This is a genomic window from Leucobacter sp. Ag1 (assembly GCF_000980875.1).
In the GTDB taxonomy this organism is placed as follows: Bacteria; Actinomycetota; Actinomycetes; order Actinomycetales; family Microbacteriaceae; genus Leucobacter; species Leucobacter iarius.
Genome location: NZ_LAYO01000103.1, coordinates 1 through 57,551 on the forward strand (window position 1 = coordinate 1; position 57,551 = coordinate 57,551).

At 70.3% G+C, this 57,551-nt stretch carries 50 protein-coding genes and 1 pseudogene (1 of these 51 running past the window's edge); 12 read left to right on the top strand and 39 right to left on the bottom strand.

Going from position 1 to position 57,551, the window contains the following annotated elements; all coding sequences use genetic code 11:
- Positions 1–91: 91 nt before the first annotated feature.
- From aroC to XM48_RS11355, 9 genes are all read right to left on the bottom strand, one after another.
- Complete coding sequence (aroC, locus tag XM48_RS11315; RefSeq protein WP_046455936.1) at positions 92–1,288, bottom strand: chorismate synthase; 1,197 nt, start codon at positions 1,286–1,288, stop codon at positions 92–94.
- A gap of 4 nt (positions 1,289–1,292) precedes the next feature.
- Entirely contained in the window at positions 1,293–2,234 is a 942-nt protein-coding gene (locus XM48_RS11320; RefSeq protein ID WP_231580873.1) for a shikimate dehydrogenase, read from the bottom strand.
- Positions 2,227–3,351, bottom strand: a complete 1,125-nt coding sequence (gene mltG / locus XM48_RS11325) for an endolytic transglycosylase MltG (RefSeq protein ID WP_046455937.1) — start codon at positions 3,349–3,351, stop codon at positions 2,227–2,229. The genes XM48_RS11320 and mltG overlap by 8 nt, the downstream gene beginning before the upstream one ends.
- On the bottom strand, positions 3,348–3,845 hold the full coding sequence (gene ruvX, locus XM48_RS11330) for a Holliday junction resolvase RuvX (protein WP_046455938.1): 498 nt from the start codon (positions 3,843–3,845) through the stop codon (positions 3,348–3,350). The genes mltG and ruvX overlap by 4 nt, the downstream gene beginning before the upstream one ends.
- A gap of 1 nt (position 3,846) precedes the next feature.
- Positions 3,847–6,501 (bottom strand): alanine--tRNA ligase, encoded by a 2,655-nt coding sequence (gene alaS / locus XM48_RS11335; protein ID WP_046455939.1) that lies wholly within the window; start codon positions 6,499–6,501, stop codon positions 3,847–3,849.
- Between the two features lie 52 nt (positions 6,502–6,553).
- Positions 6,554–6,790, bottom strand: coding sequence for a YtxH domain-containing protein (locus XM48_RS11340; protein WP_046455940.1), 237 nt, complete (start codon positions 6,788–6,790; stop codon positions 6,554–6,556).
- 162 nt (positions 6,791–6,952) lie between these two features.
- The gene (gene rpsD, locus XM48_RS11345) at positions 6,953–7,582 is read right to left on the bottom strand and encodes a 30S ribosomal protein S4 (RefSeq protein ID WP_046455941.1); all 630 of its coding nucleotides are present in this window, start codon (positions 7,580–7,582) and stop codon (positions 6,953–6,955) included.
- Between the two features lie 216 nt (positions 7,583–7,798).
- A complete protein-coding gene (locus tag XM48_RS11350; RefSeq protein ID WP_052961469.1) occupies positions 7,799–8,962 on the bottom strand; it encodes an acyltransferase in 1,164 nt (387 codons plus the stop codon).
- Between the two features lie 64 nt (positions 8,963–9,026).
- Entirely contained in the window at positions 9,027–10,436 is a 1,410-nt protein-coding gene (locus XM48_RS11355; RefSeq protein WP_046456010.1) for a replication-associated recombination protein A, read from the bottom strand.
- 169 nt (positions 10,437–10,605) lie between these two features.
- Here XM48_RS11355 and XM48_RS11360 point away from each other — a divergent pair, with 169 nt between their 5' ends.
- Positions 10,606–11,853: a DUF349 domain-containing protein gene (locus XM48_RS11360; RefSeq protein ID WP_369699856.1), complete on the top strand. Its 1,248-nt coding sequence runs from the start codon at positions 10,606–10,608 to the stop codon at positions 11,851–11,853.
- An 82-nt stretch (positions 11,854–11,935) separates the two neighbouring features.
- The gene (locus tag XM48_RS11365) at positions 11,936–12,499 is read left to right on the top strand and encodes a hypothetical protein (RefSeq protein WP_046455942.1); all 564 of its coding nucleotides are present in this window, start codon (positions 11,936–11,938) and stop codon (positions 12,497–12,499) included.
- Here XM48_RS11365 and XM48_RS11370 read toward each other — a convergent pair.
- The 7 genes from XM48_RS11370 to leuA all read right to left on the bottom strand — a co-directional run bounded on the left by XM48_RS11370 (position 12,478) and on the right by leuA (position 21,592).
- A complete protein-coding gene (locus XM48_RS11370; RefSeq protein WP_046455943.1) occupies positions 12,478–14,730 on the bottom strand; it encodes a bifunctional (p)ppGpp synthetase/guanosine-3',5'-bis(diphosphate) 3'-pyrophosphohydrolase in 2,253 nt (750 codons plus the stop codon). The genes XM48_RS11365 and XM48_RS11370 overlap by 22 nt on opposite strands.
- Before the next feature lie 32 nt (positions 14,731–14,762).
- Complete coding sequence (secF, locus tag XM48_RS11375; protein ID WP_046455944.1) at positions 14,763–15,773, bottom strand: protein translocase subunit SecF; 1,011 nt, start codon at positions 15,771–15,773, stop codon at positions 14,763–14,765.
- Between the two features lie 2 nt (positions 15,774–15,775).
- Complete coding sequence (gene secD / locus XM48_RS11380; RefSeq protein WP_046455945.1) at positions 15,776–17,548, bottom strand: protein translocase subunit SecD; 1,773 nt, start codon at positions 17,546–17,548, stop codon at positions 15,776–15,778.
- A gap of 75 nt (positions 17,549–17,623) precedes the next feature.
- On the bottom strand, positions 17,624–18,055 hold the full coding sequence (gene yajC, locus XM48_RS11385; RefSeq protein WP_084821146.1) for a preprotein translocase subunit YajC: 432 nt from the start codon (positions 18,053–18,055) through the stop codon (positions 17,624–17,626).
- A 78-nt stretch (positions 18,056–18,133) separates the two neighbouring features.
- Positions 18,134–19,132 carry a Holliday junction branch migration DNA helicase RuvB gene (gene ruvB, locus XM48_RS11390; protein ID WP_046455947.1) on the bottom strand — a complete coding sequence of 333 codons (999 nt, stop codon included), beginning with the start codon at positions 19,130–19,132 and terminating at the stop codon, positions 18,134–18,136.
- Positions 19,129–19,758: a Holliday junction branch migration protein RuvA gene (gene ruvA, locus XM48_RS11395; RefSeq protein WP_046455948.1), complete on the bottom strand. Its 630-nt coding sequence runs from the start codon at positions 19,756–19,758 to the stop codon at positions 19,129–19,131. Before ruvA ends, ruvB begins: the two co-directional genes overlap by 4 nt.
- A 70-nt stretch (positions 19,759–19,828) precedes the next feature.
- Complete coding sequence (gene leuA / locus XM48_RS11400; RefSeq protein ID WP_046455949.1) at positions 19,829–21,592, bottom strand: 2-isopropylmalate synthase; 1,764 nt, start codon at positions 21,590–21,592, stop codon at positions 19,829–19,831.
- A gap of 172 nt (positions 21,593–21,764) precedes the next feature.
- Between leuA and XM48_RS11405 the strand changes: the two genes are divergently transcribed.
- Positions 21,765–23,588: a DUF2207 domain-containing protein gene (locus tag XM48_RS11405; protein WP_046455950.1), complete on the top strand. Its 1,824-nt coding sequence runs from the start codon at positions 21,765–21,767 to the stop codon at positions 23,586–23,588.
- A 71-nt stretch (positions 23,589–23,659) separates the two neighbouring features.
- Here XM48_RS11405 and XM48_RS11410 read toward each other — a convergent pair whose 3' ends face one another.
- The 3 genes from XM48_RS11410 to XM48_RS11420 are packed head-to-tail and all read right to left on the bottom strand — an operon-like array spanning position 23,660 to position 26,549.
- Positions 23,660–24,787: a class II histone deacetylase gene (locus XM48_RS11410; protein WP_046455951.1), complete on the bottom strand. Its 1,128-nt coding sequence runs from the start codon at positions 24,785–24,787 to the stop codon at positions 23,660–23,662.
- On the bottom strand, positions 24,784–26,298 hold the full coding sequence (locus XM48_RS11415) for a sodium:solute symporter (RefSeq protein WP_052961470.1): 1,515 nt from the start codon (positions 26,296–26,298) through the stop codon (positions 24,784–24,786). Before XM48_RS11415 ends, XM48_RS11410 begins: the two co-directional genes overlap by 4 nt.
- Complete coding sequence (locus XM48_RS11420) at positions 26,295–26,549, bottom strand: hypothetical protein (RefSeq protein ID WP_046455952.1); 255 nt, start codon at positions 26,547–26,549, stop codon at positions 26,295–26,297. Before XM48_RS11420 ends, XM48_RS11415 begins: the two co-directional genes overlap by 4 nt.
- Before the next feature lie 152 nt (positions 26,550–26,701).
- Between XM48_RS11420 and XM48_RS11425 the strand changes: the two genes are divergently transcribed.
- Positions 26,702–27,688, top strand: a complete 987-nt coding sequence (locus XM48_RS11425) for a LacI family DNA-binding transcriptional regulator (protein WP_046456013.1) — start codon at positions 26,702–26,704, stop codon at positions 27,686–27,688.
- A gap of 45 nt (positions 27,689–27,733) precedes the next feature.
- On the opposite strand, the gene XM48_RS11430 is transcribed toward XM48_RS11425, so the two are convergent.
- The 12 genes from XM48_RS11430 to lepA form a co-directional block, all read right to left on the bottom strand.
- A complete protein-coding gene (locus XM48_RS11430; RefSeq protein ID WP_046455953.1) occupies positions 27,734–28,108 on the bottom strand; it encodes a DUF5684 domain-containing protein in 375 nt (124 codons plus the stop codon).
- Positions 28,109–28,189: 81 nt separating this feature from the next.
- Positions 28,190–29,116, bottom strand: a complete 927-nt coding sequence (gene era / locus XM48_RS11435; protein WP_046455954.1) for a GTPase Era — start codon at positions 29,114–29,116, stop codon at positions 28,190–28,192.
- A complete protein-coding gene (locus XM48_RS11440) occupies positions 29,113–30,423 on the bottom strand; it encodes a hemolysin family protein (RefSeq protein WP_046455955.1) in 1,311 nt (436 codons plus the stop codon). Before XM48_RS11440 ends, era begins: the two co-directional genes overlap by 4 nt.
- A complete protein-coding gene (gene ybeY, locus XM48_RS11445) occupies positions 30,420–30,881 on the bottom strand; it encodes an rRNA maturation RNase YbeY (protein ID WP_046455956.1) in 462 nt (153 codons plus the stop codon). Before ybeY ends, XM48_RS11440 begins: the two co-directional genes overlap by 4 nt.
- Positions 30,878–31,900, bottom strand: a complete 1,023-nt coding sequence (locus XM48_RS11450) for a PhoH family protein (RefSeq protein ID WP_052961472.1) — start codon at positions 31,898–31,900, stop codon at positions 30,878–30,880. Before XM48_RS11450 ends, ybeY begins: the two co-directional genes overlap by 4 nt.
- A complete protein-coding gene (locus tag XM48_RS11455) occupies positions 31,890–32,240 on the bottom strand; it encodes a histidine triad nucleotide-binding protein (RefSeq protein ID WP_046455957.1) in 351 nt (116 codons plus the stop codon). The genes XM48_RS11450 and XM48_RS11455 overlap by 11 nt, the downstream gene beginning before the upstream one ends.
- Before the next feature lie 22 nt (positions 32,241–32,262).
- Positions 32,263–33,066: a 16S rRNA (uracil(1498)-N(3))-methyltransferase gene (locus XM48_RS11460; protein WP_046455958.1), complete on the bottom strand. Its 804-nt coding sequence runs from the start codon at positions 33,064–33,066 to the stop codon at positions 32,263–32,265.
- A gap of 18 nt (positions 33,067–33,084) precedes the next feature.
- Positions 33,085–34,191 (bottom strand): molecular chaperone DnaJ, encoded by a 1,107-nt coding sequence (gene dnaJ / locus XM48_RS11465; protein WP_046455959.1) that lies wholly within the window; start codon positions 34,189–34,191, stop codon positions 33,085–33,087.
- An 84-nt stretch (positions 34,192–34,275) separates the two neighbouring features.
- Positions 34,276–35,310 (bottom strand): heat-inducible transcriptional repressor HrcA, encoded by a 1,035-nt coding sequence (hrcA, locus tag XM48_RS11470; RefSeq protein WP_046455960.1) that lies wholly within the window; start codon positions 35,308–35,310, stop codon positions 34,276–34,278.
- 133 nt (positions 35,311–35,443) lie between these two features.
- Entirely contained in the window at positions 35,444–36,682 is a 1,239-nt protein-coding gene (hemW, locus tag XM48_RS11475) for a radical SAM family heme chaperone HemW (protein ID WP_046455961.1), read from the bottom strand.
- Between the two features lie 2 nt (positions 36,683–36,684).
- Positions 36,685–37,842: a DUF1990 family protein gene (locus tag XM48_RS17050; protein WP_156175046.1), complete on the bottom strand. Its 1,158-nt coding sequence runs from the start codon at positions 37,840–37,842 to the stop codon at positions 36,685–36,687.
- Entirely contained in the window at positions 37,839–39,689 is a 1,851-nt protein-coding gene (gene lepA / locus XM48_RS11485) for a translation elongation factor 4 (RefSeq protein ID WP_046455962.1), read from the bottom strand. The genes XM48_RS17050 and lepA overlap by 4 nt, the downstream gene beginning before the upstream one ends.
- 91 nt (positions 39,690–39,780) lie before the next feature.
- Here lepA and XM48_RS11490 point away from each other — a divergent pair, with 91 nt between their 5' ends.
- A complete protein-coding gene (locus XM48_RS11490; RefSeq protein WP_046455963.1) occupies positions 39,781–40,578 on the top strand; it encodes an MOSC domain-containing protein in 798 nt (265 codons plus the stop codon).
- A 133-nt stretch (positions 40,579–40,711) separates the two neighbouring features.
- Entirely contained in the window at positions 40,712–40,972 is a 261-nt protein-coding gene (gene rpsT, locus XM48_RS11495; RefSeq protein WP_046455964.1) for a 30S ribosomal protein S20, read from the top strand.
- A 1,093-nt stretch (positions 40,973–42,065) separates the two neighbouring features.
- Here rpsT and holA read toward each other — a convergent pair.
- The 3 genes and pseudogenes from holA to XM48_RS17575 form a co-directional block, all read right to left on the bottom strand.
- Positions 42,066–43,088, bottom strand: a complete 1,023-nt coding sequence (holA, locus tag XM48_RS11500) for a DNA polymerase III subunit delta (RefSeq protein WP_046455965.1) — start codon at positions 43,086–43,088, stop codon at positions 42,066–42,068.
- Positions 43,089–43,774: 686 nt separating this feature from the next.
- Positions 43,775–45,325 (bottom strand): annotated as a pseudogene (locus XM48_RS18540) (ComEC/Rec2 family competence protein); the annotation flags it as partial.
- A gap of 344 nt (positions 45,326–45,669) precedes the next feature.
- Positions 45,670–46,446 carry a ComEA family DNA-binding protein gene (locus XM48_RS17575; protein ID WP_231580874.1) on the bottom strand — a complete coding sequence of 259 codons (777 nt, stop codon included), beginning with the start codon at positions 46,444–46,446 and terminating at the stop codon, positions 45,670–45,672.
- Positions 46,447–46,624: 178 nt separating this feature from the next.
- Here XM48_RS17575 and XM48_RS11515 point away from each other — a divergent pair, with 178 nt between their 5' ends.
- The 3 genes from XM48_RS11515 to XM48_RS11525 are packed head-to-tail and all read left to right on the top strand — an operon-like array spanning position 46,625 to position 48,563.
- Entirely contained in the window at positions 46,625–47,008 is a 384-nt protein-coding gene (locus XM48_RS11515; RefSeq protein ID WP_046455966.1) for a GntR family transcriptional regulator, read from the top strand.
- Positions 47,005–47,727, top strand: a complete 723-nt coding sequence (locus XM48_RS11520) for an ABC transporter ATP-binding protein (RefSeq protein ID WP_046455967.1) — start codon at positions 47,005–47,007, stop codon at positions 47,725–47,727. Before XM48_RS11515 ends, XM48_RS11520 begins: the two co-directional genes overlap by 4 nt.
- On the top strand, positions 47,724–48,563 hold the full coding sequence (locus XM48_RS11525; protein ID WP_156175049.1) for a hypothetical protein: 840 nt from the start codon (positions 47,724–47,726) through the stop codon (positions 48,561–48,563). Before XM48_RS11520 ends, XM48_RS11525 begins: the two co-directional genes overlap by 4 nt.
- Positions 48,564–48,648: 85 nt before the next feature.
- Here XM48_RS11525 and leuS read toward each other — a convergent pair whose 3' ends face one another.
- Positions 48,649–51,165 carry a leucine--tRNA ligase gene (leuS, locus tag XM48_RS11530; protein ID WP_052961475.1) on the bottom strand — a complete coding sequence of 839 codons (2,517 nt, stop codon included), beginning with the start codon at positions 51,163–51,165 and terminating at the stop codon, positions 48,649–48,651.
- Between the two features lie 52 nt (positions 51,166–51,217).
- A complete protein-coding gene (locus tag XM48_RS11535) occupies positions 51,218–52,594 on the bottom strand; it encodes an anthranilate synthase component I family protein (RefSeq protein WP_046455969.1) in 1,377 nt (458 codons plus the stop codon).
- Between the two features lie 54 nt (positions 52,595–52,648).
- On the opposite strand from XM48_RS11535, the gene XM48_RS11540 reads away from it, so the two are divergent.
- The 3 genes from XM48_RS11540 to XM48_RS11550 are packed head-to-tail and all read left to right on the top strand — an operon-like array spanning position 52,649 to position 54,663.
- Positions 52,649–53,413: an aminotransferase class IV gene (locus tag XM48_RS11540; RefSeq protein WP_052961476.1), complete on the top strand. Its 765-nt coding sequence runs from the start codon at positions 52,649–52,651 to the stop codon at positions 53,411–53,413.
- Positions 53,414–53,455: 42 nt separating this feature from the next.
- Complete coding sequence (locus tag XM48_RS11545) at positions 53,456–54,397, top strand: SPFH domain-containing protein (protein ID WP_046455970.1); 942 nt, start codon at positions 53,456–53,458, stop codon at positions 54,395–54,397.
- A 2-nt stretch (positions 54,398–54,399) separates the two neighbouring features.
- Positions 54,400–54,663, top strand: coding sequence for a hypothetical protein (locus tag XM48_RS11550; RefSeq protein ID WP_197074197.1), 264 nt, complete (start codon positions 54,400–54,402; stop codon positions 54,661–54,663).
- Here XM48_RS11550 and XM48_RS11555 read toward each other — a convergent pair.
- The 3 genes in view from XM48_RS11555 to XM48_RS11565 are tightly spaced (at most 57 nt apart) and all read right to left on the bottom strand, a layout consistent with a single transcriptional unit that may run on beyond the window.
- Positions 54,651–56,036, bottom strand: a complete 1,386-nt coding sequence (locus XM48_RS11555; RefSeq protein WP_046455971.1) for an amino acid permease — start codon at positions 56,034–56,036, stop codon at positions 54,651–54,653. The two genes, XM48_RS11550 and XM48_RS11555, sit on opposite strands and share 13 nt — an antisense overlap.
- A 57-nt stretch (positions 56,037–56,093) precedes the next feature.
- Positions 56,094–57,365, bottom strand: a complete 1,272-nt coding sequence (gene kynU, locus XM48_RS11560) for a kynureninase (RefSeq protein ID WP_046455972.1) — start codon at positions 57,363–57,365, stop codon at positions 56,094–56,096.
- Positions 57,366–57,405: 40 nt separating this feature from the next.
- On the bottom strand, positions 57,406–57,551 hold the final stretch of the coding sequence (locus tag XM48_RS11565; protein WP_046455973.1) for a cyclase family protein. 508 nt of this gene lie beyond the right edge of the window; only the last 146 of its 654 coding nucleotides appear in the window; its start codon lies off the right edge, out of view — the gene reads right to left on this strand; the stop codon is at positions 57,406–57,408.

Here is a 57,551-nt window from a genome sequence, read left to right on the forward strand (position 1 = left end):
GACTGCACCGGCACGGGGGCCGTGCGCGGCGGAGCCGGAACCGGACGCGCGGCGGGCGGGCCCGCGTCGCGCCCGGCGCGGCGGGACGCGGTCACGATTCGAGCGCGGTCGCGAGGTTCTCGGGGATCGCAGCGAGGTAGGCGTCGAGGTTCCGCTTCGTCTCGGCGACGCTGTCGCCGCCGAACTTCTCGGTGACGGCATCGGCCAGCACGAGCGCGACCATCGCCTCGGCGACCACGCCGGCTGCCGGAACGGCCGAGACGTCGGAGCGCTGGTGGTGCGCCTTCGATTCCTCGCCCGTGGAGACGTCGATGGTGGGCAGCGCGTGCGGGACCGTCGCGATGGGCTTCATGCCCGCGCGGACGCGGAGCAGCTGACCGGTGGTCATGCCGCCCTCGATACCGCCGGCCCGGCCCGTGTCGCGCACGATCCGGCCGTCGCGCAGGTGCAGCTCGTCGTGCGCCTCGGAACCGCGGCGCCGGGTCGTCTCGAAGCCGTCGCCGACCTCGACCGCCTTGATCGCCTGGATGCCCATGAGCGCGCCGGCGAGACGCGAATCGAGCCGTCGATCCCAGTGCACGTAGGAGCCGAGCCCCGGGGGCAGGCCGTAGGCGAGCACCTCGACGATACCGCCGATGGTGTCGCCCGACTTCTTGGTGTCGTCGACCTCCGCGACCATGCGCTCGCTGGTCGCCGCGTCGAAGCAGCGCAGCGGATCGGCATCGAGCGCGGCGACGTCCTCGGGACGGGGCAGCGGAGTGCCTGCGGGGGTTTCGACCGCACCGATCGAGACCGTGTGGCTGACGAGCCGGATCCCGAGCTCGGCCAGGAACGCACGTGCCACGGCGCCGAGGGCGACGCGGGCGGCGGTCTCCCGGGCGCTCGCGCGCTCGAGCACCGGCCGGGCCTCGTCGAAGCCGTACTTCTGCATACCGGTCAGGTCGGCGTGGCCGGGGCGGGGACGCGTCAGCGGGGCGCCTCTGCCGCGGGACTTCTCGGAGAGCTCGATCGGCTCGGGGCTCATCACCTCGGTCCACTTGGGCCACTCGGTGTTGCCCACGCGGATCGCGACCGGGCCGCCGATGGAACGGCCGTGCACGACACCGCCCGAGAGGTGGAGCTCGTCCTGCTCGAACTTCATGCGCGAGCCGCGGCCGTAGCCGAGCTTGCGCCGTTCGAGGTCGGCGCGGATCCCGTCGATCGAAACGGGCACACCGGCGGGCAGCCCCTCGAGCACGGCAATGAGTTCTGGGCCGTGGGATTCCCCGGCCGTGAGCCAACGCAGCATGGATCTATCTTTCCATACGCGGCAGGCCTGCGGCGCCGCGCATGACGTCGAGCAACGCGGCCTCGTCGGGCAGCGGGAACGACGGCTCCCCCGCGACGAAGATCCGGGCCTGCACCAGCGCCTGCTCCACGAGCATGTCGAGGCCCGGGTGAGCGGTGCCGCCCGCGACCCGCCAGCGCTCCGCGAGCGGGGACGGCCAGGGATCGTAGGCGACGTCGAAGAGCGGAGCCCGCTCCAACCCGGCGGGCAGCTCGATCCCGTGTCCGGCGGGCCCCGGCAGCGCCGAGATGACGAGCGTGGCGTCGGCCGCCTCGACTGTCACAGTCCCGTCTTCGGTGCCGAGCACCGCTCCGGAGACGCGCACCGCTGCGCCCGAGCCCTCGCTCGTCCCGTCGAATCGCGCCGCGAGATCGGCGACCGCAGCGGAGTTGCGCGCGAGGATCGTGATGCGCTCGGCGCCGAGGCTGCGGGCTGCGAGCAGAGCGGAGACCGCGGTGGCCCCCGATCCGAGCACGACCGTGCGCTGCGCCTCGAGGCCGGCACCGCGGATCGCCGCCGCGAGGCCCGGCACGTCGGTGTTGTACCCGGCCCAGCGCGGGGCCGCGTCGCCGGGTGCGACGATCCGGAACAGGGTGTTCACGACGCCGCTCTCGGTCGCGACGGGGTCGAGCACCGTCGCGATCCGATGCGCTTCCTCCTTCAGCGGCATGGTCACCGAGAAGCCGCGCCACTCGGGGCCCCGGCCCCGCAGGAACGCTTCGAGACCGTCCGCGCCGCAGCGCACGCGGGTGTAGCTCCAGTCCAGGCCGAGCGCGTCGTACGCGGCGCGGTGGATCCGCGGAGAACGGGAGTGCTCGATCGGGCGGCCGAGGACGGCCAGGCGCTGCGCAGTCGCCCGGAGCTCCGGCTCGTCGGCCGGGGCGCCGAGCGTCGTCGGATCAGTCACAGCGCTTGCCACCCGCGGCCCTGTGCGCCTCGCACCACTGCCCGAGCTTGGCCACCGCGGCCTCATGCTCCTCGTTGGTCTCCGAGAACACGGTCTCGCCGGTCTCGAGGTTGATCGGCACGAAGTAGAGCCACTTGCCCGGGGCCGGCTTCATCGCGGCCGCGATGGCGACGTCACCGGGGAGACCGATGGGCCCGATCGGCAGGCCGGGATTCGCGTAGGTGTTGTACTTGTTCGACGCATCGGCCCGCTCGGCCTCGGTGGTCCACACCGTGTGGGTGTTGCCGGTGCCGTACGCGACCGTCGCATCGGACTGCAGCTTCATGCCCTGATCGAGGCGGTTCTGGAACACGCGGGCGATCTTCGGGAAGTCCGCCTGGTTGGATCCCGCCTCGCGCTGCACGATGGAGGCGAGGGTGAGCACGCGCAGCTCATCGGCCTCGGGCACGCCGTGCTCGCGCAGCGCCTGCCCCATGCGCTCGACCATCTTCTTGATGATGGTCTCGGCGGTGTCGCCCGGCTCGAACGTGTAGGTGGCCGGGAACAGGAAGCCCTCGATCGAAGGAGCGGCCTTCGGGATCCCGTACTTGCTCGGGTCCTTGACCGCCGCGTCGAAATCGGCCTGCGGAATGCCGGTGACCTTCGAGATCCGAGCGAGCGCGTCCCTCGCGGCCATGCCCTCGGGGATCGTCACCGTCAGCTTGATCTGGTTCTTGGGGTCCTGCAGCGCGGCGAGAGCCGCCTTCGCGCTCATCTGCTTCTTCAGCTGGTAGGAACCGACCTGGAACTCGACGGCCGGATCCTGCTTGAGCAGCAGATCGTAGAACGCCTCCGACGTCTTCACGACGCCCTGCTTCGCCAGGGAGGCGGCGATGTCGCTGCCGATCTCGCCCTCGCGGATCGTGACCACCGCCGATCCGGTGCCGGAACCCTCGTAGTCGTTCTTCTCCCAGCCCATGGCCTTCGAGACCTGAGCACCGAAGCTCGACCAGAGCACCGCGACCCCTGCGCCGAGACCGCCGAGCAGGAGCACCGCGACGAGCAGGACGATGAGCACCCGCTTACCCGTGCTGCTCTCCTGCTTGGCGCGGCGTCCGCGCTTCTGGCGTGCGTTCATCGTTCGTCTCCTCGGTCTTCGGCGATCGGGTCGGCGTCCTGCGGGTCGAGCGCTTCGCCGGGGGGCGCGCTCTGCGCGCGCTCGGTGTCGAGCGCGTGCTGCAGGATGACGACGGCCGCGGCCTGGTCGATCACCCCGCGACTGTTCTTGGTGTTGCGTCCGGCCTGGTGCAGCTGGCTCTGGGCCGAGACGGTCGACAGGCGTTCGTCGACGAGGCGCACGGGCAGGCCGCGCTCGGCGAGCCGTCGGGCGAAGGCCTCGGCGTCGTCGGTCGACGGGGTGCGGTCGCCGCTCAGGCTCAGCGGCAGGCCGACCACGGCCTCGAACGCGCCGTGCTCGGCGAAGAGCACCGCGATCCGCTCCACGTCGTGCCCGCCCGAGGCGACACGCCGGACCGTCTCGACCGGCGTGGCGAGCATGCCGTGAGCATCGGAGCGGGCCACGCCGATCCTGGCGCGGCCCACGTCGATGCCGAGTCGTACGCCCGTGCGCACCCTACGCTCCGATGCTGCGCCGGATCTCGGCGAGCGCGTCGTCGATCTTGGAGACATCGGCGCCGCCGCCCTGCGCGAGGTCGGGCTTGCCGCCGCCCCCGCCGCCGAGCACCTGCGCACCGAGCTTCGCGAGGTCGCCCGCACGAACGCCCGCATCACGAGCCCCCGCGGTCGTCGCCGCGATCACGACGGGCTTGCCGCCGGCATCGCCCGCGAGCACGACCACACCGGCCTCGTCGGCCAGACGGTCGCGCAGCTGCAGCACCAGGCCCCGCACGTCGTCGGCGGAGCCGACCGTGCCGAGCGAGCCGAGCACGGCCCGGACCGAGCCGAGCGTCTCGGCGCCGGCGAGCAGCTCGGGGACGCGCTCCGCGAGCTTTGCAGCCTCCAGCTGGGCGATCTTCTTCTCGGCGGCCTTCAGCTGCGCGCCGAGATCCTGCACGCGCTGCACCAGCTCGCCGCGCGGCGTGCGCAGGCCCGCGGACAGCTCGTGCACGATCGCGCGCTCCGCGGCGAAGCTGCGGAAGGCTTCGAGGCCGACGAGCGACTCGATGCGGCGGTTCGTGGAACCGACCGAGCTCTCGGAGACGAGGTTGATCATGCCGACCTCGGCGGAGCTCGTCACGTGCGTGCCGGCGCAGAGCTCGCGCGACCAGGGACCGCCGATGTCGACGACGCGCACGCGGTCGCCGTACTTCTCGCCGAAGAGCGCCATGGCGCCCAGCGCCTTGGCCTCGTCGATCGGCATCTCGCGCGTGACCACCTCGTAGTCCGAGCGGATCGCCAGATTCGAGATCTCCTCGATCTCGCTCTTGGTCTCGGTGCTCAGCGCTTCGCCGTGGGTGAAGTCGAGGCGCAGGTAGCCGGCCTTGTTGTAGGAGCCTGCCTGATGCGCGTTCGAGCCCAGCACCTGGCGCAGGGCCGCGTGCACGATGTGCGTGCCCGAGTGCGCCTGCGTCGCGCCGCGCCGGTAGTCGGCGTCGACGCGGGTCTCGGCCCGCGCGTCGACGGCGATGGTGCCGACCTCGACGCGGACGGTGTGCACGATCAGGCCGGGAACCGGCTTCTGCACGTCGAGCACCTCGGCCTCGAAGCCGTCTCCGACGATGAGGCCCTGATCCGCGTCCTGCCCGCCGGACTCGGCCCACAGGCTGGTCTCGGCGAGCACGACCTCGGCGACCTGGCCCTCGCTCGCGGCGGGAACCGGCTTGCCGTCGACCACGATGCCCAGCACGCGGCTCTCGTGCGTCAGCTCGTCGTATCCGGTGAAGAGGGTCTCGCCCTGCCCGCGGAGCTCCTTGTAGATCGAGAGGTCGGCGCGCTGGCCCTTCTTGGCCTTCGCATCGGCCTTCGCGCGCTCGCGCTGCTCCTGCATGAGCGTCTTGAACACGCCCTCGTCGACGGTGACCCCGGCCTCCTCCGCGATCTCGAGCGTCAGCTCGATCGGGAAGCCCTTGGTGTCGTGCAGCAGGAACGCAGTGTCGCCGGTCACGGCCCGGGTGCCGCTCTTGGCGGCGTCGATCGCGCCGTCGAGGATCTCGATGCCCGAGGCGAGGGTGCGGAGGAAGGTCTTCTCCTCGGTGTAGGCGGCGCGCGAGATGAAGTCGAAATCGCGCTCGACCGCCGGGTAGGAGCCCTTCATCGCGTCGCGGGACACCGGGAACAGCGCCTCGAACGTCGGACCGTCGACGCCCAGCAGGCGCATCGACAGGATCACGCGGCGGAGCAGGCGTCGCAGGATGTAGCCGCGGCCCTCGTTCGACGGCGTCACGCCGTCGGCGATGAGCATGAGGCCCGAGCGGACATGATCGGCGATGACGCGCAGACGCACGTCGTCGGTGTGGTCGGCGCCGTAGGTCTTGCCGGCGAGCTCGGCCGCGCGATCGAGCACCGGCCGCACCTCGTCGATCTCGTACATGTTGTCGACGCCCTGCTTGAGGAACGCGACGCGCTCGAGACCGAGGCCGGTGTCGATGTTCTTCTTCGGCAGCTCGCCCAGGATCGTGAAATCGGTCTTCGACTTCACGTCGGCGACCTGGTACTGCATGAACACCAGGTTCCAGATCTCGACGTAGCGGTCGTCGTCGGTGGCGGGGCCGCCGTCGATGCCGTACTCGGGGCCGCGGTCGAAGAAGATCTCGGAACAGGGGCCGGCCGGCCCGGGCTGCCCCGTCGACCAGTAGTTGGTGTCCTTGCCGAGGCGCTGGATCCGCTCCTCGGGAAGGGTGGAGTGCTGCTTCCAGAGCGCGATCGCCTCGTCGTCGTCCTCGTAGACGGTCACCCAGAGATCGGCGGCATCGAAGCCGAGGCCGCCATCGGCCTCGCTCGTGGTGAGGAGCTCCCAGGCGAACTGGATCGCGCCCTCCTTGAAGTAGTCGCCGAACGAGAAGTTGCCGCACATCTGGAAGAAGGTGCCGTGGCGGGGCGTCTTGCCGACCTCTTCGATGTCGTTGGTGCGGATGCACTTCTGCACGCTGGTGGCGCGCGGGTACGGCGCGGGGACGAGGCCCGAGAGGTAGGGGACGAAGGGGACCATGCCGGCCACCGTGAACATGAGGCTCGGGTCGTCGCTCACGAGCGACGCCGAGGGCACCACCGTGTGGCCCTTCCGTTCGAAGAAGTCGAGCCAGCGGCGACGGATCTCAGCGGTCTGCATGGGGTTCTGGTTCCTTTTGGGGAGGTGCGTACGAGTGGGAGTCGGGGTGCGCTCAGTCGGCGGCGTGCTGCTTGGCCTCGAGGCGGCTCAGACGACGCTCGACCTCGTCGAGCGTCTCATCGAGCTCGGCCTCGCCCTCGCGGTACCCGTTCGCGAGCGCATCGCTGAACTCGCGCGCGCCGCGGTTCACCCGCTCGAAGAAGCGGCGCCCCTCGGGCGTCTGGTTGACGAAGTGGGCGGCAACGAAACCGGCGGCGACTCCGACGATCAGCCAGGACAGTCTGCGCATGGGGATCCTCCAGATCTCTCGACCGTGCAAGTCTAGCGGGGGCGCCTTTGCGTGCCCTTCATATCCCGCGTCACGGCGCGTACGCGGTGCGACGGGCTCCGGAAACGCCGAACGGCCGCCGGATTGCTCCGACGGCCGTTCGTATCGCTGTGCGCGAAGCGCTTAGCGGGCTGCGTAGTACTCGACGACGAGCTGCACTTCACAGGTCACGGGGACCTCGGCGCGCTTCGGACGACGGACCAGGCGAGCCTGGAGCTTGTCGAGCTCGACCTCGAGGTAGCCCGGGACCGGGGGCAGGACCTCGGCGTGACCGCCGGCCGCTGCGACTTGGAAGGGCTCCATCCCCTCGGAGCGCTCCTTGACGTGGATGAGCTGACCCGGCTTCACGCGGAAGGAGGGACGGTCGACGATCTTGCCGTCGACGAGGATGTGGCGGTGCACGACCATCTGGCGAGCCTGCGAGGTGGTGCGGGCGAAGCCGGCGCGGAGCACGAGGGCGTCGAGACGCATCTCGAGGAGCTCGACCAGGTTCTCACCGGTCAGGCCGTCCTGGCGACGGGCTTCCTTGAAGGCGATGACGAGCTGCTTCTCGCGGATGCCGTACTGGGCCCGGAGACGCTGCTTCTCGCGCAGGCGGACGGCGAAGTCGCTGTCGCTCTTACGCTTGGTGCGACCGTGCTGGCCGGGGCCGTAGGGGCGCTTCTCGAGGTAGCGCGCAGCCTTCGGGGTCAGGGCGATCCCGAGCGAGCGGGACAGGCGGGTCTTGGAACGGGTACGCGACGTAGTCGACACGTGGATCCTTTCGAGTTTCTGCTGAGCCGTGCGCGGATGCGCGCGGCCGTGTTCTCTCGGCCATGCTGCGCCCGCATCAACTGAGTGATGCACGCGACGCAACGAACCGTTGTCGGTGAGGGAACGACCAGTGCAGAAACCCGGCTACAGGGCGCCTGCCACCAGGCTCTCGCACGCAGCCAGCTGCGAGAGCGGTGTTGGCCAGCGTTCAGCTTATCAGATCGAGGCGCCGCGCCGCCCCGGAGCCGGCTCCGGCGATTCCTCCCGGTGGTCCCGATGCCGGTCGAGCGCCTCGAAGGAGCGATCCAGTCCGCGGCGGAGGATCGGCCGCAGCGGCCGTTCGACCCAGCGTTCGATCGCCGCCGCGAGCAGCAGGCAGGCGAGCACCGTCAGGCCGAGCAGCGCGATCGGCGGGATCTCGGCGTGCAGCGTCTCGATGATCCAGCGCCCCCACTGCTCGTGGATGAGGTAGAGCGGGTAGGTGAGCGCGCCGGCGTAGGTCATCCAGCGCCAGCCGCGATGCGCCAGCGGTGTCAGGGTGATGAGCGCGACGAGGGCGAAGATCCCGATGACGATGATCGCGGCCGTCAGCTCGTCGCCGGTGAACCCGGAGTACTTGGGCATGCGCTCGTAGATCTCCTGCGCGATGGTCTGCCGGACCGCGATCGCGATGTTGAAGCCCAGCAGCATCCATCGGAGCAGGCTGTGCCCGCGCGAGTGGATCAGGTAGAGCACCATGCCGCCGGCGAACAGCGGCGCGTAGCTCGGCGAGAGCAGCGTCGCGAGGAAGGCGTTCCCGCTCTCCTGCGCCACGAGTGCCAGGAACGGCCAGAGGAACGCCAACCCGATCATGCGCCGCTCCGTCAGGCCGAACGCGAGGACGATGCCGATCAGCACGTAGAACCGCAGTTCGACCCAGAGGGTCCAGTAGACCCCGTCGACGTGCGGCTCCCCCATCGTCTCCTGCAGCATCGTGAGGTTCGCGAAGAACTGGGGCAGGGAGACCGCGTCGTCGCCCCGCGGAGCGATCCACAGCAGCAGGATCGTGGTGAGGAGCACCGCAGCCCAGTACGCCGGCAGCAGACGGGCGGCTCGCGCTGAGACGAACTGCCCGATGGTGCGCCCCTCGGCCGAGAGCAGGATCACGAAGCCGCTGATCACGAAGAAGAGCTGCACCCCGAGCGCTCCGTACGCGCTGATCGGTGCGAGGTGCGGGAACTGCTCGGCGACCGGCACGCCCCACACCTCGGTCTTGCGGGAGGTGAAGTGGTAGACGAGCACCGCCATCGCCGCGCCGAACCGGGTGAGGTCGAGCAGCAGGAATCTCGGCCGCGAGGTCGCGAGCGAGCTGAACTGAGGGGCCGAAGCGGGACTGAACATGACCCGGACGAACGTACGGCGTCGGCCTCCGCGGAGCCTGGTTGCGGGGCGCGGGCGACTCCGGCTAGCCTCCGCGCGTGATGCGTCGGATCTTCTCGAGCCGCTCCGCGATCTCGCGCTCGCGCCCGTGCTGGGTCGGCTGGTAGTAGGTCGTTCCCTCGAGCTCGTCGGGCAGGTACTGCTGGCGGACGACACCGCGCGGATCGCTGTGGGGGTAGAGATAGCCCTTGCCGTGGCCGAGCCGCTTGGCACCGGGGTAGTGCGCATCGCGCAGCGGTTTGGGCACGAGCCCGAATCGACCGGCCTTGACGTCGGCGATGGCGGAATCGATCGCGCTGATGACCGCATTGGACTTGGGGGCCGTAGCGATGTAGATGGTCGCTTCGGCGAGCGGGATCCGTGCTTCGGGAAGTCCGATCAGCTGCGTCGCCTCAGCCGCAGCCACGGCGATCGGCAGCGCCTGGGGGTCCGCCATGCCGACGTCCTCGGCGGCGTGGACCATGAGCCGCCGCGCGATGAACCGCGGGTCCTCGCCGGCCTCGATCATGCGGGCCAGGTAGTGGATCGCGGCGTCGGGATCCGAACCGCGCAGCGACTTGATGAAGGCGCTGATCACATCGTAGTGCTGGTCGCCGTTGCGGTCGTAGCGGAGCAGCGCCCGGTCGACGGAGACCGCCACGATCTCGCCCGTGATCAGCGCGGGCCCGGGCGGCTCTTCGGCGGCGCGCCGTTCGGGCGCCTCGCCCGACCCGCCGGCTTCGGCGTCCTCTTCTTCGTCTTCGTCCTCGTCGATCGCGTCGAACTCGAACTCGCCGTCGACGTCGTCCCCCACTGCGCCGCCCGCCGAGGTGGAGAGCGCCGAACCGGCGGCCGCCTCGAGCGCCGTGAGCGCGCGTCGGGCGTCGCCCGAGGAGAGTTGTACGAGCGCCTCGAGTGCTTCGTCCGTCAGTTCGACCGCGCCGTTCAGGCCGCGCGGATCCGCGACCGCGCGCTGGATGAGCACCGTGAGGTCCTGATCGGTGAGCGGTTCGAGGGTGAGCAGGAGCGAGCGCGACAGCAGGGGGCTGATGACCGAGAACGACGGATTCTCGGTGGTGGCGGCGACGAGGGTGACCCACCCGTTCTCGACGCCCGGCAGCAGCGCGTCCTGCTGGGCCTTGGTGAAGCGGTGGATCTCGTCGAGGAAGAGCACGGTCGCGACGTCGTAGAGATCGCGGTCGTTGAGCGCGCGCTCCATCACCGTGCGCACGTCCTTGATGCCGGCGGTGACCGCGGAGAGCTCGACGAAGCGCCGTCCGCTGGACTGGGCGATGGCCTGCGCGAGCGTGGTCTTGCCCGTGCCGGGAGGACCCCAGAGGATCACCGACACCGGGCCGGCGGCCCCGCCGCCCGCAGAGGCGAGCACGCGCAGCGGGGATCCCGGACGCAGCAGGTGCGCCTGGCCCACGACCTCGTCGAGGGACTGCGGGCGCATGCGCACGGCGAGCGGCGCGGTGGCGGCGGGAAGCGTAGGAACGGTCACGCGGCAATGGTATCCGTGACCACCGACAACGAATCGGGAACTCGGGTCCTCCCCCGCCAGAGCGCTATGGCATAGTGGGAGAGGTCATGGCCGCGACCTTCGCGGACCCCCGAAACGACAGGTGAGCAGCACGGTGAGCGATTCGACGAACGAGACGACCTGGGGACGAGTCGACGAGACCCTCACGGTGTACGTACGCGAGGCAGACGGCGAGCGTGCCGTCGGACAGTACCCCGACGGCACCGCCGAAGAGGCGCTCGCCTACTTCGAGCGCAAGTACGCCGATCTGGCCGGCCAGATCTCGCTGCTCGAGCAGCGCATCGCGCGCGGCACGGCCGCGGCCGATGTGGCCGACACCGTCGCCCGCCTGCGCGAGCAGCTCGTCGAGCCCGCCGCGGTCGGCGATCTCGCCGCGCTGCGCGAGCGCATCGCCAAGCTCGACGGCAAGGCCCACGAGCTGACCGAGAAGCAGCAGGCCGAGCGCGAGGCCGCCAAGCAGGAGGCCGTCGCGAAGCGCGAGGCGATCGTGGTCGAGGCCGAGCGCCTCGCCGCGCAGCCCGAGTCTTCGGTGCGCTGGAAGGAGACCGGACAGGCCTTCGAGCAGCTCTTCACCGACTGGCAGTCGGCTCAGCGCGGCGGCCCGCAGGTGCCCAAGTCGCAGGCCGATGCGCTGTGGAAGCGCTTCCGCGCGGCACGGCAGCAGTTCGACACGGCCCGCCGTGCGCACTTCGCCCAGCTCGACGCGACCAACAAGGACGTCAAGCAGCGCAAGGAGCGCATCATCGCGGCCGCCGAGGCGCTCGCCCCCAAGGGCATCGACGGCATCTCCGCCTACCGGTCGCTCCTCGACGAGTGGAAGGCCGCCGGTCGCGCGAGCCGCAAGCTCGACGATCAGCTCTGGGCCCGTTTCAAGGCCGCCGGCGACGTGCTGTACGCGGCGAAGGCCGCCGAGGTCGCCCAGACCAACGAGGAGTACTCGGCGAACCTCGTCGCGAAGGAGGAGCTGCTCGGCGAGGCCGAGGCGCTGCTCCAGGTGACCGACCGCGTCGCCGCCCGCAAGCGTCTCACCGAGTTCCAGATCCGCTGGGACGAGATCGGCCGGGTCCCCCGCGAATCCGTCCGCGCCGTCGAGAGCCGCCTCCGTGCCATCGAGGATCACGTGAAGCAGCTCGAGGACGAGCACTGGCGCAAGAGCAACCCCGAGACCAAGGCCCGCAGCGAGGGCCTGCGCGGCCAGCTCGAGGCGTCGATCTCCGAGCTCGAGGCCGAGATCGCCGCCGCGGAGTCCGCGGGCGACGCCAAGGCGAAGACCGCCGCAGAGGAGAAGCTGTCGACCCAGCGCTCCTGGCTCGCCGCGCTCGGCGACTGAGTCCCGGCCGGGTGACCGGCAGTTCTCCACAGCACCGATCCCGGGGGTTCCGCACCCCCGGGATCGCTTGCATCATGGGGGCATGTCCGCCTCCCCGCCCCGCATCGACCGCTGGCCCGTCGCCGTCCGTTCCGCCGCCCGACTCCGCGGGGTGCTGACCGGCTGCGGGCCGGGCCTGCGCGGGATCGGCTGGCCGGAGTCCCCCGCCGTGCGCCTGGTCGCGCTGGCGGCATGGATCGGCCCAGAGCTCGCGGCCTGCGGCACCACCGCCGCCTGGGTGTGGGGTGCACGGCGCGATCCGGGTCACCCGCTGCACGCGGCGGTGCTGGGCGGGCGACGCGCGCGCAGCACCGAGCCGAGCGCGCTCCGCGTGCACGAGTACCGCCTGGCTCCCACCGACCTCGTCGAGTTCGACGGCCTCAGGGTCACGTCCCGCGTCCGCACCGCCGAGGAGCTCCTCTTCCACGAACGGGAGTTCGGGCCCGCGGAGCGCGCGAGCTGCCGATTGCTCGTGCTCGGCACCGCGGGCGGAGCCGACGCGCTGCGCGCACGCGTCGAGGGATCCCGGCGCCCGCATCGGGCCCGCGCCCGCACCCGCCTGCGCGAGTGCGGGCTCTCGGAAGATCAGCCGCCGCTCACCCGATAGGCGTCGTAGACGCCCTCGATCCGACGCACGGCATTGAGCACGTGCTCCAGGTGGGTCGTATTCGCCATCTCGAAGACGAAGCGGCTCAGCGCCAACCGCGAGCTCGAGGTCTGCACCGAGGCCGACAGGATGTTGACGTGGTGCTCGGAGAGCGCACGGGTCACGTCCGAGAGCAGGCCGGAACGGTCGAGCGCTTCCACCTGGATCTGCACCAGGAACACGCTCTTCGCGGTCGGCGCCCACTCGACGTCGACGAGGCGCTCCTCCTGGTGGGCGAGCGCGAGGAAGTTGCGGCAGTCGGTGCGGTGCACCGAGATGCCCTGACCCTTGGTGATGAACCCGCGGATCTCGTCGCCGGGCACGGGCGTGCAGCACTTCGCGAGCTTCACCAGCACGTCGGACGCGCCCTTGACCACGACTCCGCTGTTCGCATCGGGCTTCCCCGCGCGCCGCGCGCCGAGGCCCGGCCGCGCGGTCTCGACGGCTTCGACGGTGGCCTCGTCGGCCGTGACCAGTGCGGTGACCTTCTCGATCACCGACTGGGCCGAGACGTGCCCCTCGCCGACCGCCGCGAAGAGCCCCGTGACGTCGACATACCGCAGCTGCAGGGCGACCTGCTGGATCGCCTCGGAGTTCATGATCTGGTGCAGGGGCAGGTTCTGCTTGCGCAGCGCCTTGGTGATGTCTTCCTTGCCCTGCTCGACCGCCTCATCGCGGCGCTCCTTGGTGAACCACTGGCGGATCTTGTTCTGCGCCCGCTTGCTCTTGACGAAGTTCAGCCAGCTCTGGTTCGGTCCGGCGTCGGGATCCTTCGAGGTGAAGACCTCGACGACGTCGCCGTTGTGGAGTTCGGTCTCGAGCGGGACGAGGCGGCCGTTGACCCGGGCGCCCATGGTGCGGTGCCCCACCTCGGTGTGCACAGCGTAGGCGAAGTCGACGGTGGTGCCGCCGTCAGGAAGCCCGATGACGCGCCCCTTGGGCGTGAAGACGTAGACCTCCTTGGCGCCGATCTCGTAGCGGAGGGCGTCGAGGAACTCGCTCGGGTCCTCGGTCTCGGCCTGCCAGTCGGAGATGTGCGCCAGCCAGGCCATGTCGGCGGAGCTCTGACCCTGCGCCTGGCCGCCCTGCTGCTTGTACTTCCAGTGCGCGGCGACGCCGTACTCGGCGCGCTGGTGCATCTCGAAGGTACGGATCTGGATCTCGACCGCGCGGCCGTCCGGACCGATGACGGTGGTGTGCAGCGACTGGTAGAGATTGAACTTCGGTGTCGCGATGTAGTCCTTGAACCGGCCGGGGATCGGCGTCCAACGCGCGTGCACCGCGCCGAGCACCGCGTAGCAGTCGCGGATCGAGCTCACGAGCACGCGGATCCCGACGAGGTCGTAGATGTCGTCGAAGTCGCGCCCGCGCACGATCATCTTCTGGTAGATCGAGTAGAGCTCCTTGGGCCGGCCGGTGACCTCGCCCCGGATCTTGGAGTCCCGCAGATCGGATTCGATCGAGCTGATGACGACCCCGACCAACTCCTCCCGCTTGGGGTTGCGCTGGGTGACGAGGTTCTGGATCTCGGCGTAGAGCTTCGGCTTGAGCACCGCGAACGAGAGGTCCTCGAGCTCGGTTTTGATCGACTGGATGCCGAGGCGGTGCGCGAGCGGCGCATAGATCTCGAGCGTCTCCTGCGCTTTGCGCTTCGCGGAGTCGCCGGGCACGAAGCCCCAGGTCCGGGCGTTGTGCAGGCGGTCGGCGAGCTTGATGACGAGCACGCGGATGTCCTTCGACATCGCGACGACCATCTTGCGGACGGTCTCGGCCTGAGCGGAGTCGCCGTACTTGACCTTGTCGAGCTTCGTCACGCCGTCGACGAGCATGGCGATCTCTTCGCCGAAGTCGTCGGTGAGCTGCTCGAGCGTGTAGTCGGTGTCCTCCACCGTGTCGTGCAGCAGCGCCGCCGCGATCACGACGGGCGCGACCCCCAGGTCGGCGAGGATCTGCGCGACCGCGATGGGGTGGGTGATGTAGGGCTCGCCGCTGCGCCGCTTCTGGCCGCGGTGCGCCCGCTCGGCGACGGTGTATGCGCGCTCGATGACCGACAGGTCGGCCTTGGGCGCGTTCCCCCGGACGGTGCGGACCAGCTGGTCGACCGCTCCGGGGGAACTCGCGCGCGAGAAGATGCGCGGCACGAGCCGCCGCAGGGAACTGGCAGAAACGGTTCCCGGATCACTAGCCGCCATGCGAACCCTCCCGTCGCTGAGATGGTTGAACGCTACACCACGCTGGGCTCGGGCTCCGAATCGGCCTGGAGCTGCTCCGCCTTCTGATCGTGCTTCTTGATAGCGGCCTCGCCCTGACGCAGCAGCGCGTACGTCGGCGCAGCGATGAAGATCGTCGAGTAGGCGCCCACGAGAATGCCGATGAACAGCGCGAGCGCGATGTCGCGGAGGGTTCCGGCACCCAGCACGAACGCGCCGATGAACAGGATCGAGGCGACCGGCAGCAGCGCCACGACGGACGTGTTGATCGAGCGCACGAGCGTCTGGTTCACGGCGAGGTTGACCGCCTGGCCGAAGGTGCGACGCTCGGTGAGCTCGCCCGGAGCGGTGTTCTCACGGATCTTGTCGAACACCACGACGGTGTCGTAGAGCGAGTAGCCGAGGATCGTCAGGAAGCCGATCATGGCGGCCGGCGTGATCTCGAAACCGGTGAGACCGTAGACGCCCGCGGTGATGATGAGGTCGTGGAACAGCGCGATGAGCGCCGCGAGCGACATCTTCCACGTGCGGAAGTAGATCGCCATGACCAGAGCCGCGAAGAGGATGAACACCCCGAGCGCGATGACCGCCTGGCGGGTGATGTCCTGCCCCCAGAGCGCACCGATATAGGACGAGGTCACCTCGGACTCGTCGACCTGGTAGACATCGGCGAGGGCCTTGCGGATCTCCTGCGCCTCGGCGTCCTTGAGCTGCTCGGTCTGCACGCGGATGTCGGTCTGCCCGACGAGCGAGACGCGGGGCGCGGAGCCCGGCAGCACCTCGTCGACCGCCTTCGTCGCGAGCGCCTGATCGCGTTTCTGCCCCTCGGCGATGTGCACCTGGAACTGGCTGCCGCCGGTGAACTCGATGCCGAAGGTGAAGCCGCCGCGCAGCAGCGGTCCCGCGATCGAGATGAGGATCATGATCGCGGCGACCAGGAACCAGGTCTTCCACCGGCCGATGAAGTTGATCGACTTCTCACCGGTGTAGAGGGCGTTGCCGAATTCGGAGAATGAGCGAGCCATGGTCAGCTCTCCTTACCGGTGGTGTCGGCGACGCTCACGGCGTCGTGGGTGCCCGCGGATTCCGCGGCCTTGCGTTCGGCGATGGTCTGTCGGCGCTCGGCTTCCTTCCGGCTGCCGGCGTTCTTCTTCGCCTTGCCGTGGGTCGCGACGACGGGCTCGCGGAACTGCACTCGTCCGCGGTACACCGCCCCGAGGCGGCGCGGGTCGAGGCCGGAGAACGAGTGCCCCTCGTTGAAGAAGCGCATGCGGCTGACGAACGCCATCATCGGGTGCGTGAAGAGCGCGACGACGAGGATGTCGACGAGCGTCGTGAGGCCCAGCGTGAAGGCGAAGCCGCGCACGTTGCCGATCGCGAGGATGAACAGGATCGCAGCGGCGAGGAAGTTGATGCCGTCGGAGGCCAGGATCGTGCGGAGCGCCTGCTTCCAGCCGCGCTCGACCGACTGCTCGAGGCTGAGCCCGTCGCGCAGCGCGTCGCGGATGCGCTCGAAGTAGACGATGAACGAGTCGGCCGTGATACCGATGGCCACGATGATGCCCGCGACGCCGGCGAGCGACAATCGGTACCCCTGGCGCCACGACAGCACCGCGAGCAGCAGGTAGGTCAGCAGCGCCGCGATGGCCAGCGAGGCGACCGTCAACGTGCTGAGCGCCCGGTACTGGAACAGCGAGTAGACGACGACCAGGATCAGGCCGATGAGGCCGGCGAGCAGGCCGGCCTGGAGCTGGTTCGTGCCGAGCGTCGCCGAGATGTCCTCCTGGCTCTGCACGGTGAAGCTGATGGGCAGCGCGCCGAACTTCAGCTGGTCGGCGAGCGCCTTCGCGGATTCCTGCGTGAACCCGCCGGTGATCGACGGCTTGCCGTTGAGGATCTGACCGTTCATGGTCGGTGCCGACAGCACGCTGCCGTCGAGCACGAACGCGAACTGGTTGAACGGCGGCTGCGCGCCGTAGAGGCGGGTGCTGATGTCGCCGAAGGTCTTGGTGCCCTTCTTGTCGAAGGTCATCTGCACGGCCCAGCCGCCGGTGGTCGCGCCGGTCTGCGTGGTCTCGGGCTGCGCGACGGCGTCGGAGATGACCTCGCCGCCCATCTCGACGGGGCCGAGGATGTACTTCGCGGTGCCGGTGTTGTCGCAGGTGATCAGCGGGCGGTCGGCGGGTGCCGATGCGGCCGCGGTCGCGGAGTCCTTGGTGCACTCGAACGCCGCGAACTGCGCCTGCAGCCCGGCGGTCAGCCATTCCTTGTCGCCCGCGCCCTTGGGCAGGGTCTTGGGGTACAGCTCGCCCTTGGCCTCGGCGTCCTTCGCGGCCTGCTTCTGCGCGGCCAACGCCTTCTCGGCCTCGGCCTTCTGAGCCGGATCGGTGGGCATCTGGATCTTGCCGGCGGCCTCCGCGAGCACGGGCCGGAAGTCCAGCTTCGCAGACGCCTCGATGCGCTGCAGCGTGGCCTCGTCGGCCTTGCCCGGGATCGAGACCGAGATGTTCTGGTTGCCCTGCGTGGTGATCTCAGCCTCGGAGACGCCCGAGGCATCGACGCGCTGGCGGATGATGGAGACCGCCTGCTGCAGCTGCTCCCCCGTCACGGTCTGCCCGCTCGTCTGCTTCGGCGCGAGCAGCACCTGGGTGCCGCCCTGCAGATCGAGCGCGAGCTTCGGCATCCAGGTCGCTTCGCCCCTGGCCACCCCGAAGGCGAGGAGGCCGGCGAGCCCGACGATGATGACGACGAGGAACGTGAGGGAGCGGCGGGCTTTGCGCACCGCGGGGGGAGAAGCCACGGAAGGACTACTTTCTTTGACGGGAAGACGGGCGGCTCCCCGGCAAGGCCGGGGAGCCGGAGCTGATTGCGGCGGTTACGCCTTGTCGCCCGACGGCTTGACGTCGCCGTCGGTGCCCGGGGCGGCCTCGTCAGCGGCGGCCTCCGCGGCCGGCGCCTCGGGGGCGTCGCTCTGGGCCGAGGCCTGCGCGGCCGCGTCCTCGGCGACGCGCTCGCCGAACTCGGGATCGTCATCCGGGGCGATGTCGGCTGCGGGCTCGGCCACCGTCTCGGCCGGGCTGATGATCTGGCCGACCGCGTTGCGGTGCACGACGATGGAGGAGGTGCCGCTGTGCACGGTCACGCGGTTCTCTTCTGCGTCGACCGACTCGATGGTGCCGTAGATGCCCGACTGGAGCATCACCTCGGCGCCCGGACGCAGACCGTCCTGCAGCTCCTGCATCGCCTTCTGCCGCTTCTTGCCGTTGCGGAACATGAAGATGACGAGCACTGCGATGAGTGCGAACATGACGATCGTAATCGGGTCCACAACTGGCCTTTCAGAGCGGGAACACAGGGGTGCGCCGAATGCGCACATATGGAACGACTATAGGGCATCCGGCATGGGAATACCTGTGGCTTCCCATGCGCGCCGGGTCGCCATGCGCCCGCGCGGAGTACGGGTCAGCAGACCGGACCGCACGAGGAACGGTTCGACCACGGACTCGATGGTCTCGGCCTCTTCGCCGACCGACACCGCGAGGGTCGACAGGCCGACGGGCCCGCCGCCGAAGCGCTCGACCACCGCGTACAGCACTTCGCGGTCGAGCCGATCGAGACCCTGCTCGTCGACGTCGTAGAGGTGGAGCGCCGCGTGCACGCTCTCGGTGTCCCCCGGAGTGCCGTGGACGAGGCAGTAGTCGCGCACGCGCCGCAGCAGTCGGTTGGCAATGCGCGGGGTTCCGCGGGAGCGCCGCGAGATCTCGCCGATGCCGTCGGGGGCGATCTCGAAGTCGAGCAGCCGGGCGGCGCGACGCACGACGTCCGCGAGCTCGTCGTCGGCGTAGAACTCGAGGTGCGCGGTGAAGCCGAAGCGATCGCGCAGCGGGTTCGGCAGGAGCCCGGCGCGGGTCGTCGCCCCGACCAGCGTGAACGGAGCGAGTTCGAGCGGGATCGACGTCGCACCGGCCCCCTTGCCGACCATGATGTCGATGCGGAAGTCCTCCATCGCGAGGTAGAGCATCTCTTCGGCGCTGCGGGCCATGCGGTGGATCTCGTCGATGAAGAGCACCTCGCCGGGGGTGAGCGCCGAGAGCACCGCTGCGAGATCGCCCGCGTGCTGGATGGCCGGCCCCGAGGTCTGGTGCAGCGGCTTCTCCAGCTCGGCCGCGACGATCATCGACAGCGTGGTCTTGCCGAGGCCCGGAGGGCCGGCGAGCAGGATGTGATCGGGCGAGCGCTGCTGGATCGTGGCCGCGTCGAGCAGCAGCCGGAGCTGCTTGCGCACCTTGGCCTGTCCGACGAACTCGTCGAGCGAGCCCGGCCGGAGCGCGCCCTCGAAGCTCAGCTCGGTCGGAGTCGCCTGCGCCGACAGCTCCCCCGTCATCGCGCCGCGCTCCCGGTCCGTGCGCGGGGCGCCTGCAGCAGCGCCAGTGCCGCCCGCAGCAGGCCGGCCTGGTCGGCGGGCGCGCCGGCGGCGCGAGCGTCGTCGACGGCCCGCTCGGCATCGGATTCGCCCCAGCCGAGCCCCATCAGGCCGGCGCGCACCGCGTCGGCCGCGAGCTGATCCGAGTCCACCGCGACCGGTGCCTCGGTCGAGGCGGCGAAGGCCTCGGGCCGCAGCTTGCCCGCGAGGGACACCGCGATGAGCTTCGCCGTCTTGGGGCCGATACCCGAGACCCGCTTGAACGGCTTCTCGTCCTCCGCGAACACGGCGGCGGCGATCTCGCTCGGAGTGAGCTCTGAGAGCACGCCGAGCGCGCTGCGCGGCCCGACGCCCGAGACGGCGAGCAGCTGCCCGAAGACCTCGAGCTCATCCGCGGTCGCGAAGCCGAACAGGGTCAACGAGTCCTCGCGCACCACCAGTGAGGTGTGGAGCGAGAGCTGGTCACCGGGTGCGTTCGCACCCGCCCGGCCGGAGGGCACCTCGACCCGCAGGCCGAGACCACCGACGCCGACAACCACCCAACCCGCACCCGCGGAGAGCACGGGGCCCTGAATCGAAGCAATCACGCAGTCACCCTACGGCGCGGCACCGACATCGCGTCGGGGCCACGCCGCAGCAGGCGAACATATCTTCGAATCAGGCGCCGACGGGCTCCGCGATGCGCTGGTCGGTGCGCACCGAACGGTTGACCGAGGAGATGATCGCCTTGAGCGTCGCGCGGCTGGTGTCGGGGTCGATGCCGACCCCCCACAGCCGCTGCCCGTCGACCTCGAGGTCGACGTAGGCGGCGGCGACCGCGTCGCCGCCGGAGCTCATCGCGTGCTCCACGTAGTCGAACAGCGTGATCTCGTGCCCGTGCTCGCCGAGCGCCCGGATGAACGCGTCGACCGGACCGTTGCCGCGCGCGGTCGTCTGCTGCTGTTCGTCGCCGACGCGCAGGTCGACGGTCAGCTCGGTCACCCCGTCGCCCGCGCTCGCGGTCGCCGTGCGGGTGATCTCGTACCGACCCCAGCGGTCCGCGGCGGGATCCTGCGCGGGCAGGTACTCGTCCTGGAAGATCTTCCAGATGGAGTCGCTCGACACCTCGCCGCCCTCGGTGTCGGTGAGGCCCTGCACGACCGCGCTGAACTCGATCTGCAGTCGACGCGGCAGGTCCAGCGAGTGGTCGGTCTTCAGCAGGTACGCGACGCCGCCCTTGCCCGACTGCGAGTTCACGCGGATCACCGCCTCGTAGGAGCGGCCCAGGTCCTTCGGATCGACCGGCAGGTACGGCACCGCCCACTCGATGTCGTCGACGGAGACGCCGGCGGCCTCGGCGTCGGCGGCCATGCGCTCGAAGCCCTTCTTGATGGCGTCCTGGTGGGATCCCGAGAACGCCGTGTAGACGAGGTCGCCCGCCCAGGGGCTGCGCTCGGGCACGCGCAGCTGGTTGCAGTACTCGGCGGTGCGGCGCACCTCGTCGAGGCGCGAGAAGTCGATCTGCGGGTCGATCCCCTGCGTGAACAGGTTGATGCCCAGCGCCACCAGGTCGACGTTGCCGGTGCGCTCGCCGTTGCCGAACAGGCAGCCCTCGATGCGGTCGGCACCGGCCATGTAGCCGAGCTCGGCGGCCGCGACCGCGGTGCCCCGGTCGTTGTGCGGGTGCAGCGACAGGATGACGTTCTCGCGGTGGTTCAGGTGGCGGCTCATCCATTCGATCGAGTCGGCGTAGACGTTCGGGGTCGCCATCTCGACGGTGGCCGGCAGGTTGATGATCACCTTGCGGTCCGGCGTCGGCTCGAACACCTCGAGCACGTCGTTGCAGACCTCGACCGCGTACTCGAGCTCCGTGCCGGTGTACGACTCGGGCGAGTACTCGTAGTAGATGTCGGTGCCCTCGCAGATGTGCTCGCTCGCGCGGCACAGCTTCGCCCCGTCGACGGCGATCTGCTTGATGCCCGCGCGGTCGGAGCGGAACACGACATCGCGCTGCAGGATGCTCGTGGAGTTGTAGAGGTGCACGATCGCCTGCTTCGCGCCGATCAGCGACTCGTAGGTGCGGGTGATCAGGTGCTCGCGCGCCTGGGTCAGCACCTGGATGGTGACGTCCTCGGGGATCGCGTCCTCTTCGATGAGCTGGCGCACGAAGTCGAAGTCGGTCTGGCTCGCCGAGGGGAAGCCGACCTCGATCTCCTTGTAGCCCATCTTGACGAGCAGATCGAACATGATCCGCTTGCGCTCGGGGCTCATCGGGTCGATGAGCGCCTGGTTGCCGTCGCGCAGATCGACCGCGCACCAGCGGGGAGCCTCGGTGATCCGCTTGCTCGGCCAGGTGCGATCGGGCAGATCGACCGCGATGATCTCGTGGAACGGACGGTACCGGTGGATCGGCATGGTCGTCGGCTGCTGCTGGTTCTTCATGATCTCGTCTTCATCTCTCGCTTGCGAAGTTTTTCAGCCAACACGAAACGCCGCGACGAGGGAGGCCTGAGAACTAGGACTCGTCGCGGCAGCTAAGAAGAAGCGAGCGGAACCGCATACCGTCACTATACACGGCTCGCCCACCCCTCCCGGCCAGCCGTAGGCTGGCCCCATGCCCCGGATCGCCCGCACGCTCATCCGCACCCTCGCGTCGGCCGCACTCTGCGGATTCGCCCTCGTCGCGGCTCCGTTCTCGGTCGCCGCGCCAGCGCAGGCCTCGGTCGACGACTTCTCGTACGAGAGCTGGGACGCCAAGTACGTGCTCGACCTCGATGCGGAGGGCCGCGCGATCGCGCGCGTCACCGAGACCCTGACCCCGGTGTTCCCGGACTTCGACCAGAACCGCGGTCTCGTGCGCGCGCTGCCGCTCGACTACGAAGACGCCCCCGTGCCGCCGACCGATATCTCGGTGACCGACGGCGCCGGCCGGCCGGTACCGTTCACCACCGAGGACTCGGACCGGTTCCGCGGCATCCTGGTCGGCGACGACTCCTACGTGCACGGGCGGCAGACCTACGTCATCTCGTATTCCCTCCGCGACGTGGTCCTCGCGGCGACGAAGACGAAGGCCGACGAGTTCTACTGGGACGTGCTGCCCATCGAGCGGAAGCAGCGCGTCGATGCGTTCTCCCTCGAGGTGGAGTTCGCTCCGGCCCTCGCGAGGCACCTCACGGGGAACGCGGCCTGCTACACCGGGCCCTCCAACTCGAAGGACCGCTGCGGCGTCGAGGCCGCGGGCCGGTCCGAGACCTCCGCGATCGCGTCCGCCCACCTCTCCGAGGTCCCACCGGGTTCGGGGGTGACCGTCGCCATCGGCATGGACCCGGGGACGGTCGTGCAGCCTCCGAACCGCGTCCCGAACTTCTGGCTGGACCGCCTCCCCGCGATCCTCGCACTCGGCGCGCTCGGCTGCGGGATCGCGGGTGCGATCCTCGTCGGTGGGCTCGTGCGCCGGCGTCGCTTCTTCCGGGGAACGATCGTGGCGCAGTACGACGTTCCGTCCCATCTCCCTCCCCTGCTCGCGGCGAACCTCATCGGCGGCGCGAAGTCTGTACTGCCGGCCGAGTTCGTGCACCTCGCGGTGCACGGCGCCACCCGCATCGAGGACAGCCCGCAGGCCGAGAGCTTCTGGGCGGGCAAGCAGCCTCCCGTGCTCCGCCTGCTCGACCCCGCCGCGGCCACCGACCCGCTCGACCAGCGCACCCTGGCGGAGCTCTTCGCGGGACTCGCTCCGGGCCAGGCGTTCCAACTGCCGACGAAGGACTCCCGCTTCGCGCAGCGGATGCAAAAGCTCGTGAGCGGCGTCCCCGCCGAAGCCAGATCGCGCGGCTACACGACCACGGAGGCGAGCCGCGGCGCGCGGATCCTCGGATTCATCGCACTGGGACTCGTGCTGGCGACCGCGCCGCTCTTCGTCCTCGGGATCGGGCGCCCAGAGAGTCTCACCTTCGGTGTCGGGCTCCTGCTCGCGGCGTCCTTCGTCCTGGCGATCGTCGCGCTCGCCAAGCACCGGGTGCTCACGCCCGCCGGCGCCGAGGCCCGGGAGTACCTGCTGGGCGTCAAGCTGTTCACGAGCGTGGCCGAGGCCGACCGGATCCGCACGCTGCAGAGCTACACCGGTGCCGAGCGGCTCGAGGACGCCGGGGTCGATGTCGTGCAGCTCTACGAGCGACTGCTCCCCTACGCGATGCTGTTCGGCCTCGAGAAGGAGTGGGGCCGCGTGCTCGAGGTCCGCTACCAGGAGGCGGGTGTGGCCGTTCCGATCTGGTATCCGGGACTCGCGGCGCACGGCCTCGCCGGACTCGATCGCAGCCTGAGCGACATGTCGAGCAGTTTCAGCTCCTCGGCCAGCTACACCTCGAGCTCGTCGGGCGGATCGTCGGGCGGCGGGTTCTCGGGCGGAGGCGGCGGAGGAGGGTTCTCCGGCGGGCGCTGACCCGGTCCGGGCCGGATCGGCGCACGGGGCCGGGGCGGACCGCATCGCGTCCGCCCCGCCCCCGCCCGCGGTCACTCCGCCCGACCGAATCCGAGTCGCTCGGCGATCGCCTCCGCCTGCGCGACGACCTCGTCCTGCCACGGCTGCAGCGGGTGCGCCGGCGAGGCGTCGAAGGAGGCGCCGAATGGGTCTTCGACCCCCGTCTCGCGTCCGCTCAGCGCTTCGAGCACCGCGAGTCCGCAGAACGGGACGTGCACCGGCGAGTACCCGCCCTCGTGGGAGAACACGACGCGTCCGCCGCACGCCTCCTCCGCGACCCCCAGGATCCGCTCGGCCATCGCCTTGAAACCCCCCGAGGTCACGGTCATGCAGCCCAGCGGATCGACGGCGCTCGGGTCGAAGCCGCTCGACACGATCACGAGGTCCGGCGCGAACGCGCGGATTGCCGGCACCGCCACGCGGTCGATGGCCGCGAGGTACGCGCCGTTGCCGGATCCCGCGGGGAGCGGGATGTTGATGTTGCGGCCCTCCGCGCCGGGACCGCCGATCTCGTCGAGCGAACCGGTGTCCTGCGGGAACAGGCGGTCCTGGTGGATGGAGATCGCGAGCACGTCGGGATCGTCCCAGTAGATCTGCTGCGCGCCGTTGCCGTGGTGCACGTCGTAGTCGACGATCGCCACCCGTCGCACCCCGAGCTCGGCGCGCGCGTACTCGATCGCCACGCACACGTTCGAGAAGAGGCAGTACCCCATGCCCATCTCCCGACGGGCGTGGTGACCGGGCGGGCGGACCAGCGCGTAGGCGTTGTCGACCTCGCCCCGCATCACCGCGGCGACCGCGGCCATGGTGCCGCCGGCCGCCAGCTTGGCGATCTCGAACGAGCCCCGACCGAACGGCGTATACCCGTCGCCCGCGTCCCCGCCGCGGTCGGCGCTCAGCTCGCGGATCCGCTCGACGTGCTCCGGCGTGTGCACCCGCAGCAGGTCGGTGTCGGAGGCCTCGACCGCCGGGACGCGGACGAGCGCATCGATCAGGCCGGAGACCTCGACGAGGCCCGCCATTCGTGACTTGGACTCGGGGCTCTCGAACGCCTGGTGGGGCTGGTTGAAGCCGCCGGACGGGGCGACCCCGACGGCCGTCCCGGTGTCGTGCCAGGCATAGCGCTCGTGCCAGACGTATCCGGTGCGTCGCTGGGTCATCGGGTGGCTCCTTCGGTGAGGGATGCGCCGGAGTCCGCGGACTCCGGCTCGGAGAGGTGATCGAACAGCGCATCGACGCGCTCCCGCTCGGCGCGGGACACCGGCACGAGGTACGCGCAGGCCACGTAGACGACGCTGTTGACCGCGAGTGCCGCGACGCCGCTCGTCATGCCGCCGAGCACGGGGATCGCGATGGGGTACGCGATCTGGAGCACCGCGGCGACGACGAAGCCCGAGACCATGCCGCCGATCGCACCGATCGCGTTGCCGCGCCGCCAGAAGATGCCGAGCAGGAGGGTCGGGGCGAGCTGCACGATCCCCTGGTACGAGACCATGGCGAGCGCGATGAGCCCGTTGAGGGTCGTCGCCGTCAGCACTGCGATCACGCCGGCGATGATGGTGAGGACGCCGACCGCTATCTTGCCGGTCCTCGGATCCTCGATCCGTTCCCCGCGCGCCACCCCGACGATGTCGTTGGCGGTCTGGGCACCGAGCGCCTGGAGGTTGGCGCCCACGTTGCCCATGGTGGCGGCCACCACGCAGATGCCCGCGAGCGTGAGGACCACGGGTCCCCCGACGCTCGCGGTGATGAACCAGACCGCGTCGGTGGCCTCGGCGACACCGGGCAGGCTCGCCGCGAGCATCGCGAGGATCGAGAGCGCGGTGCCGAACACGAAGAGGATCGGCGCCGCCATGACCGCGGAGCGCTTGATGGTGCGGGTCCCGCTCGACGCGAAGAGGCGCACGAAGATATCGGGCCAGCACCAGCCGCCGAGCGCACCGGTGAGCACGAGCGAGAACAGGTAGAGGGGCCCCTCGGCGCTGCCCGGCCCGGGCAGCCGGAAGAAACCGTCGGGCAGCGCGGCGAAGCCGTGCCCGTTCGTCACGAGCCAGGTGATGAGTCCGAGGATCAGCAGCAGGCCGAGCCCGTAGGCGACGAGACCCTGCACCATGTCGCTGAGCACGAGACCGCGCGCGCCCATCCGCACGGTCCAGACCTGGCGCAGCACGAGCACGCCGATGCCGATGAACGCGGCCGTGCCCGCGGCGACCTGTCCGAACGAGAGGTAGGTGAACACGAGCGTCAGCGACTGCATCCCGAGCACGATCCAGGGGAACGAGGCGAGGATACCGATGATCGCAGCGACGACGCGCACCGCCTTCGATCCGTAGCGCAGCCCGAGCAGGTCCGCCTGGGTGCGCAGGTCGAAGCGTTTGCCCCAGGTGTGCACCGGCTTGGCGAGCATGAACATGAGCACCACTGCGAGCAGCGCGTAGGGCACCGAGTAGAAGCCGATCGCTCCGGCCGCCGCCGCGTACCCGGCGAAGGAGATGAAGATGGTGCCGGGCAGCCAGGTGTTCACGAAGGCCATGGTCGAGAAGAAGGGGCCGAACGACCGCCCGGCGGTCGCATACTCGCTGAACGAGTCGGTCCGCTTGCGGCTGCGTTCGAGCACGAAGACGATGACGAGGAAGAAGAGGGCGACTCCGCCGTAGCCGAGGAAGATCACGGTCGGGCCTCCCCCGCGCTCGACGGCCGCGCAGCGGCCGACTCGGCCCGCTCCGCACGGGCGTCGAGGACGTACATGGTCCAGATCGCCGCGAGTACGAGCAGTCCGGTCACGATGAAGTACCAGACTCCCCCGTCACCGACCCACCACTGGAGCGGCGGGAAGAGCATGATGAAGAACGAGGCGGCGACCAGCGCGGCGATGCCGCGTCTGCGGCCCCGGCTCGGGCCTGACCTGGCGGGTGCGGTCATGAGGGCATCCTTTCGTCGGCGTCGTTGCCGATTTCTGCCGGAACGTTCCGGCATTGCAGTAATGATGCATCTCCGATGCCAGGACGTCAAGCGTCGATCCCCGGTCGCACGGCGTCCCGCGCCCGGCGACGACGCCCGCTAGCATGTGGATCATGAGCGCCAGACGGGTCACGATCGTCGATCTCGCAGCCGAACTCGGCCTGTCGAAGACGACGGTCTCCGACGCCCTGCACGGGCGCGGTCGGGTCGCACCCGAGACCGTCGCCCAGGTGCGCGACACCGCCGCAGCGCTCGGCTACGTCGGCAACCGCGCCGCGCAGCAGCTCCGCGGCAACCGCGTCGGCGCGGTCGGCCTGTACATCCCGCCCGTCGTCCGCAGCTTCGCGTTCTACATGGAGTTCGTCTTCGGCGCCGTCGCCGCCGCGGGCGAGAACGGGATCGACCTCGTGCTGCTCACGCGCGACGAAGCCGCGCTGCGCAGCCGCCCGCCCGCGGTCGACGGGATCATCGCCATCGACCCGCTGCCCGGGGATCCGGTGCTCGCGGCGCTCTCCGCGCTCGCGGTCCCCCTGGTCACCGCCGGGCGGCCCCTCGACCCGGCCGAGATCGACGCGGACGGGACCATCGAGGTGCGCTATCAGCGGTACGTGCGCGAACTGCTCGATCGGGCTCGCGGTCGCGGACTGCAGCGCCCCGCGCTGCTGCTCCCCGACCAGCAGTTCCATTCGTCCTTCGCGGAGGACGTCGTCGACGGCTACCGGAGCTGGTGCGGCGAGCACGGTGTCGAGCCGTGGATCCGCGAGCTCCCCCTCCACCCGAGCGCCGAGACGCTCGCCTCGACGCTCGACGCGCTCATCGCGGAGCGCGATCCCGAGATCCTGCTCTGCGGCTACCAGGGCCTCGCCGGCCGACTCGTCGCGCCGCTCGACCGCATCGGCCGGGCGCCCGGTCCGGAACTCGACCTGGTCTCGCTCGTCGGCGACCCCGTCACCGAACTCGGCGACAAGCGGATCACGAGCCTCGACGTACGACCGACCGGCTTCGGACGCGCCTCGGTGCTGCTGCTCCGGGATCTGCTCGCAGGCACCGCGACGGCTCCGACGAGCCGGATCCACGAGGCCTCGATCCCGAGCGTCTGAGCCGGGTGCGCGCCGCGCTCCGCGGCGCGCACGGCCGGAGCGATCTCAGGCCTTGCGGTACTGCGCGCTGCCGAAACCGATCACGAAGTAGCCGATGAACGGGAGCAGCCAGAGCAGGAGGATCGAGAAGAACGGCCCCTTGCCGAAGTTGCCGCCCACCTTGATCGCCACGATCAGCGCGAGGATCACGTTGACGATCGGGATCAGGTAGAGCAGCACCATCCAGCCGGAGAACCCGGCGATCTTCACGAGGAAGATCAGGTTGACGATCGGGATGATCGCGAGGATCCCGGGATAGCCGGCCTTGGTGAAGGTCTTCCAGAGCGCGATCGCGACGAGTACGTACCAGATGATGCCGACGACGGTGGCCGGGCCGCTGAGCGCGGTGATCTGGGTCTGGTCGGTGATTCCGTAGTCCATGAGCGTTCCTCCCCTGCGCGCCGCGCCAGCGGCGTCCCTGTGCGTCCGAGCCTAGTCAGCGGGTCGGGCCCGCGACAGTGCTCAGAATCCGAGCCGGCCCAGGGCCTTCGGATCGCGCTGCCACTCCTTGAGCAGCTTGACCCGCAGCGACAGGTAGATGCGACGCCCGAGCAGCGCCTCGATCTCGTGCCGGGCCCGCTCGCCGATGTCGCGCAGCTGCGAACCGCCCTTGCCGATCACGATGCCCTTCTGGCTGTCGCGCTCGACGTAGATCGACGCGTAGAGCGCCAGCAGACCATCCTCGCGCTCCTCGCGGTCGTCGACGGTCGCTGCGAGCGAGTGCGGCAGCTCGTCGCGCATGCCGTCGAGCGCGGCCTCGCGGATCAGCTCGGCGATGCGGTCGTCCTCGTTCTCATCGGTGATCTGCTCGGCCTCGTAGAGCGGCGGCGACACCGGCATGAGCTCGAGCAGCACGTCGGAGAGCACGTCGAGCTGATCACGGGTGACCGAGGAGATCGGCACGACGGCGTCCCACTCGCGCAGCTCACCGAGCCGCGTCAACTGGTCGATGATCTCGCCGTTCGAGGCCTCGTCCACCTTCGTGAGGATCGCGACCTTCTTGGCTCGGGGAAAGTCGTCGAGGCGCTCGTTGATGAAGCGGTCGCCCGGGCCGAGCTTCTCGTCCGCGGGCACGCAGAAGCCGATCACGTCGACGTCGCCGAGCGTCGCCTCCACGAGCGCGTTCAGCCGCTCGCCGAGCAGGGTCCGGGGCCGGTGGATACCGGGCGTGTCGACGATGATGAGCTGACCGTCGGGCCGGTGCACGATGCCTCGGATCGCGCGGCGCGTGGTCTGCGGCTTCGGGCTCGTGATCGCGATCTTCTGGCCGACGAGCGCGTTCGTCAGTGTGGATTTGCCGACGTTCGGTCGCCCTACGAACGAGACGAATCCCGCGCGGTGCTCGGCCTCGGGCTCGGTGCCGACGCCGTCGGCCTGTTCTGTGTTCACTGCTGTTCCTCTTCCCGGCGGACCTGATCCGCGTCGTTGTCTTCGGTGCCCACCCAGCGCACGCGCGCCGTCACGAGGCGCTGCCTGCGTCGTTCGGTCTCGAGCGCGGTCAGCTCGATCCCGTCGATCTCGACCCGGTCCCCGGGCTCCGCGAGCCGACCGAGGTGCTTGGCGAGCAGGCCGCCCACCGTATCGACCTCGTCGTCCTCGAGTTCGCGCTCGAACAGCTCGCCGAGCCGGTCGATGGTGAGCCGGGCGCTCACGATGAAGCCGTCGCCGTCGAGCACGATCTCGGGCGTCTCGCGGTCGTGCTCGTCGCTGATGTCGCCGAGCAGTTCCTCGATGAGGTCCTCGAGCGTGACCAGGCCGGAGATCCCGCCGTACTCGTCGACCGCGAGCGCCAGGTGCACGGACTCGCGCTGCATCTGGCGCAGCAGCTCGTCGGCGGGCTGCAGCTCGGGCACGAAGAGCGCGGGCTTCATCACGCGCGTGATCGGCGCGGACTCGGCCTCCTCGGGCCGGCGCAGCACGAAGCCGCTCGCGTCGCGCAGGTGGGCGACGCCGACCACGTCGTCGACGTCGTCGGTGACCACCGGGACCCGCGAGTGCCGCGACGCCAGGATCGCTTCGAGCGCGTCCTTCATCGACAGCTCGGCGTCGACCGTCACCATGTCGATGCGGGGCACCATCAGCTCGCGCACCCGGGTATCGCCGAACTCGACGAGCGAGTGGATGTAATCGCGGTCGTCCGCCTCGAGCAGTTCCTGCTCCGCGGCCTGATCCACCATCGACAGCAGCTGCTGCTCGTCGCGGATCAGCGCGCTGCTGCCGCCGCGTCCCGGGGTCACCCGGTCGCCGACGCGCATCAGGCTGCTCGCGACGGGCCCGAGCAGTACGCGGATCCCATGCACGAGCGGAGCCGAGAACCGAATGATCCCCTCGGGGTGGTGCGTGCCGACCGTGCGGGGGCTCGTGCCGACGAGCACGAAGGTGACCGCGGTCATGATGAGGGCGGCCGCGAGCAGCGTCAGCCAGAGCGGCTCGATGAGCGCGGCGAGCACGAGCGTGATGAGCACCGCCGCGAGCGTCTCGGCGGCGACGCGGGCGAAGCCGAGGGCGTTCTGGTGCGCGGCCTCGTCCTCCGCGATCGCCCGGATCGACGCGCCGCGACGGGCGTCCTCGGACAGCGCCAGGAGCTCGGCCTTCGAACGCACCGAGAGCGCTGCGTCGCTCGCCGCGAGCAGGCCGCCGATCGCGAGCAGCACGACGGCCGCCGCGAGGAAGAGCGCGATCAGACCGCCGGTCATCGGCCCCGCTCGCGCATCGCGAACCCGAGCAGCAGATCCCGCTGGAGACCGAACATCTCGGCCTCCTCGTCGGGGGTGCCGTGGTCGAATCCGAGCAGGTGGAGCATGCCGTGCGTCAGGAGCACGCGCACCTCCTGGACGAGATCGTGCCCCGCGGCCTCGGCCTGGAGCTCGGCGACCTGCGGGCAGATGACGACATCGCCCAGCAGACCGGCGGGCGTCGGCGCGTCGACGCGGCCCGGACGCAGCTCGTCCATCGGAAAGCTCAGCACATCGGTGGGGCCGGGCTCGTCCATCCACTGCACGTGCAGCTGCTCGATCGCGGCCTCGTCGACGAACAGCACGCCGAGATCGGTCTCGGGGTGGACGTGCAGCGATTCGAACACGAACGCGGCGAGGCGCTGCAGGCTCTCCTCCGCGACCGCGATGCCGGACTCGTTGTTGATCTCGACGCTCATGCTGCGGGACCCTTTCGTTCGTCGCGGTTCGCCGCGCGTGCTTCTTCGTATGCCGAGTAGGCGTCGACGATGCGGCCGACCAGGCTGTGCCGCACGATGTCGTCGGAGGACAGTTCGGCGAAGTGGATGTCGTCGACGCCGCGCAGGATCCGGTTCATGAGCCGGAGTCCGCTCGTGCCGACGGGCAGATCGACCTGGGTCACGTCGCCCGTCACGACCATCTTCGAGCCGTAGCCGAGGCGGGTCAGGAACATCTTCATCTGCTCGGGGGTCGTGTTCTGCGCCTCGTCGAGGATCACGAACGACTCGTTGAGCGTGCGTCCGCGCATGTAGGCGAGCGGAGCGACCTCGATGGTGCCGTTCGCGAGCAGGCGCGGTACCAGGTCCTGATCCATCATCGACCCGACCGCGTCGAACAGCGGCCGCAGGTACGGATCGATCTTGTCCTCCAAGCTGCCGGGCAGGTAGCCGAGCCGCTCGCCGGCCTCGACCGCCGGACGGGTGAGGATGATCTTCGCCACCTCGCGGCGCTGTAGCGCCTGCACGGCCTTCGCCATCGCGAGGTAGGTCTTGCCCGTGCCCGCGGGACCGATGCCGAACACGATCGTGTTCTGATCGATCGCGTCGACGTAGGAGCGCTGACCCGCGGTCTGGGGCCGGATCGCGTTGCCGCGCACGCTGAGGATCGGTTCCGACAGCACCTGCGCGGCCGTCGGGCCGTCGCCGCGTTCGACCATGCGGGTCACCTCTCGGACGTCGTGGCGGGAGACCGCGCCGCTGCGACGGGCGACCTCGAGCACCTCGCCGACGACCTGCTCGGCGGCGCGCACCTGCGCGGCCGGGCCCCGCAGGGTCAGCACGTGGTCGCGCGCGTGGAAGGAGACTGCGGGGTGCTGCTGCTCGAGATCGGCGATCAGCTGATCGCGATGCCCGAGGAAGCTCGCCAGGTCGACCCCGGTGAGCAGCACGGTGCGCTCGAGCTGCGGGCCCTCGTTCGGGGCCGGAGCGTCAGTTGCCAACGAGGCTGCGCTCCTCGAGTCCGCCCGCCAGCACGTGCGCGTGCACGTGGAAGACGGTCTGCCCGGCGCTCGCGCCGGTGTTGAACAGGAGTCGGTAGTCGCCGTTCGCGTGTTCGTCGGCGAGCTGCTGCGCGACGCCGATCATCTCGGCGAGCAGCGCGGGATCGCCCGCCGCGAGCTCGGTGACGTTCGCGTACTCGGTGGTCTTGGGGATCACCAGGATGTGCACCGGCGCCTGCGGGCTGATGTCGGGGAACGCGATCACGCGCTCGGTCTCGGCGAGGATCTCGACCGGGATCTCGCCTGCCACGATCTTGCCGAAGATGGTCTCTGCTGCCATGGGCATCAGTCTATCGACGGACTCACCAGCGGCCGAGCGCGACGTTCAGCACGGCGAGGCCGGCGGGGCCAGCAGAGGAGGTGCGGAGCACGGTGGTGCCGAGCACCAGGATCTCGGCGCCGGCGGATTCGAGGGCGTCGAGCTCGGCATCGCTGAACCCGCCCTCGGGCCCGACGACGAGCAGGATTTCGCTCGGGCGGGAGGCTTCGGCCGCTGCACTCGCACCGGCGGCTCGGACCGCCCCGGCCGCGAAGCGGGCCGCCCACTCCGACAGCGTGCGCTCACCCCGAGGATGCAGCGCGATGACCGCGCGATCAGGGTCCGCCGCGGCCGCGCGCAGCTCCTCCGAGGAGATCGGGGATCCCACTTCGGGGATCCGAGCGCGGAGCGACTGCTTCGATGCCTCCCGGGCGATGCGCGCCCACTTCGCGACGCCCTTCGCCGCCTTCTCGGCACCGCCGGCGCCGTCCCAGCGCGAGACGGAACGGGCGGCCTGCCACGGCAGCACCCGGTCGACGCCGAACTCCGTGGCCTGCTCGACCGCGCGCTCGTCGCGATCGCCCTTGGCGAGCGCCTGCACCAGGGTCACCCGCGGGCTCGCCTCGGCGTCGGTCCGCACCTCGTCGAGCTCGACCGCGAAGCGGTCGCGGTCCGTGCGCACGACGACGCCCCCGCCGATCGCGCCCGCACCGTCGCCGAGCAGGATCCGCTCACCGACGCGGAGCCGGCTCACCCGCACGGCATGACGGCCCTCTTCGCCGCCGATCTCGACGGTCGCGCCGACGGCCAGCGCGGTCCCGCGCTCGACGTAGTACAGATTCGCCACGCTGCTGCCCGCCCGCCGTCAGCCCTGGCGGAAGAAGCGGTCGCGGATCTTGCCGAAGAAGCCCTGTTGGAACTCCCCCAGCTTGGGTCCGTCGTCCTTGCCGAGCGCGGCCAGCTGGCGCACCAGGTCCTTCTCGCGGTTGGACAGCTTGGTCGGCGTGACCACCTGGGCCGCGATCTTCAGATCGCCGCGCGCGGTGGATCGAAGCCCCTGGATGCCGCGGCCCCGGATCGTGATGACGTCGCCCGACTGGGTGCCGGCGGGAACCTCGACCTGCACTTCACCGTCGAGGCCGGTGACCGTGCTCTCGGTGCCGAGGATCGCGTCGGTCATGCCGACCTGCAGCGTGCAGAGCAGGTCGTTTCCGTCGCGGCTGAAGATGTCGTGGTGGGTGACCCGGAACTCGATGAACAGGTCGCCGTTCGGCCCGCCGCCCGGGCCGACCTCGCCGCCGCCGCGCATCTGGAGCCGGGTGCCGGTGTCGATGCCCGAGGGGATGTCGACGTTGAGGGTGCGGCGCTCGCGCACGCGCCCCTTGCCGCCGCACTCCACGCAGGGGTGCTCGATGATGGTGCCGTAGCCGTGGCAGGAACCGCAGGGATGGTTGGTGACCACGTTGCCGAACAGCGAACGCACCTGCCGCTGCACCTGGCCGGAGCCGTGGCAGACGTCGCAGGTGACCGGCACGGTGCCCGGCTGGCAGCAACTGCCCGAGCAGGTGCCGCAGAGCACGGCGGTGTTGATGCTGACCTCGCGCTGCACACCGAAGATCACCTCGGCGAGCGAGACGTCGACGCGGATCATCGCGTCGTCCCCGCGCTCCGCACGCGATCGGGGACCGCGCTGGCCGCCGCCGAATCCGCCGCCGCCGAAGAACGTCTCGAAGATGTCGCCGAAGTCACCCATCGACGCGCCGCCCTCGGAACCGCCCATGTCGTAGCGGCGGCGCTCGTTGGGATCGCTGAGCACGTCGTAGGCGTGGGTGACGCCCTTGAAGCGCTCGGACGCCTCCTCGCTCGGATTCACGTCGGGGTGCAGCTCCCGCGCCAGGCGCCGGTAGGCCTTCTTGATCTCTTCGGGCGATGCGTCGCGTGCGACGCCGAGCGTCTCGTAGTGGTCCGCCACGGTGTGCGGCTCCTCTCATCGATTCGATGGTGGATGAAGTTCGTCGGTCGCGGGCGCCGGGTGCTCTCGGGCCGCGACCCTGGGTCAGCCCTCGCCGAGGGTCCGGTTCAGGTATCTCGCGACCGCGCGCACGGCCGCCATGTTGCCGGCGTAGTCCATGCGCACCGGGCCGAGCACGCCGAGCTGGGAGGGCGTGCTCGAGACGTCCTCGTAGCCGGAGGCGATGATCGACGCGCTCTCGAGCCCGTACGGCTCGTTCTCGCGACCGATCGACGCCGAGACCTCGCGGCCCTCCTGCGCCATCTCGCCGAACAGTCGGAGCAGGGTGACCTGCTCTTCGATCGCCTCGAGCACCGTGGAGAGGCTGCCCGAGAAGTCGGCGCCGCGCGAGAGGTTCGCGGCGCCCGCGATCGCGATGCGCTCGCTGCGGTTCGCCCGGAGCTGTCCGATGACGACCGCGAGCACGCTGCGCACCAGCTCGGCCTCGGCGGGTTCCGCCCAGTCCTCGACGGTACGGTCGAGCAGCTCGACCGCCTGCACCGCGCTCTCGAGATCGGAACCGATCACCGCGCCGGCGATGCGCTCGCGCAGGCCGTGCACCCAGGCCTCGGTGACGCGCACCGCGGGCAGGGCGGCGACCTGCTGCTCGACCACGCCGGTGCCGAGGATCAGCACGCAAAGCACGCGGGCCTCGCCCACGGCGACGAGGTCGATGTGGCGCACCGCCGTGCGCTTGAGCGACGGGTACTGCACCACGGCGACCTGGTTGGTGAGCTGCGCCAGCAGCCGCACGGTGCGGGCCATGGCGTCGTCGAGGTCGCTCGATTCGCCGAGGAAGCGTTCGATCGCGGCCCGCTGACCGGCGCTCAACGGCTGGAAGCGGCTGAGCGTGTCGACGTAGAGCCGGTAGCCCTTGTCGGTCGGAACGCGACCGGACGAGGTGTGCGGCGCCGCGATCAGTTCTTCGTCCTCGAGCAGCGCCATGTCGTTGCGGATGGTGGCGGCGGAGACGCCGAAGCTGTGGCGCTCGACGATCGACTTCGAGCCCACCGGCTCGTTCGATTCGACGTAGTCGCCCACCAGCGCGTGCAGCACGGCGAGACTGCGTTCCGAGACCATCACGCACCTCCTCGCCGGCGTTCGATGTGGATCGGGTCGGCACCCGTCGACTGGCACTCGCAATCGATGAGTGCCAAGTCTATCCCACCGACCCCGCGGAACGGCCCGTCCGTGGCCGCCGCGTCACCCCGATTCAGCCGTCGGCGGAACCGAGCAGCCGATGCACCACGGTGTCGGCGAGCAGACGGCCGCGCAGGGTGGGGATGATCCGGCCGCGGATCGCCGCCGGGCCGTCGATGAGCTCGCTCGCGATGAGCCCCGGGATCGCCCGCCGCTCCTCCGGGCGGAGCACCGAGGCGTCGAGCCCGTCCGAGATCCGGGTCTCGAGCAGGATCCGCTCGGTCCGCCTGGACTCGGCGTCGAGCGTCTCGCGGGCATGCGCCGGCGAGATGCCCTCGGCGATCCGCTGCGAGTAAGCGGCGGGGTGCTTCACGTTCCACCAGCGGACGCCTCCGACGTGGCTGTGCGCGCCCGGGCCCGCGGCCCACCAGTCCTCGCCCGTCCAGTACGACAGGTTGTGGCGGGATCGGGTCTCGGGTGTGCGCGACCAGTTGCTGATCTCGTACCAGTGCAGCCCCGCGTCGGCGATCCGCGCGTCGGCGAGCTCGTACATCTCGGCGTGGAGGTCGTCGTCGGGGGCGGCGACCTGCCCGCGCTTGATCTGCGCCGCGAGCTTGGTGCCCTGCTCGATGATGAGCGCGTAGGCCGAGAGGTGATCGGGTTCGCAGGCGAGCGCGACGTCGAGCGATCGCTCCCAGTCGCCGATCCGCTCACCCGGAGTCCCGTAGATCAGGTCGAGGCTGACCTGCAGGCCCGCCTCCTTCGCCCATTCGACGACGAGCGGAATGCGTTCGGGGGTGTGCGTGCGGTCGAGGGTGGCGAGCACGCTCGGCACAGCGGACTGCATGCCGAAGCTCACCCGGGTGAACCCCGCATCGGCGAGCGTGCGCAGGTAGGCAGCGTCGACGGAATCGGGATTCGCCTCCGTCGTCACCTCGGCACCGGCGGCCAGCCCCCACTCGTCGCGGATGCGACCGAGCATCGAAGCGAGGTCGTGGGCCGGGAGCAGCGTCGGCGTCCCGCCGCCGAAGAAGACGGTCGAGACCCGCCGTTCGGGCAAGCCGGACTCGCGCAGCACGCGAGCGCCGAACGAGAGTTCGGCCGCAGCCTCTGCGGCGTATCCGGCCTGGCTCGCTCCCCCGCCCAGCTCGCTCGCCGTGTAGGTGTTGAAGTCGCAGTAGCCGCAGCGCACCCGGCAGTAGGGCACGTGGACGTAGACGCCGAAGGCGCGATCCGAGGCGCCGTCGAGCACGCTCGTCGGAAGCGAACCGTCGGAGGGAGCGGGATCGCCCTCCGGAAGGATGCTGGGCACGCCTAGCCCTTGCCGCCGCGCGACTTGCCGCGGTTCTTGCCGCCGTGCGGCTTCGAGCCGGGCGACTTGCCGCCCTGGGCCTTGCCCTTCGACTTGCCCCACGACTTCGCGGTCACGGGTGCCGCGTCGTGCGGCTCGACCCGGGGAACCTCCGCTGCGGCGGGCGCCACGACGCCAGCGTCAGCGGGTGCTTTCGCGTCGGCGGGCTCGGGCTCGGGCTCGGGCTCGGGCTCGGGCTCGGGCTCGGGCTCGGGCTCGGGCTCGGGCTCGGGCTCGGGCTCGGGGCCAGGATCCACCGCGGCGGCCTCGGCCGCAAGCGGGTCCGCCGCGGCCTGCGGAACGGCTTCCGGCACAGCCGGAGCAGTGGGCTCGGCCGCGGCCTGCGCCTCGGGCAGCGGTTCGGGTTCGGGCGCAGCCTGCGGTGCGCTCGGCACGGATCCCACGCCCTCGGTCAGCCCGGGCACGGGCACCATCGGAGTGGCGTGCACCGCGGCGGGTTCCCGATCGGACGCGGCGGCCTCGACGGGAGCCGCGTCGGGCACAACGCCGGGGAGCATCGCTTCGAGGTGCTGCTTGGCGCGCCCGATCGCGGAACGGATCTGCGAGCGTCCCTTGAGCGCGCTCGTCGAGCCGAGGAAGCCTCGGGTGACGCCCCAGACGGTGTCGTCCGAACGGTGCTCGACGAGGAACAGCTCCTCGCCGATCGCACCGTCGTCGTCGTCCGTGCCGATGGCGAAGCCGACGCGGTCGGCCTCATCGATCACGTAGACCACTCGGATGCGGCGGGACTGCTTGCCACTGTTGCGGCTGATCGTCGCGGTCGTACCGGAGGTCAGGTACGGCTCGCCGTCGGGACCGAAGTGATCCTCGCGCACGGCGGGCGCTTCCGCCGAGCCCTGCGCGTCGAAGGTGAGGCCCGCGTACTGCCCGCCGTCGCCGCGGACCACGTCGGCGATGGTCTCGCCGGAGGCCCGGTGCGCACCCCAGGTCATGAGCAGGCTGACCGCGGCCAGGAAGCGCTCCTGTCCGCTGCCGATCAGCAGCGACTCCTCAAATGGAGTGGTGCCCTCGGGCGGGAAGCGGAGCAGATCCGGTGCGTTCGACGCCCCGACGGCGGCATAGGTCACCGGCATCGGCACGTAACTGCTGCGCCGACTCACTTCTTCTGCTCCTTGCCCTCCACGTCACCCGAGAGCGCGGCGATGAAGGCTTCCTGGGGTACTTCGACCCGGCCCACCATCTTCATGCGCTTCTTGCCCTCCTTCTGCTTCTCGAGCAGTTTGCGCTTGCGGCTGATGTCGCCACCGTAGCACTTGGCGAGCACGTCCTTGCGGATCGCGCGGATGGTCTCGCGGGCGATGACGCGCGCGCCGATCGCGGCCTGGATGGGCACTTCGAACTGCTGGCGCGGGATCAGCTTGCGCAGCCGCTCCGCCATCATCGTGCCGTAGTGGTAGGCGTTGTCGCGGTGCACGATCGCGCTGAACGCATCGACCTTGTCGCCCTGGAGCAGGATGTCGACCTTGACCAGATCGGCTTCCTGCTCGCCCATCGGCTCGTAGTCGAGGCTCGCGTACCCCTGGGTGCGGCTCTTGAGGTGGTCGAAGAAATCGAAGACGATCTCGCCGAGAGGCATGCTGTAGCGCAGCTCGACGCGCTCGCCGAGGTACTCCATGCCGAGCAGGCTGCCGCGCCGGCTCTGGCAGAGCTCCATGATCGTGCCGACGTAGTCCTTCGGCGCGAGGATCGCGACGCGGACCATCGGCTCGCGCACGCTGGCGATCTTGCCGTCGGGGTACTCCGACGGGTTCGTCACCGTGATCTCTTTGCCGTCCTCGCGCGTGACCTGGTAGACCACGCTCGGTGCCGTCGCGATGAGGTCGAGGTCGAACTCGCGGCGCAGGCGTTCGCTGATGATCTCGAGGTGGAGCAGGCCGAGGAATCCGCAGCGGAAACCGAAGCCCAGGGCGACCGAGGTCTCGGGCTCGTACTGCAGGGCGGCGTCGGAGAGCTTGAGCTTGTCGAGCGCCTCGCGCAGCACCGGGTAATCGCTGCCGTCGATCGGGTAGAGCCCCGAGAACACCATCGGCTTGGGATCCGTGTAGCCGGGGAGCGGCTGCTCGGCGGGCTTCAGCTTGGTCGTGACGGTGTCGCCGACCTTCGACTGACGCACATCCTTCACACCCGTGATGAGGTAGCCGACCTCGCCGACGGCGAGGCCGCCGGTGGGGGTCGGGCCGGGGGCCGAGACGCCGATCTCGAGCGCCTCGTGCTCGGCCTTCGTCGACATCATCTGGATCTTCTCGCGCGGCGTCAGACGACCGTCGACCATGCGGACGTAGGTGACGACGCCGCGGTAGGGGTCGTAGACCGAGTCGAAGATCATCGCGCGGGCCGGCGCATCGGCCTGGCCCACGGGAGCCGGGATCCGCTCGACGACGCGATCCAGCAGCTCTTCGACGCCCGCACCCGTCTTGCCCGACACCTTGAGGATGTCGTCGGGGTCGCCGCCGATGAGATCCGCGATCTCGCGCGACACCCGCTCGGGGTCGGCCGCGGGCAGATCGATCTTGTTGAGCACCGGGATGATCTCGAGGTCGTTCTCCATCGCCAGGTACAGGTTGGCGAGGGTCTGCGCCTCGATGCCCTGCGCAGCATCGACCAGCAGGATCGCACCCTCGCAGGCCGCGAGCGAACGGGAGACCTCGTAGCTGAAGTCGACGTGACCCGGCGTGTCGATCATGTTGAGCGCGTAGTCGCCGCCGGCGGCCTGCCAGTGCATGCGCACCGCCTGCGACTTGATGGTGATGCCGCGCTCGCGCTCGATATCCATGTTGTCGAGGTACTGCGCGCGCATGTCGCGGTCGGAGACGGTGCCGGTGATCTGCAGCATGCGGTCAGCGAGCGTCGACTTGCCGTGGTCGATGTGCGCGATGATGCAGAAGTTGCGGATCTGCGCGGGGTCGGTCGCAGCCGGCTTGGGCGGATTCACACTTCGTGGAGACATATGGAGGCCATTATTCCAGAGAACCGCGGCTCCCGCGGCCGATTGCGCTTCGAACGCGCTCCCGCGTGGCGGAGTCTGCGAGGATTGGGGCATGGCACAGGTCGTCGCGCTCTATCGTTTCCCGGTCAAGGGGTTCACCCAGGAGGCCTGCGAGGAGCTCACGATCCAGGACGACGGGCGCGTGAGCGGGGATCGCGCGTTCGCCTTCCGGTACGCGAACGCGCTCGCGCCGCGCGAACGCGACGGCATGGAGATCTGGTCCAAGTCCAAGGGCCTGACCCGGATGGAGTATCCGGCGCTCGCCGCGCTCAAGCTCTCGACCGACGCCTCCGGGGAGCGGATCCGCATCGACGGGCCCGATGGCCTGCACGTGGATGAGCCCCTCTCGGACGATGGGCGCGAGCGGGTCTCCGCGGCCGTGACCGAGTACCTGCTGGGTTCGGCCGACGCGAGAGGACTCGAGGCTCCCGGCCGCCTGCCGCTCAGCCTGCTGGGCGATGCCGATCGATCCCGGTTCCAGGACAGCGCCCGCGGATTCGTCTCGATGCACAGCCGCGAGAGCCTCCGGGCCCTCGAGTCGGCGCTCGCCGGCCCCATCGACGACCACCGCTTCCGTTCCAACATCGCGATCGAGGGTGTCGAGCCCTGGGAGGAGATCTCGGAGCTGTCGCGGGTGCGGATCGGCGATCTCGAGTTCGCGCCGCAGGAGGTGATCGGTCGTTGCCTCAACACGCACGCGAATCCCGAGACCGGAGTCCGCGACGCCGAGGTACTCACCACGCTGACCCGGGTGATCGGGCAGGCGCAGCCGACGTTCGGACGGTTCCTGCTCCCCCTCCACGGCGGCGGCACGATCCGCGTCGGCGACACGGTCGAGCTCATCGCCTGAATTCCGCACCCATCTCTGCTAAACTCGACTCTTGGCTTGCGTGTGGATCAACACCACACAACCCGCAAGGTGCCCTCTCTCGCCGCGCGGACAACCCGTCAATACCTCTTACCTCGTAAGGACAGAACCCAACGTGGCAAACATCAAGTCGCAGATCAAGCGCATCAAGACCAACCGCAAGGCGACCGAGCGCAACCGTGCGTACAAGAGCGAGCTTCGCACCGTGATCCGTCAGGTGCGCGAGGCGATCTCCGCTGGCGACAAGAGCGCTGCCGAGGCCAAGCTGCAGGTTGCCGCGCGCAAGCTCGACAAGGCCGTGAGCAAGGGCGTCATCCACAAGAACCAGGCCTCGAACCGCAAGTCGAAGCTCGCGGTCAAGGTCGCTGCGCTCTAAGCTCGACCAGCTTTCACAGCTTCCAACAGGCCCCGCCGGGATTCCGGCGGGGCCTGTTGCGTACCCGGGAACCTGGGTACCCGGGTCCTCTGGGTTCTCGGGCTGCTTGCGTTTCTTGCTTCCTGCATTTCCGCGTTTCGCGGCTCCCTCCCCCGGACAACTCCTTTGGGGAAGGCCGCTCGGTCTGGGCCGGGTCTGGTCAGGGCGGCCTGATGCGGATAGGCGGACGGACAGGCCACCGACTTCGCCGATGATGTCCGCGTCTGTGTCGGCACTCACGGCCACGACAACCGCGACGGCCACGGCGATCGGACGTCTTCCCGACAAGTGGACGCTTTCCCGACGAGTGGACGGCTCCCCGACGAGTGGACGGCGAGTCGGCCACCGGCAAGACGTCCAATCGTCGGTTCGGCGTCCAATCGTGGCTCGGCGCGCGCCGACAATCTGAGGCACCACCCGCACAGCCCGTGAAGTTCCCCGCTCCGTACAAGGCCATCCGTCGGGCGCCGACTCCACACCCAAGGGGAGCACCGCCACAGCCGGACCGCCGAGCGCTTCGGCGGCGCTAGGTCGTCCATCCGTCGGGCGCTTCCCAACGTCTGTACGTGTTCCCAACGTCTGTACGTGTTCCCAACGGCTGTACGTGTTCCCAACGGCTGGCCGTATTTTCGAAGGCTGGACGCCTTCTCGACAAGTGGACGGCGAGTCGGCCACCGGCAAGACGTCCAATCGTCGGTTCGGCATCCATTCGTCGGTCCTGCGGCCAGACCACCGTGCCAGCGCCCCGTCGCGTTTCAGCGGCTGCCCGTCGACGCAGACCGCTCCGACCGCTTCCTGGGCGCCACCCGCCCAAACAGGGACAGCAGGCAAGGGTCCCTCTCGCGAACGGGATCACCCGGCGGGAGCCAATTTCGTCCCGAGCTGACCCGGGCGTCGAATCTGCACGACACACGCAGCGTTCTCGGAAAGCACCCCGCCAAAATGCACTCCGCCGAGAACCATGCCGGTCAGACACGCCTCAGCGAGATTCACCGCAGCCGGAACCAGTGCGCTCGGCGCTACCGCACCCGCACCCGCAACCGCCGGGAGCGCCTCAGGCGCGGCGGGGCTCGCGTCCGCGGCGGGCGACGAAGAGCACGAAGCGTTCCAGCGCGTACTCGGGGTCCCGGCTGCCGCCCTTGAGCAGCCACTCCGTCTCGGCCGCGAGGTCGATCGCCGCAGCCAGGTGCTCCTCGCTCCACGCCCGGCCGTCCTTCACCGCGCGTTCCGCCTGCCAGGGCGCCATACCCAGGTCCTTCGCGAGCTGCCCCGCGGATCCGCGGGCGCCGTAGGCCCGGGCGATGCCGCGGAGCTTGAAGTTGAGCGCCGCGAGCATGGGGATGGGATCGGTGCCGGTCGAGAGCGCCTGACGGAGCAGCACGAGCGCATCGGCCGCCTTGCCCGCCGTGGCGGCATCGGCGACCTTGAACGCGCTCGCCTCCACGCGTCCCTCGGTCGCCCGTTCGACGTCGTCCTCGGTGATGCGGGCGCCCGCGGTCTCGACGATCTGGGCGCAGGCACCGGCGAGCTCGCCGAGACCGCCCGCGTAGGCGAGGACGAGCTGCCGCGCCGCGCCGGGGGTCGCCTGCGCCCCGAGCCGGTGGAACTCGCCCATGGCGAAGTCGTAGCGGTCCTGATCCTTCTTGATCTCGAGGCACGGGATCTCGATCGCGTCCGCGAGCCCGCGGACCTGATCGAGCACGGCCTTGCCGCGCTGCCCGCCTCCGTGGCGGAGCACGAGGGTCGTGTCTTCGGCAGGCTGCTCGAGGTAGCGCTTCATGTCGGTGATGAACGCGTCGGAGCACTTCTCGACGCCATCGACGCGGATGAGGCGGGGCTCGGCGAAGAGGGAGGGACTCGCGATCGTGAAGATCTCGCCGGAGGCGTACCCGGAGGCTTCGATGTCGTGAACCTCGGTCTCGGGGACCGCGGCCTTGAGCTGATCGCGGATGGTCCGTGCAGCACGGTCGGCGAGGAACGCCTCGGGTCCGCTGATGAGCACGACCGGCGCCGGGCGCGCCTCGAACCATCCCACCTGAGGGATCTTGCTCTTGCTTCCGCCCTTTGCCGCTGCCACCCTTCAAGCCTAGGGCAGCCCGCCGACATTGCCCGCCCGTCCGTCGCTTCGCCGCCGCGCTCCGCCCACACCCGAGCCGTTCCGTCGCCCCGGGGCGAGATCGCGATCGAGCCGAGTCGGTCGGTGCGCAGCACGACGGCTCCCGCCTGCTCGTAGGACGCGATCGCCTCGGCGGTCGGATGTCCGTAGCGGTTGCCCGCGCCCACCGAGACGACCGCGAGTCCCGCACCGACCGCTGCCGCCAGTCGGGGATCGTGATCGCGCGAACCGTGGTGCGCGATCTTCACGAGGTCCGCCGCGAGGTCGGTCCCCGCCCGCTGCAGCCTGAGCTGCTCCTCCCGCCCGGTGTCCGCGAGCAGCAGCATCGCGAACCCGCCCGCCCGCACGCCGAGTACGAGAGAGGCGCCGTTCGAATCGGCCGGACGCTCACCGACGGACGGCGCGAGCACCGAGACCTCGACCCCGGATCGCTCCTCCCGCTGTGCGCCCTTCGAGGCGAGCGCGTCACCGGTCCGGGACGGCAGTGAGATCCCGCTCCCCGCGACGCCGAGTTCGACCGGTATCGCAGCCGCGCACAGCTCGCGGAGCACGCGCCGCTCGGCGACGGCCCGCGGGTCGCCGCCGCAGGCATCCCGCGAGGTTCCCTCGGCGATGGGAGCGACGGGCGGGCCGACGGGCGGCGCGATGGTCGCCGAGTCGACACGATCGATCACCCGCTCCAGCGCGCCGACGTGGTCGCGGTCGTCGTGAGTGAGCACGAGTCGCTGGATCCGGTCGACTGCGAAGCGCCGGAGGCAATCCGTGAGCCGCTCGGGCTCGTCCCCGGTATCGACCAGCGCGACCGCGTCGGGCGAACGGGGGTCCCGCAGGAGCAGCGCATCGCCCTGCCCGACATCGCAGGCGACGAACGCCCAGTCGCGGGGCGTGGCCGCCCGTTCCGCGAGCGGAACCGCGACCGTGATCCCGGCCGAGGTCCCCGCGGACCCGAACACGAGCAGCGCGATCGTGACGCGCACGACGGTCGGCACCGACGGGGCGGGACGCCACGGCGCGCGCTGGCGCACCCGCGCACCTCCGGGCAGCCCGATGGCACCAGATCGCAGTCCTATCGCGATCAGCGGGGCGCACTGCACGGCGATCAGCAGCGCCGCACCGAGCCACCCGCCGGGCCATTCGAGCCGGGCGAGCGGAAGCGTCTGGCAAACCTCGGCAACGGCCGCCACCCAACGGGCGGCCCAACTCGCCACCACGACGGCGGCGCTCCCCAGCGACTCCGAGATCCCGAGCAGGAGCAGAGCGATCAATCCGACGCCGGTGCCGATCGGTGCCGCCGGCGCCGCGAGCAGGTTCGCGAGGATGCCGGCCAGCGGGATTCCCGGTTCGATCAGGAGCAGGCCGGGCCCGCAGGCGAACTGCGATGCGACGCTCATCGCGATCGGCAGCCCGAGGACCCGGGGCAGCCGCGCGGTTCGCCGCAGGCGCTCCTCGAGCGCCGGGACGAGGAGCAGGACTCCCCCGGTCGCAAGCACGGACAGCCCGAACCCGGCCTGCCTCGATTCCCAGGGGTCGGCGAGCACGAGGAGCAGCACGGCCGCGCCGAGCGCGGGAAGTCCGGCCCCCGGCACTCCTCCGAATCGGCTGGCCAGCATCACCCCCGCCATGACCGCCGCACGCTGCACGCTCGCATCGGGACCGATGAGGGCGACGAAGCCGACGAGAGCGAGCCCGGAGAGCACGATCCGGGTCCGGCGCCCGGCTCCGAGACGCGCCGAAACCCAGGTGATCGCCCCGATCACGAGCGCGCAGTTCGACCCGGACACCGCGGTGAGGTGCGTGAGCGATGTCGCACGCATGCTGTCGTCGAGGCGCTCCGGCACCGGGCTCGTATCGCCGACCGCGAAACCGGGGACCAGTTCGGCGCCCGGAACGACGGCGGCCGCGGCGGCGAGCCGGGCGCGGGACTCCGCCAGGGCTCCCACGATGCCGTCGAGCGCACCCGGGATCGATTCGGCGGCGCCGCGCGCGGATATCTCGAAGGCTGCGCCCGATTCGGGCGGCTGCGCCCGGATCCCGCCCGTCACTCCGACCCGGCTCCCCGGCCCCCATTCGGGATCGGGAGCCCCGTCCAACCAGACCAGCACGGGCGCGGCATCGACCGTTCCCCGGAGCCAGGACCGCGTCCCGTCTTCGGAGGCCCGAGATCCCGGATAGGCGCTCAGCCGCACTTCAACGGTCATCGCGCGGCCGCTGCCCGCTGCCGTGCTCAGCCCGGGGTGCCTCCGATCCTCCTCGAGCACGATCAATCTGACGCCCAGGAGGAGCAGCGCCGCGGCTCCGATCAGCAGCACCCCGAGCACCCGGGCTCCGAGCACCGGGTCCGTCGAGGACCCGGCCCGACTTCGCCGACGTCCGACGACGTGCGCGACCGTGCTCGAGAGGAGCGCCGCCACCACCGAAGCGGCGCTCAGCCAGACGCCGGCACCGGGTACCGAGATGACGGCGGCCGCGACGGCCCAGATGCAGAGCGACGGGGCGAGCACCCGCCAGAGTCCGTCGACGGTGTCCGAGCGACGCGTAGCGCTCACCCCGCCCGCACGACGTCGCGGAACCCGTCGAGCGTCTTCTCGCCGATGCCGGGAACCTCGAGCAGGTCGTCGACGGACCGGAAACGACCGTTCGCGGTGCGCCAGTCGACGATCCGCTGCGCCAGCGCGGGGCCGATGCGGGGCAGCGCCTCGAGCCCCGTGGCATCCACCTGATTCAGATCGATCTGAGCCGCGCCGTCGGGCGCGCCCGCACCGCCGGACGCCGCACCGCCGCCGGCCGAGGGCTCGGCCGCATCGGACCGGTTCGGGATCAGGATCTGCTCGCCGTCCTGCACGGCCCTCGCGAGGTTGACGCCCGCGACGACCGCGTCCTCGGTGGGGCCGCCGGCCGCTTCGACCGCGTCCTCGACCCGCGCTCCCGCGGGCATGCGGAATACTCCGGGGTGTTCGACCGCGCCCACGACGTGCACGAAGCGGGGGCCGTCGTCCGACGGCCCGTTCGACGTGCTCCGCTGCGGCGACGTCTCCGTGACACCGCGACCCGCCTCTGCGGCGCTCGGCGCAGCCTCGACGCGATGCGGCCGGAACCAGACGAGCGCGACCGCGACGACCACGGCGATCGTGAACACGGCGATCCCTGCGAGCACCGGGACGCCCAGGGCTCTGCGCACGCGCTCCCGCACCGGCACCACCGGCTGCAGACGCATCGGTTCTGGCGGCGGTTCGGCCGAGAGCTGCGGGCCGAAACGCTCGAGGAGCGCGCGGCGGATCTGGGGGCGATCGATCGGAGCCGGTGACGAGATGTGGGACATGCGATCGACCGTAGGTGCGTGGGTTCGCGGTCGGACGATTATGCACAGGGATCGGAGTGCTGCGTCTCGGTGGGCGCGTCCGCGCGGGTGAGGTGGATCGAATGGCCGGATCGACTGTATTAGTGTAATAATACAACGAGACAACAGGTCGCACGAGAATCCGAGAGCAGGGACACCCATGAGGATCGATGACTCCCGCCCCATCTGGGCGCAGCTCGTCGACGAGGTCCGCCGCCTCATCGCTTCGGGCGAGTGGCCTCCCGGCGGAAAGATCCCCTCCGTCCGCGAACTCGCGCTCGAGTTCGGCGCCAACCCGAACACGGTGCAGAAGGCCCTGGTCGAGATCGACCGCCTCGGACTCACCACCACCGATCGCACGGTCGGCCGGTTCGTGACCACGGACCGCAAAGCGGTCGCCGCCGCACGGTCCGCGCTCGCCGAGACCTCGGCGGATCACTTCATCGACGCGATGAGCGGCATCGGGCTCGAGCCCTCCGCCGCCGTGGCGCTTCTCGAACAGCGCTGGGCACAGCGCACAGCACACGGAAAGGACGTGCCATGAGCAGCACATCGATCACCCCGGAGCACCCGGCCGTCGAGGTCGAGGGACTCCGCAAGACCTACCACGGGCGCGCTGCGCTCGACGGGCTCTCGCTGCAGCTCGCCTCCGGGCAGATCGTCGGCCTGATGGGCGACAACGGCTCCGGCAAGACCACCCTGCTCAAGATCCTGGCGGGTCTGCTCTCGGAGTGGGAGGGCGAGGTCCGCGTCGAAGGACGCGCGCCGGGCCCGGAGTCGAAGGCGATGGTCTCGTTCCTCCCGGATGCGTCGTTCCTCGCCGACGGCCTCCGCCCGGCGGATGCCATCGCGCAGTACGCGCGGTTCTTCACCGACTTCGACGAGGCGAAGGCGCGGGAGATGATCGATTTCTTCGCGCTCCCGTGGGATCTCACGCTGAAGGAGATGTCGAAGGGAATGCGCGAGAAGCTGCAGATCTCGCTCGCGATGTCCCGCCGCGCCCGCGTCTACCTGCTCGACGAACCGATCTCGGGCGTCGATCCGGCGTCCCGCGACGTGATCCTCCGCGGCATCATCTCCGGCTTCGCCGAGGACTCGCTCATGGTCATCTCGACGCACCTGATCCAGGACGTCGAGGCGATCGTCGACTCGGTCGTGTTCCTGCGAGGCGGCCGGATCCTGCTCCAGGGCGCGGCCGATGAACTCCGCGAACAGCACCAGATGGGCCTCGACGCCCTCTTCCGAAAGGTCTACGCATCATGATGTCGGCACTCCTCTCCCAGGAACTCCGCACGAGCCGCCGCATGCTCCTCGGCACGCTCGGCACGATCGTGCTCGTCGCCGCGCTCTCCCTCGCCCTCGCCGCGCTCCGCGTTCCCCTGATCGGTTCCGCCGGCCTCGTCGTGGGGATCCTCGCGTCCCTCCTGCTGGTGCCCGCGGCGCTCGCGGTCCTCGCGATCCGCTACTGGCAGTCGATGTACGGGCGCGAGGGCTACTTCACGATGTCGATCCCGGTGCGCGGCCGCAGCCTGTTCTGGGCGAAGACGCTGTACGCGCTCATCGTCGCCGTGGTCGCGGGCGCGATCTCGGCGCTGGGACTCGCCACCGCGATGGTGGTGCTCAGCATCTCGCAGGGGCTCTCGACGGACGCCGCCCTCGACTCGCTCCGCGGGATGCTCGACTCGCTGGGGGCTCCCATGCTCTGGTTCCTCGCCGTCGTCCTGCTCGTGCAGCTGGTGTTCGCGGTGCTCTGCGGTGCGGCGATCATGTCGATCGGCGCCGAGGGACGGTTCAACCGGCTCGGATTCGGCGCTCCGCTGCTCGGCTGGGTCGGACTCTACGTGGTCATGCAGGGCGCCGGGCTCGCGGCGATGCTCTTCGTCCCCCTCGGCCTGACCATCGGCGGACCGGATGCCGGCACCCTCGTCGCCCGGGGCATGCTGCAGGAGTTCGTCGACGTGCTCCAGAACCCCGGCGCCGGCGGCCAACAGCAGGTCGATGTGCTGGGCCTCGGCGTCATCCCCCTGACCATCGTGGTGACGGCCCTGCTGTCGTGGTGGGGCGTGCGGTCGATCGAACGTCGCACCTCGCTGCGCTGAGCCCGAGAACGACGAAGCGGAGCGGAACCGTGCAGGTTCCGCTCCGCTTCGTCGTTCCGGCCGCCGTCGGCGGTCGCGGAGGCGCCTAGCTCGCGGGCTTCGTGACGATGCTCACGATCTTGGGCACGCGCACCACGGTGTTGACGATCTCGCGGTCGCCGATCGCGCGCTGCACGGCGGGCGATGCGAGCGCCGCGGCCTCGGCTTCGGCCTCGGTGACGGACGCGGACAGCGTCAGGCGGTCGCGGACCTTGCGATCGACCTGGACCACCATCGTCACCTCGTCCTCGACGAGGAGCGCGGGATCGGCCTGCGGCCACACCGCGAGCGCGACGGTCGGCTCGTGCCCGAGCTTCGCCCACATGTCCTCCGCCGCGTAGGGCGCGAAGATCGACAGGATCATCGCGATCGCCTCGGCGGACTCGCGCACCGCGGGGTCCGCCGCGCCGGCACCGGCGTCGATCGCCTTGCGGGTCACGTTGACCTGCTCCATGAGGCGCGCGACGACGACGTTGAACTTGTACGCCTCGACGAGCTCGGGAGCATCGGCGAGCAGCTTGTGCGTGGCGCGGCGCAGCGCGGCATCGCCCGAGTCGAACGATGCGCCCGCCGGCGAACCGGACTTCTGCACGTCGTCGGCGATGCGCCAGGCGCGCGCCAGGAACTTGGCCGAGCCCTGCACGGACACGTCGGCCCAGTCGATGTCGTCCTCGGGCGGGCCCGCGAACGCCAGCGTGACGCGCAGCGCATCGGCGCCGTGGTCGCGCAGCTCGGACGCGAACTCGACGAGGTTGCCCTTCGACTTCGACATCTTGGCGCCGTCGAGCAGCACCATGCCCTGGTTGAGCATGTCGAGGAAGGGCTCCTCGAAGTCGATGTAGCCGAGATCGTGCAGCACCTTGGTGATGAATCGCGAGTAGAGCAGGTGCAGGATCGCGTGCTCGACGCCGCCGACGTACTGGTCGACCGGCGCCCACTTCTTGGCCTCGGCCGGGTCGAACGCCTGCGTGTCGTCGTTCGCCGAGAGGAAGCGGAAGTAGTACCAGGAGCTGTCCACGAAGGTGTCCATGGTGTCGGGATCGCGCGTCAGCGTCTCGCCGGTCTCGGGGTCGACGACGGTCGCCCACTCGGTCGCCGCGCCGAGCGGCGAGGCGCCCTTCGGCTTGAGGTCCAGGCCCTCGGACGCCGGCAGCTCGACGGGGAGCGCCGACTGCTCGACGGGGCGCATGGAGCCGTCGGCCCCGTGCAGGATCGGGATCGGGGTCCCCCAGTAGCGCTGGCGCGAGATGAGCCAGTCGCGCAGGCGGTAGGTCTTGGCTCCGCGACCCGTGCCGCGGGACTCGAGCACCTCGATGGCCTTCGCGATGGCGTCGGTCTTGCCGAGCCCGTCGAGTTCGCCCGAGTTGATGAGGATCCCGTCGCCGGAGGCCGCGACACCGCTCTCGGCGGGGTCCGCGACGATCTCGCCCTCGGCGTCGCGCACCTCGAGCACGACCCGCACCGGCAGGTCGAACTTGCGCGCGAAGTCGAGGTCGCGCTGGTCGTGCGCCGGCACGGCCATGATCGCGCCGTGACCGTAGTCGGCCAGCACATAGTCGGCGGCCCAGACCGGGATCCGCTCGCCGTTGACCGGGTTGATCGCGAAGTGGTCGAGGAAGACGCCGGTCTTCTCGCGGTCGGCGTTCTGCCGATCGATCTCGCTCTGCTTCTGCGCCTCTTCGAGGTAGGCCTGGAACTGCGTGCGCACCTCGGCCGAGGCCGATGCGGCGAGCTCGGCCGCCAGGTCGGAGTCGGGCGCGACGACCATGAAGGTCGCGCCGTGCAGCGTGTCGGGGCGCGTGGTGAAGACCGGGACCTTCTCGGCCCGGCCCTCGATCTCGAACTCGACCTCGGCACCGACGGATCGGCCGATCCAGTTCCGCTGCATGTTCAGCACCTTGGTGGGCCACTTGCCCTCGAGCTGGTCGAGGTCGTCGAGCAGGCGATCCGCGTAGTCGGTGATGCGGAAGTACCACTGGGTGAGCTTCTTCTTCACGACCACGGCGCCGGAGCGCTCGGAGGTGCCGTCGGCCAGCACCTGCTCGTTGGCGAGCACGGTCTGATCCACCGGATCCCAGTTGACCCAGCTCGCCTTGCGGTAGGCCAGGCCCTTCTCGTACATCTTGAGGAACAGCCACTGGTTCCACTTGTAGTACTCGGGGTCGCTCGTGTGCAGCACGCGGCTCCAGTCGAACGACGGCGCGTACAGCCGGAACGAGGCCTTCTGCTGCGCGATGTTCGCGTAGGTCCACTCGCGGGGATCGACACCGCGCTTGATCGCCGCGTTCTCTGCGGGGAGACCGAAGGAGTCCCAACCGATCGGGTGCAGCACGTCGTAGCCGCGACCGCGCCAGTAGCGGGCGAGCACGTCGCCGAAGCAGAACGCCTCGGCGTGCCCCATGTGGAGGTCGCCCGAGGGGTAGGGGAACATGTCGAGCACGTACTTCTTGGGCCGTCCGTCGTCGGAACGACCCGCGGCGAACGGCTCGAGCTGCTCCCACACGGGAAGCCATCGATCCTGAATCGCCCGGAAGTCGTAGCCTTCGGCCTGCTGCTCGGTCACGCGCACCTCGATCTCTTACTCGCACGCACCCGCTCGGCAGCGGGCGCACAAGTCACCAGGATACCGCGCCGAGCGCACGGATCAGCGGCACGGCCTTCAGCTCCTTCTCCGCGCGCTCGCGCTCCGGATCCGAATCCGCGGTGATGCCGCCCCCGGCCCCGACGCGCGCGGTCGCGAAGAGCGACCGACCGCTTTCCGGCTCGGGCGCTCCTCCGCGCAGTTCGGCGCTCCGGATCGTCATCGCGAGCTCGACGTCGCCCTCGTCGCCGATCCATCCGAAGCACCCCGAGTAGAGGCCCCGCGGCCCCCGCTCCAGCCCGGCGAGGATCTCCACCGCACGGCGTTTCGGCGCCCCCGTCATGGATCCGCCCGGGAAGCAGGATCGGAGTACCTCGGCGATCCCCGACCCCGGTTCGAGGCGACCGCGGACGGTGCTCACGAGCTGGTGCACGTGCGCGTGGGTCTCGACCCGGAGGAAGCCGTCCACGCGGACGCTGCCCGGCCGGCAGACCCGGCTGAGGTCGTTGCGCATGAGATCGACGATCATGAGGTTCTCGGCGCGCTCCTTCGGGTCCCGGGCGAGCTCGGCCGCGAGCTCGGCGTCCCGGACCGGATCGGGATCCCTCCGCCGCGTCCCCTTGATGGGTCTCGTCGACACGCGGTCCCCGCGGATCTCGATGAAGCGTTCGGGGCTGGCGCTGACGAGCGCACGATCGCACGCCGCGACGACGCCGCCGCGGATCGCGCCGCCCGCCGCCCGCAGCTCGCGGTAGAGGTCGAGCGCGTCGAAGCTCCCCGCCATCTCGGCGGTGTCCGTGAGGCAGAGCACGTAGGCGTCGCCCGCAGCGATCGCGGAACGGCAGGCCTCGACGTCGGCTCGGTAGTTCGCCGCGGTCCGTCGCCACGCGGGCTCCGCCGGGGGCACGGTCGACCCGCCCGATCCGATCGCGTCGGGCCGCTCGGCGTCCGCGCGGGGCTCGGCGAACATGCCGCTCCCGAACCGCGCGATCCACGCGTCGAGCGCGGCGTCGCTCTCGCCCCGCAGCTCGGCGGCCTCACGCTCGTGGTCGATCACGAGCACGGTCGATGCACGCAGGGCGAAGGCGGGAGCCGCGTCATCGGGAGCGGGCTCGAGATCGAGCAGCGCCACGCCGAACTCGTACGACAGGGCGACGACCCAGCCGCCGGAGAAGCCGCCGCGGGCACCCGCGTCGGTCGAGGGTTCGAGCAGCGCCAGGAACTCCCGCTCCCGGCCGGGCCGGGCGTCGACGACCCGATCGGCCGTGCCGAGATAGCTCGTCCGGGAGTCCCCTGCGGCGGAGCCGTCGAGCCAGAACCAGGCCGACTCCGCCGACAGCGCCCGCGCGACGGCCACGGGATCCCCCGGGTACGGCAGAGCGCGAACTGCACCACGCACCGCTTCGATCATGCAGCCAGCGTAGTGTGGGACGGAACCGGGACAGCGCGAGGAAGGGGCATCGCCGTGACGCATCCGGAGCCCGAACCGCGCGACGAGCTGCTCGTGGCGGATTCCTTCCGCGTGCGGGTGCGCGAGGGGCGAGCGGAGGTCCGCGGCCTGGCCCATCACATCTTCAGGTTCTCCCGGTCCACCCATCGAGCGAGCGCCGGTGCGCTCCGGGGCGTCGGCAACTTCCTGGACGAGGCCCGGTTCCGCATCGCCGAGTACGGCGAGGGGTTCCCCCGCTGGGAGCTCTGGCGCAGCGCCGCGGATCGCGGCCTGGATCTGCGCCTGTCGCTGCGGCCGCTGCCCGAGCTCCGTACCGCGGTCGAGCTGCGCTCCGCGCCCGGCGTCGTGCTCGAGCACGCCGACCGCAAGGGCCCGAACATCTCGCGGCTCGCCGAGCTCAATCGGAACCTCGGCGCCGAGGCCCTGCTGCTCGATCCGCAGCGCCGGGCGGTGGAGGGCGCGACCACGTCGCTCCTCTGGTGGGAGGACGGGGTCCTGTTCGGCAGCGGGTCCTCCGCCCGGGTGCCGAGCGTGACCGAACAGCTCATCGACGAAGCCGCGACAGCGTTCGGGATCCCCCGCACCTCCGCGTCGCTCGAGCCGGAGGCGCTCGCCGCGCGCGAGGTCTGGGCGGTCAACGCGCTGCACGGGATCCGCCCGGTGAGCGCCATCGACGGCATCGTGCTGCCCGCCCCGGATCCGCACCGCCTCGCGCGGTTCCGGGAGGCGGTCGATGCGAGCTGGGAGGAAGTCGCGCCGGCCTGGCTCCGCATAAAGTGATATCTTTTTAGTATCACCGCCCGGCGACCGAAGGAGCCCGCCATGACCACCGCCCCCGAACCCGTCGGCCACGACGGGATCCGCGTCAACATCGCCGAGCGATCCGCCTGGCACCTCGGCAGCGCAGCCGGCATCACGGCGCTGCTGCTCGCCATCGTCGGCTTCCCAGGAGGCGGTCTCCTGGTCATCGGCGGCGGCGCGCTCCTCGACAGCGGAGACGGCGCAGGTGGAGCGATCCTCGCCCTCGGCCTCGTCGTCATCATCGCGGCCGTGCTCATCTGCACGATGCTCACCATCGTGACGCCCGGCCACACCTCGGTACGGCAGTTCTTCGGGCGCTACGTCGGCACCGTCCGCCGCGACGGCATCAGCCTCGTCGCCCCCTTCACGAGCGGGAAGAAGGTCTCGGTGCGCGTGCACAACTTCGAGACCAACGAGCTGAAGGTCAACGACTCGGACGGCAACCCGGTCAACATCGCAGCGATCGTGGTCTGGCAGGTCGCCGACACCGCCAAGGCGATGTTCGCCGTCGAGAACTACGGCGAGTTCATCGAGACCCAGGCCGAGGCGGCGCTGCGGCACGTCGCGACCACCCATCCCTACGACGAGCCGGGCCCCGGAGAGCAGTCGCTGCGCGGCAGCACCGACCTCGTCTCGGCCGAGCTCGCCGAGGAGGTCGCCGCCCGCGTCGCCATCGCCGGCCTCGAGGTGATCGAAGTGCGTATCTCGTCGCTCGCCTACGCTCCCGAGATCGCGCAGGCGATGCTCCAGCGCCAGCAGGCCAGCGCGGTGATCGCGGCCCGCGAGAAGATCGTCGAGGGCGCCGTCACGATGGTCGAGCAGGCTCTCAGCCGGCTCGAGCAGGAGGGCGTCGTGGTGCTCGATGACGAACGGCGCGCGCAGATGGTGTCGAACCTGCTGCTCGTACTCACGAGCGACCAGCGGGCGACCCCCGTCATCAACGCGGGCTCCCTCTACAGCTGATCATGTCCGAGAGGTCCGATCCGGGAGCGGGCGGCGGCCGATCCGAGAAGCCGTCGCGCCGGCAGAGCGGTGAGCGCAAGCAGTTGCTGCTCCGGCTCGATCCCCGCGTGCACGCGGCCGTCGCGAAGTGGGCGTCCGACGATCTCCGGTCGGTCAACGCGCAGATCGAAGTGCTGCTGCGGCAGGCGCTCGCGGACGCCGGCCGGGACCCCGGCGCGGGCCCGATGCGCGGCCGCGGCCGGCCCCGCGCCGATCAGCGCGGCTGAGAGGCCCGCTGCCGTCGACGTCGCAGGATGAAGAAGGCCGCGACGGCGAGTGCGAGCGCCAGCGCCCCGAACGGCAGCGTCGCGCGGAACTCCTCCGTGAACGCCGTCGAGATCGCGACCGCGAGCATCAGCACCGCCCCGACGACGGCGCCCGCGCGCGACCCGGGCACTCGGTAGGCGAGCTTCTCCCCCGATGCCGCGATCCGCCGCCGGAACGCGATGTGCGTGACGAAGATCATGAACCAGGTGAACATCGCCCCGAACATCGAGATGGCGAACATCATGGTGAACGCTTCTCCCGGGATCAGCACGTAGATGATCGTCGCGACCGCGATGCCGGCCGTGGAGAGCAGCAGCGCGTTGAGGGGTGCGCCGTTGGGCCGGACCCGCCCGAGCGCCCGGGGCGCCTCCCCCGCGCGAGCCAGCGAGAACATCATGCGGGTGGAGATGTAGAGCTGGCTGTTCATGGCCGACAGCGCCGCGATGATGACCACGAAGTTGAGGAGCGAATCCGCATAGGGGATCCCGACGAGCTGCATCACCGTGACGAACGGGCTGCCGCCCTTGAGGATCTCGGACACCGGCGCGATCGACACGATCAGCGACAGGGTCAGGAAGTAGAAGACCACGAGACGGAAGATCGTCGCCTTGAACGCGCGCTTGACGGCCGCCTCGGGCTCCTTCGCCTCGCCCGCGGCGACGGCGATCATCTCGATGCTCAGGTAGCTGAAGATCGAGACGATCACGGCGAACCACATGCCGGTCAGCCCGTTCGGCATGAATCCCTCGCCAGCCGTCCAGTTGTGCAAACCGTAGCCTCCGCCGCCCGAGAAGAACACGAGCCAGGCGGCGACGATCACGAAGGCGATGATCGCGAACACCTTGATCGCCGAGAACCAGTACTCGAGCGTGCCGAAGTTCTTCACGTTCATCGCGTTCACGCCGATCAGAGCTGCGGAGAAGAGCACGACCCAGATCCAGGGCGGGACGCCGGGGAACCAGAGCTGCATGTACTCGCCGACCGCCGTCACCTCGGTGCCGACCGCGAGCACGATGCAGGCCCAGTACATGTAGCGCACGAGGAACCCCGACAGCGGGTTCAGGTAGTGCTCGGCGTACGCGCCGAAGGATCCCGAGGTCGGATGCTTCACGGTCATCTCGGCGAGCACGCCCATGAGCATCAGTGCGATCGCGCCACCGATCATGTAGCTGATGACCACGCTCGGTCCGGCGAATCCGATCGCGAACTTGCTCCCCAGGAAGAGGCCGGTGCCGATGGCCCCGCCCAGCGCGATCATGCTGAGCTGGCGGGCGCTGAGCGTCTTCTGGAGCCCGATCTCGCGGGTCTGGATGTCGCTGAACTCTTGAGTCATGGTGCTGGTCCGTTCGGTCGTGCGTCGTTGCAGGGCTGGATCGGGAGCGGGCGGCGCTCAGGTGACCGCGCCGCGGGTCTGGAACTCGGGCGCCCGCCAGACCTCCTCGTCGAGCACCCATCGGAGCGTCTCCACCGCGTCCCACACGTCCAGGAAGCCGACGTAGAGCGGGGTGATGCCGAAGCGCAGCACCTCGGGCTCGCGGTAGTCCCCGACGACGCCGTTCGCGATGAGCGCCTGCATGACGGCGTACCCCTCCGGGTGCCGGTAGCTCACGTGACTGCCCCGTCGCTCCGGATCCTCCGGGGTGATGAGCGTCAGATCGTGATGCGCCAGCCGCTGGTCCACGAGGCGCATGAAGAGGGTCGTGAGCGCGAGGGACTTCTCGCGGAGCGCGCGGTCGTCGACGCTCAGCGCGAGATCGACGCCGACCTCGGTCATCGCGAGCGAGACGATCGGCTGGGTCCCGGTGAGGAAGCGGTCGATCCCCGGCGCGGGCTCGAACGCGACGGCCATGTCGAACGGTGCGGCATGCCCCCACCAGCCCGAGAGCGGTTGCTCGGCGGCGGCCTGGTGGCGCTCGTGCACCCACACGAACGCCGGCGATCCCGGCCCTCCGTTGAGGTACTTGTAGGTGCAGCCGATCGCGAAGTCCGCGTCCGCCTCGCTCACGCGGACGGGCACCGCGCCGACCGAGTGGCAGAGATCCCAGATCACCAGAGCACCGGCCTCGTGCGCACGCCGCGTCTCCGCCGCCATGTCCCAGAGCGCCCCCGTGCGGTAGTTCACGTGCGTGAGCAGGAGCACGGCGACATCCTCGCGGAGCGCCTCCGAGAGCGGCAGGTCCTCGTCGACGAGGCGCAGCTCGTAGCCGCGGTCCAGCAGCTTCGCGAGCCCCTCGACCATGTAGAGGTCCGTCGGGAAGTTCTCGCGCTCCGAGACGATGACGCGGCGTTCCGGCGCCGCCTGATCCTGGATCTTCAGCGCGGCTGCGAGCACCTTGAACAGGTTGATCGAGGTCGTGTCGCTCACGACGCATCCGCCGCGCTCGCCGCCGATCAGGCGTCCGATCTTCGCGCCGATCCGCTTCGGCAGTTCGAACCAGTCGTGCGTGTTCCAGCTCGCGATGAGGTCGTGCCCCCACTCGCGCTCGATGACCGCCGCGGCGCGTTCGAGCGCTCCCTTCGGCCTGGCTCCGAGCGAGTTGCCGTCGAGGTATACGAGTCCCTCCGGGAGGAGGAACTCGTCGCGGAGCCCGGCCAGCGGGTCCTGGGCATCGGCCTCCACGCAGAACGCGCGGGTGGTCGGAGTGCGGTCGGTGTCGGTCATGGGGTCCTCTCGGTCGACCGGGATGGGAAGTTCGGGGGGGTCAGGGGCGCCGGAGCACGGCGCGCACGGGCGAGGCGTCGGCGCCCACCAGGCGCAGCGGGAACGCGATGAGCTCGCCGGACCCCTCGGGCGCGAGCGCGAGATCCAGTCCTTCGAGCAATACGATTTCTGCGGCGATGGCCGCCC

Excerpts from the sequence above, each read along its gene's own strand:
- aroC (WP_046455936.1), bottom strand. The coding sequence starts at position 1,288 with ATGCTGCGTTGGCTCACGGCCGGGGAATCCCACGGCCCAGAACTCATT.
- mltG (WP_046455937.1), bottom strand. The coding sequence starts at position 3,351 with ATGAACGCACGCCAGAAGCGCGGACGCCGCGCCAAGCAGGAGAGCAGC.
- alaS (WP_046455939.1), bottom strand. The coding sequence starts at position 6,501 with ATGCAGACCGCTGAGATCCGTCGCCGCTGGCTCGACTTCTTCGAACGG.
- XM48_RS11340 (WP_046455940.1), bottom strand. The coding sequence starts at position 6,790 with ATGCGCAGACTGTCCTGGCTGATCGTCGGAGTCGCCGCCGGTTTCGTT.
- XM48_RS11350 (WP_052961469.1), bottom strand. The coding sequence starts at position 8,962 with ATGTTCAGTCCCGCTTCGGCCCCTCAGTTCAGCTCGCTCGCGACCTCG.
- XM48_RS11355 (WP_046456010.1), bottom strand. The coding sequence starts at position 10,436 with ATGCGCCCGCAGTCCCTCGACGAGGTCGTGGGCCAGGCGCACCTGCTG.
- XM48_RS11365 (WP_046455942.1), top strand. The coding sequence starts at position 11,936 with ATGTCCGCCTCCCCGCCCCGCATCGACCGCTGGCCCGTCGCCGTCCGT.
- XM48_RS11370 (WP_046455943.1), bottom strand. The coding sequence starts at position 14,730 with ATGGCGGCTAGTGATCCGGGAACCGTTTCTGCCAGTTCCCTGCGGCGG.
- secF (WP_046455944.1), bottom strand. The coding sequence starts at position 15,773 with ATGGCTCGCTCATTCTCCGAATTCGGCAACGCCCTCTACACCGGTGAG.
- yajC (WP_084821146.1), bottom strand. The coding sequence starts at position 18,055 with ATGTTCGCACTCATCGCAGTGCTCGTCATCTTCATGTTCCGCAACGGC.
- ruvB (WP_046455947.1), bottom strand. The coding sequence starts at position 19,132 with ATGACGGGGGAGCTGTCGGCGCAGGCGACTCCGACCGAGCTGAGCTTC.
- leuA (WP_046455949.1), bottom strand. The coding sequence starts at position 21,592 with ATGAAGAACCAGCAGCAGCCGACGACCATGCCGATCCACCGGTACCGT.
- XM48_RS11405 (WP_046455950.1), top strand. The coding sequence starts at position 21,765 with ATGCCCCGGATCGCCCGCACGCTCATCCGCACCCTCGCGTCGGCCGCA.
- XM48_RS11410 (WP_046455951.1), bottom strand. The coding sequence starts at position 24,787 with ATGACCCAGCGACGCACCGGATACGTCTGGCACGAGCGCTATGCCTGG.
- XM48_RS11420 (WP_046455952.1), bottom strand. The coding sequence starts at position 26,549 with ATGACCGCACCCGCCAGGTCAGGCCCGAGCCGGGGCCGCAGACGCGGC.
- XM48_RS11425 (WP_046456013.1), top strand. The coding sequence starts at position 26,702 with ATGAGCGCCAGACGGGTCACGATCGTCGATCTCGCAGCCGAACTCGGC.
- XM48_RS11430 (WP_046455953.1), bottom strand. The coding sequence starts at position 28,108 with ATGGACTACGGAATCACCGACCAGACCCAGATCACCGCGCTCAGCGGC.
- XM48_RS11440 (WP_046455955.1), bottom strand. The coding sequence starts at position 30,423 with ATGACCGGCGGTCTGATCGCGCTCTTCCTCGCGGCGGCCGTCGTGCTG.
- ybeY (WP_046455956.1), bottom strand. The coding sequence starts at position 30,881 with ATGAGCGTCGAGATCAACAACGAGTCCGGCATCGCGGTCGCGGAGGAG.
- XM48_RS11455 (WP_046455957.1), bottom strand. The coding sequence starts at position 32,240 with ATGGCAGCAGAGACCATCTTCGGCAAGATCGTGGCAGGCGAGATCCCG.
- hrcA (WP_046455960.1), bottom strand. The coding sequence starts at position 35,310 with ATGGTCTCGGAACGCAGTCTCGCCGTGCTGCACGCGCTGGTGGGCGAC.
- lepA (WP_046455962.1), bottom strand. The coding sequence starts at position 39,689 with ATGTCTCCACGAAGTGTGAATCCGCCCAAGCCGGCTGCGACCGACCCC.
- XM48_RS11490 (WP_046455963.1), top strand. The coding sequence starts at position 39,781 with ATGGCACAGGTCGTCGCGCTCTATCGTTTCCCGGTCAAGGGGTTCACC.
- XM48_RS17575 (WP_231580874.1), bottom strand. The coding sequence starts at position 46,446 with ATGTCCCACATCTCGTCACCGGCTCCGATCGATCGCCCCCAGATCCGC.
- XM48_RS11515 (WP_046455966.1), top strand. The coding sequence starts at position 46,625 with ATGAGGATCGATGACTCCCGCCCCATCTGGGCGCAGCTCGTCGACGAG.
- XM48_RS11520 (WP_046455967.1), top strand. The coding sequence starts at position 47,005 with ATGAGCAGCACATCGATCACCCCGGAGCACCCGGCCGTCGAGGTCGAG.
- XM48_RS11525 (WP_156175049.1), top strand. The coding sequence starts at position 47,724 with ATGATGTCGGCACTCCTCTCCCAGGAACTCCGCACGAGCCGCCGCATG.
- XM48_RS11535 (WP_046455969.1), bottom strand. The coding sequence starts at position 52,594 with ATGATCGAAGCGGTGCGTGGTGCAGTTCGCGCTCTGCCGTACCCGGGG.
- XM48_RS11545 (WP_046455970.1), top strand. The coding sequence starts at position 53,456 with ATGACCACCGCCCCCGAACCCGTCGGCCACGACGGGATCCGCGTCAAC.
- XM48_RS11550 (WP_197074197.1), top strand. The coding sequence starts at position 54,400 with ATGTCCGAGAGGTCCGATCCGGGAGCGGGCGGCGGCCGATCCGAGAAG.
- XM48_RS11555 (WP_046455971.1), bottom strand. The coding sequence starts at position 56,036 with ATGACTCAAGAGTTCAGCGACATCCAGACCCGCGAGATCGGGCTCCAG.
- kynU (WP_046455972.1), bottom strand. The coding sequence starts at position 57,365 with ATGACCGACACCGACCGCACTCCGACCACCCGCGCGTTCTGCGTGGAG.